48 protein-coding genes, 1 tRNA gene and 1 riboswitch are annotated in these 57,671 nt (G+C 63.8%); of the genes, 26 read left to right on the top strand and 23 right to left on the bottom strand.

Annotation, left to right across the window (positions count from 1 at the left end; all coding sequences use genetic code 11):
• The first annotated feature begins 295 nt into the window (after positions 1 to 295).
• Positions 296 to 1,423 (top strand): SGNH/GDSL hydrolase family protein, encoded by a 1,128-nt coding sequence (locus D7S86_RS03535; protein WP_121083458.1) that lies wholly within the window; start codon positions 296 to 298, stop codon positions 1,421 to 1,423.
• A gap of 156 nt (positions 1,424 to 1,579) precedes the next feature.
• On the opposite strand, the gene D7S86_RS03530 is transcribed toward D7S86_RS03535, so the two are convergent.
• The 7 genes from D7S86_RS03530 to D7S86_RS03500 form a co-directional block, all read right to left on the bottom strand.
• Positions 1,580 to 2,620 (bottom strand): L-threonylcarbamoyladenylate synthase, encoded by a 1,041-nt coding sequence (locus D7S86_RS03530; protein WP_121083456.1) that lies wholly within the window; start codon positions 2,618 to 2,620, stop codon positions 1,580 to 1,582.
• Between the two features lie 178 nt (positions 2,621 to 2,798).
• On the bottom strand, positions 2,799 to 4,040 hold the full coding sequence (locus D7S86_RS03525; RefSeq protein ID WP_121083454.1) for a 5-(carboxyamino)imidazole ribonucleotide synthase: 1,242 nt from the start codon (positions 4,038 to 4,040) through the stop codon (positions 2,799 to 2,801).
• 88 nt (positions 4,041 to 4,128) lie between these two features.
• Complete coding sequence (gene purE / locus D7S86_RS03520) at positions 4,129 to 4,623, bottom strand: 5-(carboxyamino)imidazole ribonucleotide mutase (RefSeq protein WP_276313256.1); 495 nt, start codon at positions 4,621 to 4,623, stop codon at positions 4,129 to 4,131.
• A 65-nt stretch (positions 4,624 to 4,688) separates the two neighbouring features.
• Positions 4,689 to 5,582: a phosphoribosylaminoimidazolesuccinocarboxamide synthase gene (locus D7S86_RS03515; protein ID WP_121083450.1), complete on the bottom strand. Its 894-nt coding sequence runs from the start codon at positions 5,580 to 5,582 to the stop codon at positions 4,689 to 4,691.
• A gap of 133 nt (positions 5,583 to 5,715) precedes the next feature.
• Positions 5,716 to 6,780, bottom strand: coding sequence for a class II fructose-bisphosphate aldolase (gene fba, locus D7S86_RS03510; protein ID WP_121083448.1), 1,065 nt, complete (start codon positions 6,778 to 6,780; stop codon positions 5,716 to 5,718).
• Between the two features lie 459 nt (positions 6,781 to 7,239).
• Positions 7,240 to 8,676 carry a pyruvate kinase gene (pyk, locus tag D7S86_RS03505; RefSeq protein WP_121084272.1) on the bottom strand — a complete coding sequence of 479 codons (1,437 nt, stop codon included), beginning with the start codon at positions 8,674 to 8,676 and terminating at the stop codon, positions 7,240 to 7,242.
• A gap of 484 nt (positions 8,677 to 9,160) precedes the next feature.
• Positions 9,161 to 10,357 (bottom strand): phosphoglycerate kinase, encoded by a 1,197-nt coding sequence (locus D7S86_RS03500; protein WP_121083446.1) that lies wholly within the window; start codon positions 10,355 to 10,357, stop codon positions 9,161 to 9,163.
• A gap of 342 nt (positions 10,358 to 10,699) precedes the next feature.
• Between D7S86_RS03500 and D7S86_RS03495 the strand changes: the two genes are divergently transcribed.
• The 6 genes from D7S86_RS03495 (at position 10,700) to D7S86_RS03470 (ending at position 15,387) form a co-directional block, all read left to right on the top strand.
• The gene (locus tag D7S86_RS03495; RefSeq protein ID WP_121083444.1) at positions 10,700 to 11,620 is read left to right on the top strand and encodes a branched-chain amino acid transaminase; all 921 of its coding nucleotides are present in this window, start codon (positions 10,700 to 10,702) and stop codon (positions 11,618 to 11,620) included.
• Positions 11,621 to 11,755: 135 nt separating this feature from the next.
• A complete protein-coding gene (locus tag D7S86_RS03490) occupies positions 11,756 to 11,953 on the top strand; it encodes a zinc-finger domain-containing protein (RefSeq protein ID WP_121083443.1) in 198 nt (65 codons plus the stop codon).
• A 2-nt stretch (positions 11,954 to 11,955) separates the two neighbouring features.
• Entirely contained in the window at positions 11,956 to 12,981 is a 1,026-nt protein-coding gene (waaF, locus tag D7S86_RS03485; protein ID WP_121084270.1) for a lipopolysaccharide heptosyltransferase II, read from the top strand.
• Between the two features lie 131 nt (positions 12,982 to 13,112).
• Positions 13,113 to 13,559 carry a nuclear transport factor 2 family protein gene (locus D7S86_RS03480; protein ID WP_121083441.1) on the top strand — a complete coding sequence of 149 codons (447 nt, stop codon included), beginning with the start codon at positions 13,113 to 13,115 and terminating at the stop codon, positions 13,557 to 13,559.
• A 31-nt stretch (positions 13,560 to 13,590) separates the two neighbouring features.
• On the top strand, positions 13,591 to 14,673 hold the full coding sequence (locus D7S86_RS03475) for a YheT family hydrolase (protein ID WP_121083439.1): 1,083 nt from the start codon (positions 13,591 to 13,593) through the stop codon (positions 14,671 to 14,673).
• A gap of 87 nt (positions 14,674 to 14,760) precedes the next feature.
• Positions 14,761 to 15,387: a DUF2946 family protein gene (locus D7S86_RS03470; protein WP_121083437.1), complete on the top strand. Its 627-nt coding sequence runs from the start codon at positions 14,761 to 14,763 to the stop codon at positions 15,385 to 15,387.
• Between the two features lie 18 nt (positions 15,388 to 15,405).
• Here the strand turns inward: D7S86_RS03470 and D7S86_RS03465 are convergent, their stop codons facing one another.
• A complete protein-coding gene (locus D7S86_RS03465; RefSeq protein ID WP_420813203.1) occupies positions 15,406 to 17,160 on the bottom strand; it encodes a M48 family metalloprotease in 1,755 nt (584 codons plus the stop codon).
• Positions 17,161 to 17,354: 194 nt separating this feature from the next.
• Between D7S86_RS03465 and moaC the strand changes: the two genes are divergently transcribed.
• Entirely contained in the window at positions 17,355 to 17,852 is a 498-nt protein-coding gene (gene moaC, locus D7S86_RS03460; protein ID WP_121083435.1) for a cyclic pyranopterin monophosphate synthase MoaC, read from the top strand.
• A gap of 226 nt (positions 17,853 to 18,078) precedes the next feature.
• On the opposite strand, the gene D7S86_RS03455 is transcribed toward moaC, so the two are convergent.
• The 7 genes from D7S86_RS03455 to recA all read right to left on the bottom strand — a co-directional run bounded on the left by D7S86_RS03455 (position 18,079) and on the right by recA (position 26,447).
• On the bottom strand, positions 18,079 to 19,911 hold the full coding sequence (locus tag D7S86_RS03455) for a PglL family O-oligosaccharyltransferase (protein WP_121083434.1): 1,833 nt from the start codon (positions 19,909 to 19,911) through the stop codon (positions 18,079 to 18,081).
• Between the two features lie 104 nt (positions 19,912 to 20,015).
• Complete coding sequence (locus tag D7S86_RS03450; RefSeq protein WP_338069145.1) at positions 20,016 to 20,723, bottom strand: pilin; 708 nt, start codon at positions 20,721 to 20,723, stop codon at positions 20,016 to 20,018.
• 458 nt (positions 20,724 to 21,181) lie between these two features.
• The gene (locus tag D7S86_RS03440; RefSeq protein WP_121083428.1) at positions 21,182 to 21,892 is read right to left on the bottom strand and encodes a TerC family protein; all 711 of its coding nucleotides are present in this window, start codon (positions 21,890 to 21,892) and stop codon (positions 21,182 to 21,184) included.
• A gap of 84 nt (positions 21,893 to 21,976) precedes the next feature.
• Positions 21,977 to 22,861: a succinate--CoA ligase subunit alpha gene (sucD, locus tag D7S86_RS03435; RefSeq protein WP_121083426.1), complete on the bottom strand. Its 885-nt coding sequence runs from the start codon at positions 22,859 to 22,861 to the stop codon at positions 21,977 to 21,979.
• A 33-nt stretch (positions 22,862 to 22,894) separates the two neighbouring features.
• A complete protein-coding gene (sucC, locus tag D7S86_RS03430; protein WP_121083424.1) occupies positions 22,895 to 24,061 on the bottom strand; it encodes an ADP-forming succinate--CoA ligase subunit beta in 1,167 nt (388 codons plus the stop codon).
• A gap of 569 nt (positions 24,062 to 24,630) precedes the next feature.
• Entirely contained in the window at positions 24,631 to 25,188 is a 558-nt protein-coding gene (gene recX, locus D7S86_RS03425) for a recombination regulator RecX (RefSeq protein WP_420813188.1), read from the bottom strand.
• 188 nt (positions 25,189 to 25,376) lie between these two features.
• Positions 25,377 to 26,447 (bottom strand): recombinase RecA, encoded by a 1,071-nt coding sequence (gene recA / locus D7S86_RS03420; RefSeq protein WP_121083420.1) that lies wholly within the window; start codon positions 26,445 to 26,447, stop codon positions 25,377 to 25,379.
• 190 nt (positions 26,448 to 26,637) lie between these two features.
• On the opposite strand from recA, the gene D7S86_RS03415 reads away from it, so the two are divergent.
• From D7S86_RS03415 to D7S86_RS03400, 4 genes are all read left to right on the top strand, one after another.
• A complete protein-coding gene (locus tag D7S86_RS03415) occupies positions 26,638 to 27,336 on the top strand; it encodes a response regulator transcription factor (RefSeq protein WP_121083418.1) in 699 nt (232 codons plus the stop codon).
• A gap of 32 nt (positions 27,337 to 27,368) precedes the next feature.
• The gene (locus D7S86_RS03410; RefSeq protein ID WP_121084266.1) at positions 27,369 to 28,889 is read left to right on the top strand and encodes a sensor histidine kinase; all 1,521 of its coding nucleotides are present in this window, start codon (positions 27,369 to 27,371) and stop codon (positions 28,887 to 28,889) included.
• A 239-nt stretch (positions 28,890 to 29,128) separates the two neighbouring features.
• A complete protein-coding gene (locus tag D7S86_RS03405) occupies positions 29,129 to 30,787 on the top strand; it encodes an MFS transporter (protein WP_121083416.1) in 1,659 nt (552 codons plus the stop codon).
• Between the two features lie 98 nt (positions 30,788 to 30,885).
• A tRNA-Met gene (locus tag D7S86_RS03400) sits at positions 30,886 to 30,962 on the top strand.
• 262 nt (positions 30,963 to 31,224) lie between these two features.
• Here D7S86_RS03400 and D7S86_RS30600 read toward each other — a convergent pair.
• Both D7S86_RS30600 and D7S86_RS03390 read right to left on the bottom strand, forming a co-directional pair.
• A complete protein-coding gene (locus D7S86_RS30600; protein ID WP_420813202.1) occupies positions 31,225 to 31,413 on the bottom strand; it encodes an integrase core domain-containing protein in 189 nt (62 codons plus the stop codon).
• 259 nt (positions 31,414 to 31,672) lie between these two features.
• A complete protein-coding gene (locus tag D7S86_RS03390) occupies positions 31,673 to 31,927 on the bottom strand; it encodes a transposase (protein WP_121083412.1) in 255 nt (84 codons plus the stop codon).
• Between the two features lie 200 nt (positions 31,928 to 32,127).
• Here D7S86_RS03390 and D7S86_RS03385 point away from each other — a divergent pair, with 200 nt between their 5' ends.
• The 4 genes from D7S86_RS03385 (at position 32,128) to D7S86_RS28985 (ending at position 35,870) form a co-directional block, all read left to right on the top strand.
• The gene (locus tag D7S86_RS03385; RefSeq protein WP_147432213.1) at positions 32,128 to 33,039 is read left to right on the top strand and encodes a DUF6731 family protein; all 912 of its coding nucleotides are present in this window, start codon (positions 32,128 to 32,130) and stop codon (positions 33,037 to 33,039) included.
• A gap of 12 nt (positions 33,040 to 33,051) precedes the next feature.
• Complete coding sequence (locus D7S86_RS03380; RefSeq protein ID WP_147432212.1) at positions 33,052 to 33,486, top strand: hypothetical protein; 435 nt, start codon at positions 33,052 to 33,054, stop codon at positions 33,484 to 33,486.
• Between the two features lie 638 nt (positions 33,487 to 34,124).
• The gene (locus D7S86_RS03375) at positions 34,125 to 35,162 is read left to right on the top strand and encodes a ParA family protein (protein WP_158601845.1); all 1,038 of its coding nucleotides are present in this window, start codon (positions 34,125 to 34,127) and stop codon (positions 35,160 to 35,162) included.
• A 6-nt stretch (positions 35,163 to 35,168) separates the two neighbouring features.
• Entirely contained in the window at positions 35,169 to 35,870 is a 702-nt protein-coding gene (locus D7S86_RS28985) for a hypothetical protein (RefSeq protein WP_147432210.1), read from the top strand.
• Positions 35,871 to 36,354: 484 nt separating this feature from the next.
• On the opposite strand, the gene D7S86_RS03370 is transcribed toward D7S86_RS28985, so the two are convergent.
• A complete protein-coding gene (locus D7S86_RS03370; protein ID WP_121083404.1) occupies positions 36,355 to 37,026 on the bottom strand; it encodes a DUF429 domain-containing protein in 672 nt (223 codons plus the stop codon).
• Between the two features lie 326 nt (positions 37,027 to 37,352).
• On the opposite strand from D7S86_RS03370, the gene D7S86_RS03365 reads away from it, so the two are divergent.
• On the top strand, positions 37,353 to 40,427 hold the full coding sequence (locus D7S86_RS03365) for an autotransporter family protein (protein ID WP_121083403.1): 3,075 nt from the start codon (positions 37,353 to 37,355) through the stop codon (positions 40,425 to 40,427).
• A gap of 31 nt (positions 40,428 to 40,458) precedes the next feature.
• Here the strand turns inward: D7S86_RS03365 and D7S86_RS03360 are convergent, their stop codons facing one another.
• Complete coding sequence (locus tag D7S86_RS03360) at positions 40,459 to 42,018, bottom strand: methyl-accepting chemotaxis protein (RefSeq protein ID WP_240647970.1); 1,560 nt, start codon at positions 42,016 to 42,018, stop codon at positions 40,459 to 40,461.
• Between the two features lie 481 nt (positions 42,019 to 42,499).
• Here D7S86_RS03360 and D7S86_RS03355 point away from each other — a divergent pair, with 481 nt between their 5' ends.
• Positions 42,500 to 43,483, top strand: a complete 984-nt coding sequence (locus D7S86_RS03355) for a cation diffusion facilitator family transporter (protein WP_240647969.1) — start codon at positions 42,500 to 42,502, stop codon at positions 43,481 to 43,483.
• A gap of 14 nt (positions 43,484 to 43,497) precedes the next feature.
• Here D7S86_RS03355 and D7S86_RS03350 read toward each other — a convergent pair whose 3' ends face one another.
• Positions 43,498 to 44,511 (bottom strand): zinc-binding alcohol dehydrogenase family protein, encoded by a 1,014-nt coding sequence (locus D7S86_RS03350; RefSeq protein ID WP_121083401.1) that lies wholly within the window; start codon positions 44,509 to 44,511, stop codon positions 43,498 to 43,500.
• 330 nt (positions 44,512 to 44,841) lie between these two features.
• Complete coding sequence (locus D7S86_RS03345; protein ID WP_121083399.1) at positions 44,842 to 45,879, bottom strand: LacI family DNA-binding transcriptional regulator; 1,038 nt, start codon at positions 45,877 to 45,879, stop codon at positions 44,842 to 44,844.
• Between the two features lie 195 nt (positions 45,880 to 46,074).
• Between D7S86_RS03345 and D7S86_RS03340 the strand changes: the two genes are divergently transcribed.
• The 6 genes from D7S86_RS03340 (at position 46,075) to D7S86_RS03315 (ending at position 52,520) form a co-directional block, all read left to right on the top strand.
• On the top strand, positions 46,075 to 46,986 hold the full coding sequence (locus D7S86_RS03340) for a cytochrome c oxidase assembly protein (protein WP_121083397.1): 912 nt from the start codon (positions 46,075 to 46,077) through the stop codon (positions 46,984 to 46,986).
• 408 nt (positions 46,987 to 47,394) lie between these two features.
• Positions 47,395 to 47,700: a hypothetical protein gene (locus D7S86_RS03335; protein ID WP_121083395.1), complete on the top strand. Its 306-nt coding sequence runs from the start codon at positions 47,395 to 47,397 to the stop codon at positions 47,698 to 47,700.
• 137 nt (positions 47,701 to 47,837) lie between these two features.
• Positions 47,838 to 48,038: a YodC family protein gene (locus D7S86_RS03330; protein WP_121083393.1), complete on the top strand. Its 201-nt coding sequence runs from the start codon at positions 47,838 to 47,840 to the stop codon at positions 48,036 to 48,038.
• Positions 48,039 to 48,633: 595 nt separating this feature from the next.
• The gene (locus tag D7S86_RS03325; protein WP_121083391.1) at positions 48,634 to 49,359 is read left to right on the top strand and encodes a c-type cytochrome; all 726 of its coding nucleotides are present in this window, start codon (positions 48,634 to 48,636) and stop codon (positions 49,357 to 49,359) included.
• Between the two features lie 17 nt (positions 49,360 to 49,376).
• Complete coding sequence (locus D7S86_RS03320; protein WP_121083389.1) at positions 49,377 to 50,672, top strand: c-type cytochrome; 1,296 nt, start codon at positions 49,377 to 49,379, stop codon at positions 50,670 to 50,672.
• 120 nt (positions 50,673 to 50,792) lie between these two features.
• Positions 50,793 to 52,520, top strand: coding sequence for a DEAD/DEAH box helicase (locus tag D7S86_RS03315; protein WP_121083387.1), 1,728 nt, complete (start codon positions 50,793 to 50,795; stop codon positions 52,518 to 52,520).
• A gap of 192 nt (positions 52,521 to 52,712) precedes the next feature.
• Here D7S86_RS03315 and D7S86_RS03310 read toward each other — a convergent pair whose 3' ends face one another.
• Positions 52,713 to 53,516, bottom strand: a complete 804-nt coding sequence (locus D7S86_RS03310) for a ferritin-like domain-containing protein (RefSeq protein WP_121083385.1) — start codon at positions 53,514 to 53,516, stop codon at positions 52,713 to 52,715.
• Between the two features lie 673 nt (positions 53,517 to 54,189).
• Between D7S86_RS03310 and glpK the strand changes: the two genes are divergently transcribed.
• Both glpK and ribB read left to right on the top strand, forming a co-directional pair.
• Positions 54,190 to 55,695, top strand: coding sequence for a glycerol kinase GlpK (gene glpK, locus D7S86_RS03305; RefSeq protein WP_121083383.1), 1,506 nt, complete (start codon positions 54,190 to 54,192; stop codon positions 55,693 to 55,695).
• Positions 55,696 to 55,840: 145 nt separating this feature from the next.
• A riboswitch (FMN riboswitch) is annotated at positions 55,841 to 56,015 on the top strand.
• Positions 56,016 to 56,242: 227 nt separating this feature from the next.
• Entirely contained in the window at positions 56,243 to 56,959 is a 717-nt protein-coding gene (ribB, locus tag D7S86_RS03295; protein ID WP_338069144.1) for a 3,4-dihydroxy-2-butanone-4-phosphate synthase, read from the top strand.
• A 381-nt stretch (positions 56,960 to 57,340) separates the two neighbouring features.
• Here the strand turns inward: ribB and D7S86_RS29410 are convergent.
• On the bottom strand, positions 57,341 to 57,671 hold a 331-nt coding region (locus D7S86_RS29410), incomplete at its 5' end, for a hypothetical protein (protein WP_121083377.1).

The raw sequence follows: 57,671 nt of genomic DNA, 5'->3' as shown, positions 1-57,671 counted from the left end.
ACCGTCGCGGTGACGACTGATTTTGGGATGCCGATGTCATGCCGCTCGCCGGCAAAACCGGCCTGCCGTCATCGGACAAACGCGCGTTTCAACGACGAGGGATATAAGAAAAAGGCGTTCACAGCTTCGCTGCGCGCCATGGGAGACAAGGCGAGACGTGCCCCGTCATCGCTTTTTAAATCGCGGATTCGTCGCGCCACGTCATGCGAAATGTATCGGCAGTCCATACGTTTCAATGCGCGTCGCGAAATCGATAGTCCGCTAATAACTACGACGCATTCATGCGAGGAGCGCAATGAAGTTCAGCCCCAAGTCTCATCAAACGGCCCGCCGCATGCTGCAAGCCGCAGCGGCGGTCGCTCTCACGTTCTCGGTCGTCGCGTGCGGCGGCGGCGGGAGCGACAGCACGACAGCGTCGACGCTTAAGAGCCAGGTCAACCAGAGCTTCCAGGTCGTCTCGTTCGGCGACAGCCTGTCGGACGTCGGCACGTACGCCCCGAACATCGAACTCGAATTCGGCGCGAGCGGCCGCTTTACGACGAGCCCGGGGCAAGTCTGGACGCAGGAAGTCGCGACGTACTACGGCGATACGCTGACGCCCGCCGAAACGGGCGGCTTCGGCGCGACGATCACGCAATATCCGAACGGCTATGGTTATGCGCAGGGCGGCGCGCTGATCAGCGGCACCGAAGGCAACGGCTGGGAAGCCAACGGCGCGGCCGCGTTGACCGTACCGGTCACGCAGCAGGTCACGAACTACCTGACCACGCACGGCTCGTTCAACAGCAATCAGCTCGTGCTGATCCAGGGCGGCGCGAACGACCTCATTCAATTCGCGGAAGAGGTCTCGGCGGATCCGACTCAGTTGGCCAACGCGTCCACGGTGATCCAAGCGGCGGTTACCGCCTTCGTCACCGATGTCGGCACGATACTCGCCAAGGGTGCGACGCACGTCGTCGTCGTCAACATTCCGGATATCTCGCAGACGCCGCTCGCGACGCTCGCGAACGACGGAGGCGCGACAGCGGCACTGTTCCAGCAGCTCGTCACGGGCTTCAACACGGCCCTGTCCACGGCGCTGACGGCGAATTTCGGCTCCGCCGTCGTGCAGGTCGACTCGGCGACCTTCATCGACAACGCGGTCACGAACTACCAGGCAAACGGTTTCAGCGTCAGCAACACGGCCACCGCCTGTAACCTGACCCAGATGTACGAGAACGCGCTCGCGAGCGGCCTCTCGACCACGGAAGCGGCGTCGTTCGAAAGCTCGCTGTTCTGCTCGCCGCAGCTCTACGTGGCGGCGAACGCGGACCAGACGTATATGTTCGCCGACCAGATCCACCCGACGACGCATCTGCACGCGCTGTTCGCCGCGTATGTCGAGTCGCAGATCAATACGGCGTATGGTCTGACGGCGAACTAAGACTGAATGCGGGCCGCAGTTCGTCGGCGGCCCGCATCGAACATCCGTCCACGCGCCTGCATGGACGGACGGATGCCTGGATCGCTCGCGCGGCCGTCCCTTATATGCGGTCCCGTCTAAGCGCCGGCATGCGCGTACGCGACACGGGAAGCGCCATCAATCGTCGACCGGCAGGTCGTCGTCAAACGCGGCCGCCGCGCGGCCCAGGCGGTCGTTGACCGCCGCCCATTCGGGCGTCGCAGGCAGACGCTCGATCAGAATCCGGTCAACCTCCGACCGGTCGAGCTCCCGCAACAAACCATAGAGCGCCTGCGCATAGCGCGGCGGATCCTCGGGCGCCGCGATAAACGCGACGTTCGGCAGCTTCGCGATATCGCCGATCGCCGACGGCCGCGCGACGATCGCAATCCGCTCGTCGGACCGTTCGATCGCGGTCGCGGCGATGGTGTCCGCATCGGCCAGCGCAAGCGGCGTACGCGTCGCGTAGTGCGCCTTGAGCGTGCCCGACGCGCGCGGCGCGCTCGCATCCGAACCGTCGGGCAGGCGCGGCATCTCGCCGAGCACCTCGGCAATCTCGACCGGCGTCAGATGGCCGGGGCGCAGCAAGGCCGGAAACCCGCGCGACAGATCGAGAATCGTCGACTCGATGCCGACCTTCGACGGTCCGCCGTCGAGAATCTGGACCGCGCTGCCGAATTCGTCGAACACATGCTGCGCGGTCGTCGGACTCACATGACCGAAGCGGTTCGCCGACGGCCCGGCGACGCCGCCGTGCCCGTCGCGCAGCGCGTCGAACGCGCGCAGCAAGGCTTGTGCGACGGGATGCGACGGACAGCGCAAGCCGACCGAATCCTGCCCGCCGCTGACGACGTCGGGAATATGCGCGGCGCGCTTGAGAATCAACGTCAACGGGCCAGGCCAGAACGCGTCGATCAGCAGACGCGCCGCATGCGGCAAGTCATGGACCCAGTAGCCGGGATCGCTGTCGGGCGACACATGGACGATGACCGGATGCGTCGAGGGTCGCCCCTTGAGCGCATAGATCCGATTGACCGCGTCGACGTCCTCGGCATTCGCGCCCAGGCCGTAGACCGTCTCCGACGGAAACGCGAGCAAGGCGCCGCGCGCGAGCACCTCGGCCGCGGTCTGAATGCCGGCCGCGTCCGGTTGGAGAAAGGAGGGATGCGCGTCAGTCATATCGCTGTGTCAAAGGGATCGGACGGCGCGCGGCAGCGGCGACGTCCATGCAATCGTGCGCTCGTCCATGATCGGTGCTCGGTGCCGCATGTCCATGCTCCGTGCCCCGTGTCCGTGGTTCTTGGTCCGGGGTCCCGAGTCCCGAGTCCCGAGTCCCGAGTCCCGAGTCCCGGGCCCATCATGCGTCGAATTCGATGCGCAGCAAGCGCTGGCACTCGCGCGCGGCCTCGCGGGCTGCCTCGGGCGTCGCTGCAGCGAGCGTGATGTGCCCCATTTTGCGCCCGCGGCGCGCTTCTTCCTTCGCATACAGATGCAGCCGCGCGGGCGGCAGCGCGACCACGTCGTGCCACGGCGGCGTGACGGGCACGTCGTTCTGGAACCAGATATCGCCGAGCACATTGAGCATGACGGCCGGCGAATGCTGGCGCGTATCGCCGAGCGGCAGCCCGGTCATCGCGCGCACCTGCTGTTCGAACTGGCTCGTCGCGCACGCGTCGATCGTGTAATGCCCCGAGTTGTGCGGACGCGGCGCCATCTCGTTCGCGACGAGCGTGCCGTCCTCTAGCACGAAGAACTCGACGCAGAGCACGCCGACATAGTGCATCTGCGCCGCGATTGCCTGCGCGGCCGACTGCGCCTGCGCGACGATCGCCGCACTCGCGCGCGGCGACGGCACGGTCGTCTCGGCGAGGATGCCGTGATGGTGCACGTTCTCGGCGAGCGGATAGACAGCCGAACGTCCGTCCGCACCGCGCGCGACGAGCGCCGACACCTCGTAAGCGAGCGCCAGCCGCTTTTCGAGCACGCACGCGACGCCGCCCATCTCGGCATGCGCGAGACGCACCTCGTTCGCGTTCGCGACGCGGATCTGGCCCTTGCCGTCATAGCCGAGACGCGCCGTCTTCAGGATGCCGGGCAGCACCGTATCGAGCGTCGCATCGTCGAGCGCGGCGAGCGCGGCCGACGACTCGATGACGACGTGCGGCGCGACCGGCACGCCGCACTCGACGAGAAATTGCTTTTCGACCGCGCGGTCCTGCGCGATCGCGACACAGCGCGCGCTCGGCGCGACGAAACTCGAATGCGCGAGCAATTCGAGGCTCGCCGCGGGCACGTTCTCGAACTCGGTCGAGATCGCCGCGCAGAGCCGCGACAGTTCGGTCAGTCCCGACTCGTCGTCATAGGCCGCGCGAATATGACGGTCCGCGACGGTGCCCGCCGGGCTCGACGGATCGGGATCGAGGACCGCGACGCGATAGCCCATCGCCTGCGCCGCGAAGCAGAACATGCGGCCGAGCTGGCCGCCGCCGAGCATGCCGAGCCACGCGCCCGGCAGCAGCGGCGCCGCGGGCGCCGAGCCGCGTTCGGCGCCGGGCGCCGGAGTGACGATCGAAGCGGGAGTCGATAGCGAAACGCTCATGGTGTGTCCTGCCAATCTGAATGAACAAATGGAAACAGCCGGCATCGTGCCGGCGGTTCTCCGTGACGCCGATCCGGCCCGACGCGCGTCAGGCGGGCGGCAGCGTCATGTTGCGCGCGACCTCGTTCTGGCGCGCGCGGAACGCATCGAGACGCGCCGCGAGTTCGGGCGACGCGTTCGCGAGCAACGACACCGCGAAGAGCGCAGCATTCGCCGCGCCCGCTTCGCCGATCGCGAACGTCGCGACGGGCACGCCCTTGGGCATCTGCACGATCGAATGCAGCGAATCGACGCCCTTCAGGTATTTCGACGGCACCGGCACGCCGAGCACGGGAATCGTCGTCTTCGCGGCCAGCATGCCCGGCAGATGCGCGGCGCCGCCCGCGCCCGCGATGATCGCCTGAAGCCCGCGCGCACGCGCGCCCGCCGCATAGTCGAACATTTCGTCGGGCATCCGGTGCGCCGAGACGACCTTCGCCTCGTGCGCGATACCGAATTCCTCGAGCACCGCGACTGCGTGTTTCATGACGTCCCAGTCCGAGCTGGACCCCATCAACACGCCTACCTGTACTGAATCACTCACGTCGTCGTTCCTTGCTGTCCCTTCGCGCGGGGTCGGCCGCGCGGGTCGATTGCGATATTGGGCTTTTACTTGAGGGTCTCGCCGGTCAGGCGTTCGAGCGCCTCGCGATACTTCGCGGCCGTCTTCTCGACGACGTCGTCGGGCAGCTTCGGCGCGGGCGCCGTCTTGCCCCATGGTTGCGCCTCGAGCCAGTCGCGCACGAATTGCTTGTCGTACGACGGCGGGTTGCTGCCGACCTGGTATTGATCGGCCGGCCAGAATCGCGACGAGTCGGCGGTCAGCACTTCGTCCATCAGGTGCAGCGTGCCGGCATCGTCGAGTCCGAATTCGAACTTCGTGTCGGCGATGATGATGCCGCGCGTCGCCGCATAGGCCGACGCTTCCTTGTACAAGCGGATGCTGACCTCGCGGATCTTCGCGGCAAGCTCGGCGCCGATGCGCTGCTCGACGTCTTCGAACGAGATGTTCTCGTCGTGTTCGCCCATCTCGGCCTTCGCCGCGGGCGTGAAGATCGGCTCGGGCAATTGCTGCGCGTTCTGCAGACCGGCGGGCAGCTTGACGCCGCACACGGCGCCGCTTGCCTGATAGTCCTTCCAGCCGCTGCCCGCGAGATAGCCGCGCACGACGGCTTCGACGAGGATCGGCTGCAGCCGCTTGACGACCACGCCGCGGCCCTGGACCTGCGCGACTTCGTCAGGCTGGACGACCGACTCGGGCGCGATGCCCGTCAGATGGTTCGGCACGAGATGGCCGAGCTTCTCGAACCAGAAATTCGCCATCTGGTTCAGCACGCGACCCTTTGCGGGAATCGGCTCGCCCATGATGACGTCGAACGCCGACAGGCGGTCCGTCGTCACGATCAGCAGCTTGTCGTCGCCGACGGCGTAGTTGTCGCGGACCTTGCCGCGGCCAAGCAGCTTCAGCGAGTGGAGCGAGGATTCATACAGAGTCGAGGACATGGCAGCCTTTGCAATCGTGCTTCTACATCAAACATGGAATCGAAAACGCCACCCGGGCCATGGGTGGCGTACCTGAACCGGGCGGCGCCGCGCGCGAGATCCGCGCCGCGCCATCCGTGCGAACGCGCGCGGCTTAGTGCACGACCTGCGCGAGATCGCCCTTCTTGTACTTCTGCGCCATCGCGTCGAGCGCGACGGGCTTGAGCTTGTCGGCCATGCCTTCGCAACCGAACGCCAGATAACGCGCCTTGCAGACCGCGAGCGCGGCGGCGCGCGCCGGCTTCAGATAATCGCGCGGATCGAACTTCGACGGATTCTCGAACAGGTAGCGACGGATCGCGCCGGTCATCGCGAGGCGCAGGTCGGTGTCGATATTGACCTTGCGCACGCCGTGCTTGATGCCTTCCTGGATTTCCTCGACGGGCACGCCGTAGGTTTCCTTCATGTCGCCGCCGAATTCGCGGATCTCGGCGAGCAGTTCCTGCGGCACCGACGACGACCCGTGCATGACGAGGTGCGTGTTCGGAATACGCGTATGGATTTCCTTGATCCGCTCGATCGACAGGATGTCGCCCGTCGGCTTCTTGCTGAACTTGTACGCGCCGTGCGACGTGCCGATCGCGATCGCGAGCGCGTCGCACTGGGTGTTGCGCACGAAGTCGGCGGCCTGCTCGGGATCGGTCAGCAGTTGCTCGCGCGTCATCGTGCCTTCGGCGCCGTGGCCGTCTTCCTTGTCGCCCTTCATCGTCTCGAGCGAGCCGAGCACGCCGAGTTCGGCCTCGACCGTCACGCCGATCGCGTGCGCCATGTCGACGACGCGGCGCGACACGTTGACGTTGTAGTCGTAGCTCGCGACCGACTTGCCGTCTTCCTCGAGCGAGCCGTCCATCATGACGCTCGTGAACCCGCTGCGCATCGCCGCGATGCAGACCGCCGGCGACTGGCCGTGATCCTGGTGCATGACGACCGGGATATGCGGATACGACTCGACCGCGGCTTCGATCAAATGACGCAGGAACGGCTCGCCCGCATATTTGCGCGCCCCCGCCGACGCCTGCATGATGACCGGCGAGTTGACCTCGTCGGCCGCCGCCATGATCGCCTGGATTTGTTCGAGGTTGTTCACGTTGAACGCCGGAAGCGCGTAACCGTGCTCCGCTGCATGATCGAGCAGCTGGCGCATTGATACGAGAGGCATGTTGAACTCCTTAGCAGTGTATAAATCTGGCGGCCAGGCGGATCCCGTCGTGCGAATCGGCTCGGGTTCGCGGCGCGTGTCATCGGGCGCGTCGTCGATCGATGCGATACGACACGCGGTCGCACCCGATCGCCTCGGGCGCGCCCGGCACGGCAGACAGCGAACAACCGGAGTCTCACGCATTCGGCACGCGTCACACCCGTTGTCACCCACGGTAGCGCGCGCGACGATGCTTGCGCGACGCGCCACCCGTTGATGCATGCTCCAAAGCGTGCTCGGCTCGCGATCTCGCGAACACACTTTGAAGCGCGCGCCAAACACACACGCGGGACACATGCGGACCACACGCAGGACGCACGCGGCACCCGCGCGCACCGGACGTGGCACGCCGCATCACACGGCATGCGTCCGCACGCACGGGGTCCGCGCGGTGTGCCGCGCGGGCCCGGTCCCGTTCGCTCAGATCGGCTCGCCGATCCGCACGATCTTGAGCGTATTCGTACCGCCCGCCGCCCCCATCGGCTCGCCGACGGTCAGCACGATCTTGTCGCCGTGCTTCGCATAGCCCTTCGACACGATGATGTTGATCGCGTCGGTCAGCGCTGCGTCGCGATCGCGGTTCGAGTCGATCGAGACCGAGGTCACGTTCCGATAGAGCGACATCGCGCGCACGCTGCTCTCGCGCGGCGTCAGCGCATAGATCGGCACATGAATCCAGTGGCGGCTCATCCAGAGCGCGGTCGCGCCCGATTCGGTCAGCGCCACGATCGCCTTCGCATCGAGGTGGTACGCCGTGAACAGCGCGCCCATCGCGATCGACTGGTCGATCCGCGTGAACGTGCGGTTCAGGAAGTCGTTGTCGAGTTCGACATGCTCGGACTTCTCGGCCTCGACGCAGATCGCGGCCATCGCCTCGACGGTCTCGATCGGATACTTGCCCGCCGCGGTCTCGGCCGACAGCATGACGGCGTCGGTGCCGTCGAGCACCGCGTTCGCGACGTCCGACACTTCCGCGCGCGTCGGCACGGGGTTCTGGATCATCGACTCCATCATCTGCGTGGCCGTGATGACGACCTTGTTCGAGTCGCGCGCCATGCGGATCATGCGCTTCTGCAGCGCGGGCACGGCCGCGTTGCCGACTTCGACCGCGAGGTCGCCGCGCGCGACCATGATGCCGTCCGATGCGTCGAGGATCGACTGGAGCACGGGAATCGCTTCGGCGCGCTCGATCTTGGCGATCATCTTCGGACGCAGGCCGTATTGCTCGCCCGCGATGTTCGACAGCTGACGCGCCATCTCCATATCCGTCGCGTTCTTCGGGAACGAGACCGCGATATAGTCGGCGCCGAGCGACATCGCCGTCTTGATGTCCTCCATGTCCTTCGCGGTCAGCGCGGGCGCCGTGAGGCCGCCGCCCTGGCGATTGATGCCCTTGTTGTTCGAGAGTTCGCCGCCGATCTTGACGATCGTATGGATCTCGTCGCCGACGATGCGCGCGACGGTCAGCACGATCAGGCCGTCGTTGAGCAGCAGCACGTCGTTGGGCTTCAGATCGCGCGGCAGATCCTTGTAGTCGAGGCCGACGCGATCGTCGTTGCCGAGCTCGCACGCGGCGTCGAGGATGAACGCGTTGCCCGCGATCAGCGTCGTCTTGCCGTTCTCGAACTTGCCGACGCGAATCTTCGGGCCTTGCAGGTCGGCCATGATCGCGACTTCGCGACCCGCCTGGCGCGCGGCCTCGCGAACCGTCTCGGCCCGCTGGCGGTGATCGTCCGCTTTACCGTGCGAGAAATTCAGGCGCACCACGTCGACGCCTGCCTTGATCATCTGATGCAGGGTGTCGAACGAGCTCGAAGCGGGGCCGAGAGTTGCGACGATTTTGGTGGCGCGATGCATGGATCTCCTCGTTCTGCGGTGGGCAGGGCTGGTGAAAGACGCAGCCGATGGGTCCGACTCCGGGGTCTTCCGGTGATCGGCGGCTGTCGGGTTTGTTGTCAGATGGGTATTCGGAACGGATGCGGCGGCCGGCGCGGATGCGCCCGCGGAATGCGCCGCGACGGGCGCGGGCTCGGCTGCGCCGATCGCCGAGGCGGCATGGGCGGCATGGGCGGCGTTGTGCGCGGACACGTCCGCGGCCGAGGCGTCATCGGGCACGGCAGCCGGCGCGACCGCGTCGCTCGCCGCATCGAGCGCATCGAGCAGGTCCGCGACGTCGTGCGCGGTCTCGGCCGCGACGGGCAATGCGCCCGTGGTTTCGCCGGCGCCCGTCTGCGCGACGGTGTCGGCGGCCGGCTGCGGCGCGCCTGATGCGCTGCCCGACGCGGCGCCGGATGCGCCGTCCGTCGATTTCGGTGAAGCCGGTTTGCGGCGCGCGGTCATGTTATTTCGCTCGCGATTCGAGCACGGCGACGGCCGGGAGCGTCTTGCCCTCGAGGAACTCGAGGAAGGCGCCGCCGCCGGTCGAGATGTAGCCGATCTTGTCGGCGATGCCGTACTTCGCGATGGCGGCGAGCGTGTCGCCGCCGCCCGCGATCGAGAACGCGGCCGAATCGGCGATCGCCTTCGCGAGCGTCTTCGTACCCTGTTCGAACGCGGCGAACTCGAACACGCCGACCGGACCGTTCCAGACGATCGTGCCCGCTTCGCCGATCTGCTTGGCGAGCTGCGCGGCCGTCTGCGGGCCGATATCGAGGATCAGGTCGTCCGCGGCGACCGCATCGGCCGATTTCGTTTCGGCCGGCGCGTCCGCCGAGAAGGTCTTCGCGGTCACGACGTCGGTCGGCACGGGCACCGACGCGCCGCGCCGGTTCATGAGATCGATGATCGCCTTGGCTTCGTCGACGAGGTCGGCTTCGGCGAGCGACTTGCCGATCGGCTTGCCGGCCGCGAGCAGGAACGTGTTCGCGATGCCGCCGCCGACGATCAGCTGGTCGACCTTTTCGGCGAGCGACTTGAGAATCGTGAGCTTCGTCGAGACCTTCGAGCCCGCGACGATCGCGACGAGCGGGCGCTTGGGCGCGCCGAGCGCGCGGCCGAGCGCGTCGAGTTCCTGCGCGAGCAGCGGGCCCGCGCACGCGACGGGCGCGTACTTGGCGATGCCGTGCGTCGTCGCCTCGGCGCGATGCGCGGTACCGAACGCGTCGTTCACGTAGACGTCGCAGAGCTTGGCCATCTTCTGCGCGAGTTCGTCGGAATCCTTCTTTTCACCCTTGTTGACGCGGCAGTTCTCGAGCAGCACGACCTGGCCGGGCTGCACGTCGACGCCGTTCTCGACCCAGTTCGCGACGAGCGGCACGTCGCGGCCGAGCAGTTCGGCGAGGCGCTTGGCGACCGGCGCGAGCGAATCCTCGGGCTTGAACTCGCCTTCGGTCGGGCGTCCGAGGTGCGACGTCACCATGACGGCCGCGCCCGCGTCGAGCGCCTCGCGGATCGCCGGCACCGATGCGCGGATCCGCGTGTCTTCGGTGATGTGGCCGGCGTCGTCCTGCGGCACGTTGAGATCGGCGCGAATGAACACGCGCTTGCCGGAGAGCTTGCCGTCGGCGACCAGATCGGAGAGACGCAAAACGTGGGTCATGTGATTGTGGGAGTTCCGGATTGGGTGGGACACTGCACGCGCCGCATCGCGCATCGCCACAACGCGCCGCGCTTCGAGCGAAAGGGAACGGTATTTTACCTGATCCGATCCGCGATCCAATGTGACAACGCAATGTCCCGAAATCTGCCGGCGATCTGGCAAAAATCGCAATGAACCCGCCCCGCGCGGCGTGCTCATGAGATTTGCGCATCAATTTTGAGATTTAAATACGGATCGATAGCGCGCGAACCGGTCGGTTTCGCAAATAGCCAGTGCCGCGACCGACTGATTTACAATGCGTGACTTGGCTCAATGCCCGCTTAAGAACTGAGGAGAATCGTGATGTCCATGGCCGACCGCGACGGCAAGATCTGGATGGATGGCAAGCTGATCGACTGGCGCGATGCGCAGATCCACGTCCTGACCCACACCCTGCACTACGGCATGGGCGTTTTCGAAGGCGTGCGCGCATACAAGACTGCGCAGGGCACCGCGATTTTCCGCCTCGCCGAGCATACGAAGCGGCTGTTCAATTCGGCGAAGATCTTCCAGATGGACATCCCGTTCGATCAGCAGACGATCGCCGACGCGCAGCTTGAAGTCGTGCGCACGAATGCGCTCGAGTCGTGCTATATCCGCCCGATCGTCTGGGTCGGCTCGGAAAAGCTCGGCGTCGCGGCCAAGGGCAATACGATCCACGTCGCGATCGCCGCATGGCCGTGGGGCGCCTACCTCGGCGAGGACGGTCTCGCGAAGGGGATCCGCGTCAAGACGTCGTCGTTCACGCGCCACCATGTCAACGTGTCGATGGTCCGCGCGAAGGCGTCGGGCTGGTACGTGAATTCGATCCTCGCGAATCAGGAAGCGACGGCCGACGGCTACGACGAAGCGCTGCTGCTCGACGTCGACGGCTACGTGTCGGAAGGCTCGGGCGAGAATTTCTTCCTGGTCAACAACGGCAAGATCTATACGCCGGACCTCGCGTCGTGCCTCGACGGCATCACGCGCGACACGGTGATCACGCTCGCGCGCGACCTCGGCCTGCAAGTCATCGAGAAGCGCATCACGCGCGACGAGGTCTACACGGCCGACGAAGCGTTCTTCACGGGCACGGCGGCCGAAGTCACGCCGATCCGCGAACTCGACAACCGCACGATCGGCTCGGGCAGCCGCGGCCCCATCACGGAGAAGCTGCAAAGCGCGTTCTTCGACGTCGTCGCGGGCAAGAACCCGAAGTACACGAACTGGCTCGCAACGGTCTGATTCACCGCGAGCACGGCTCGGGTCCGCGCGGCGCCGCCCTGCATTGCAAGGCGACGCCGCGCGACGCAGAATTCAGCGACAGCCGCCGAAAGCGGCGCTCGCGCCCCCTCAAGCCCTGGTAGAAGAACGGTCCCCATGAACGATAAAGCCCAAATGCCGCTGGTCGAACTCAGCGCACACGACCTGCCTGCGTACTGCCCGAACCCGAACATGGCGCGCTGGAGCTCGCACCCGCGCGTGTTCATCGACGTCACGCACGGCGAAGCGCGCTGCCCGTACTGCGGCACGCGTTACAAGCTCCGTGAAGGCGAAGTGATCAAGGGTCATCATTGAGCCTGCGTCGCGCTTTAGTTATCGCGCCGAATTGGATCGGCGACGCACTGATGGCGCAACCGCTGTTCACGCTGCTCAAACGGCTGAACCCGCGGATCACGATCGACGCGATCGCGCCCGGATGGGTCGCGCCCGTACTCGAGCGGATGCCCGAGATCAACGACGTCTACGCGAGCACGCTCGCGCACGGCAAACTCCAGCTCTGGAATCGCTGGCAGTTCGCGAGCGATTTTCGCGAGCATCGCTACGATGCGGCCTATGTGCTGCCGAATTCGCTGAAGTCGGCGCTTATTCCGTGGCTCGCGGGGATCAATCTGCGCATCGGCTATACGGGCGAGTCGCGCTACGGGCTGCTCAACGTCCGGCACGCGAATCCGCGTAAGGACGAACGCCCGCCGATGGTGCGCCACTATGCGGCGCTCGCGTACAAGCCGGGGGCAACGCTGCCCGACGAGCTGCCGATGCCGCGCATCGATTCGGATCTCAACGAAGCCGTGCGCGTCTCGAACCGGTTCACGCTCGATACGCGCGTGCCGCTCGTCGTGTTCTGCCCGGGCGCCGAATTCGGCCCGGCCAAGCGCTGGCCGCCCGAGCAGTTCGCGGCGCTCGCGCAGCTCGTGCGACATGCGTTTCCGTATGCGCAGATCGTCGCGCTCGGGTCGTCGAAGGATTCGAGCGTCGCGGCCGCGATCGCCGAGCATGCGCCGTTCGTGCGCAATCTCTGCGGCCAGACGTCGCTGTCGGATGCCTGCGCGCTGATCGGGCGCGCGAGCGCGGTCGTCTCGAACGATTCGGGGCTCATGCATGTCGCCGCCGCGCTCCGGCGGCCGCTCGTCGCGCTGTACGGATCTTCGGATCCGCGCCATACGCCGCCCTTGTCGGAGAGCGCGAAGGTACAATGGCTGCACCTCGAATGCAGCCCGTGCTTTCAGCGCGAGTGCCCGCTGGGTCACTTCAAGTGCATGCGCGATCTGAGTCCGGAACAAGTGTTCGAGCAGTTGCGCGAAATGTTGCTCGCGCGCCGGTAGTGCAGCGTGCCGCCCGCGCCGGATGCGCGGAAGCGGCGCTGCGCGGGACCGCCAGGCGGTCGTCCCGCGCGCCAGTCTCGGGCTGGCGGTGCTTGCCGGCGCAGTTAAACCGCCGCACTTTTGACCGACCGATGCCACGATTTGCCCGCCTGTTCGAAGCCGCCGCCGACACCTTGCATGCGTTCTATCGCGCGGTCAGCGAAGCCAATCTCGATGGCCTGATGGAATTGTGGATCGACGAGGAAGCCGTCACCTACATCTGCCCCGACGGCGCCCATCTGCATGGGCTCGACCAGATCCGCTCCGGCCTCGCGAAGCAGTTCGAGTTTCCGCGCACGCAGATCGAGCCGCTCGACGTTCGCGTCTATGACAGTCTCGGCACGATCGTCTACGCGGTCGCCGAGGCGCATCGCGCGCTCGACGAGCTCGATGTGCCCGAGATGGTGTTCTCGACCTATGTGATGGTCCATGAACGCGGCGAGTGGCGCATCGCGCATATCCATTCGAGCACGATGCCGCCGAAGGCCGCGGATCAGTTTGCGACCCGCTTGCGCCGCGACGCGGGACCGCTGCATTGACGCGAGGCGCGATCGCGCGCGCCCGCCTGTCATGAACGCCCCGCCGATCTATGCCAGCCCGCGATGGTTGCCGAGCGGGCATCTGCAGACGATCGTACCCGCCGTGTTCGGACGCCGGCCCGAGGTCGCGTTCGAGCGCGAGCGCTGGAATACGCCGGACGGCGATTTCATCGATCTCGATCATCTCGTCGATCGGGTCGGGGCTCGCGATGCGGCGCCGTCGCATGACGACGCGACGCGATCCGATGTCTTCGCGGCCCGAACACGCGACACGGCGCCGTTCGGCGACACCCTGAGCACGCCTGGGCCGCACGCGACGCCTCCGCTGCTCGTGCTGTTTCACGGCCTCGAAGGCAGTTCGTCGAGCCACTATGCATTGACGACGATGGCATCTGCGCGCGCGCACGGCTGGCGCGGCGTCGTCCCGCACTTTCGGAGCTGCAGCGGTTCGATGAATCTCGCGCCGCGCTTCTATCATTCGGGCGACAGCGCCGAAATCGACTGGATTTTGCGTCGTCTGCGCGAGCGGCATACGGGCAAGCTGTTCGTCGCGGGCGTCTCGCTCGGCGGCAATGCCCTGTTGCGCTGGCTCGGCGAACGCGGACGCGAGGCGGCGCGCATCGTCGATGCGGCCGCGGCGATCTCGGCGCCCGTGGATATTCCCGCCGGCGGACACGCGCTGTCGGGCGGCATCAACCTGATCTATGCGCGTTCGTTTCTCAAAACGATGAAGGTCAAGAGCCTCGCGAAGCATGCACAGTTCCCGGGCCTGTTCGACGTCGAGGCGATGCTGCGCGCCCGCACGCTCCACGCGTTCGACGATATCGTGACGGGACCGCTGCACGGCTTCAGGAATGCGGACGACTACTGGAACCGCGCTTCGTCGATTCACGTGCTCGGCGAGATCGAGGTGCCGACCCTCGTGCTCAACGCGCGCAACGATCCGTTTCTGCCCGCACGCGCATTGCCGACGCGCGTGCACGTCAGTCCGCGGGTCGAACTCGAACAGCCCGATACGGGCGGCCACGTCGGCTTTATGACCGGCGCGTTCCCGGGCCGGATCGACTGGCTCGGCGCGCGCCTGCTTCACTTCTTCGGTCAATTTGCAACGTAGGTATGAGACATGCGCGTTTGCGACGTGCGCGTCTGCGACATGCGCGTCTGCGACATGCGCGTTTGCTGAGGTACGGAGTGCTTCGTCATGGATGACATCGTTCGCGCGGCCCTCGCGAAATGGCCCAACGTCCCCGCATGCTATGGGTGGCTGATGCTCGATCGCCGCGGCGCATGGCGTATGCGGGACGAGGCCGCACAGCGCGCGCAAAGCCTCGGTTCGCCCGTGCGGCACGCGGCGCTGATTGCGTTCATCGTGCGCAACTACGACGTCGACGAACACGGGCGGTGGTACTTCCAGAACGGTCCGCAACGCGTCTATCTCGAGCTCGAATACACGCCGTACGTCGTGCGGCTCGCCCGCGATGCGGATACGGCGCGCGACGCGCTGACGTTGACCGACCAGACCGATGCGAGCTGGGAGCCCGTTGCATGCTGGACCGACGATCGCGGCGCCGTGCTGTTCTCGGGACATGCGCACGGCGATGCGCGCGCGAGGATCGCCGTGCTGCACGATCACGACCTCGATCTGTTCGCCGATCGTCTCGACGGCGACGCGGGTCGCCATCCCGATCACGCATCGCCGCCGCTCCAGTTCGTCTGGCGTCGCGACCGGATCCTGCCGATCGCGACGATCCGCGCGGAGGACGTCGCGGCACAGTTCGGCTTTGTCGCGAGTCCCGCGGCACTGGCCGCGCACGACGCGCACCGTTAGCCGGTCGCGAGCGCCGCCTCAGTTCAAGTCGTCCTTCTGCTTCTGATCTTCCTTGTACTGCGCTTCCATCTGATGGAGTCGAGCCTGGATCGCGGAGGCCTCGTAGAAGTTGACGCTCTTGTCGAGCGCCGCGGCCTTCAGATGTTCGGTCGCCGCGGGCCATGCGCCGCGCAACGCAAGACGTTCGGCCATCGCGCGATGCTCCGTCGCCGAATCGCCGAGCTTGTCGCTCGCCTCCGCGAGATAGGCCCACCATGCGGGTTCGTCGGGGGCCTTGACGGTCTGCTGCCGCGCGAGGGCCTGCGCCTGCGTAAACCGGCGCGCATGAAGCAGCGCCTCGAGTTGAACGTCGACGACCGCGTTCGACTGCGGCCAGCGGCCGCGCGCGGCATCGGCCAGCCGCAAGGCATCGGCGTCGCGCCCGTCCTGGACCGCGAGATGGACGGACAACACGGCAAGACTCGGCGAGTCGGCGTTCTCGTCGTGCGTCTGCGCGCGGAACAGCGCTTGTGCCTTCGCGAGCGATGCCTGCGCATCCGCTGTCTCGTCGAGCATGCTTTGCGCCGCGGCCTTGCCGTACCACGACGCGGCAGGATTCAACGCAGTCTGCATCTGGATGTCGGCATCGAAGCGCCGGACGTCCTCGCGCAGATCGCTGGGCCAATTCGCCTGCAGCACGATGGCGCGCTCGCGCACGAAGAAATACTCGGGGTTCTGCTTCGGCTGACGATAGGGCGTGCGGCGCGCGCGGTCTTCCATATCGGCGATGCGATCGGTCGTCAGCGGATGCGTGCGTGCGTAGGCCGGGACGAGGCCGCTATCGTGTGACGCCGCATCGAGCCGGCGGAAAAACTCGGCCATGGCGTACGGGTCGTAGCCGGCGCCCGCGAGCATGCGAAAGCCCGTGCGATCCGCTTCGTGTTCGGCGGTCCGGGAAAAGCGCAGCTGATTGTCGACCGCGAGCGCCTGCGAGCCGAGCGCGAGCGCTTCGCCGAGGTCGGCGCTATGCGCGACGAGACCGGCGAGCACGCCGAACAGCAGGCCCGCGAGCGCCGTATAGCCCGCGTGACGCTGCTGGCTGATCGAACGCGCGATATGGCGCTGAAGCACGTGTCCCATTTCATGGCCGAGCACCGACGCGAGTTCGGACTCCGTCTGCGTGATCTGGATCAGTCCCGTGTTGACGCCGATGAAGCCGCCCGGCAGCGAAAACGCGTTGATTTGCGGATCGCGCACGCCGAAGACTTCGAAGTTCGGCACATAGCCGCCGAGAAACTGGTCTTGCGCGGCTGACGCGAGACGATGCGAGACCGCGTTCAGATAGTCGACGAGCAGCCAGTCGTCGATGTAGTCGGGGTCGGAGCGGATCTCGCGCATCACGCGCTCGCCGAGCTTGCGTTCGGCCGCCGGCGACAGATCGCCGCCCGAGCCGTCGCCGAGGTTCGGCAAGGGCTGAATGAAGAAAGGGCTCTTGAATCCGACGGGCGATTCGAGCGCATTGAGGCCCGATGTGCGATCGGCGATTTCGTCGTCAGGCGTTTCGGCGAGATAGCGAAGCGGCTCCATCGGCAGGACCGGCACGACACGGAGCTCGGATGCGGCGAGCGCGGCCGAAGCCTGCTTCGCCGGGAACGCGGCCGAGCCCGTCGCGAGCAGCCGGTTCTCGCGCGTGCGCGCCGCGGCGGCGCTCGCGGCTTCAGCCGTGGCGGCCGCGGCGGACGCTGCTGTGGTGGGAGTCTGCAAGGCCTGCGCCCACACGGAGACCGTGGGCATCGCGAACGAGAGGATCAGCGCGGCGATCACGCCGTCGATCGAAGCGCCGATCCACAGCGAACGGAAGCGCGGCTGGCGCACACGCGAACGATGACGTGAAGGACTCGAGTTCAAGCGAGGAATCGGCGGCGTCGAGGCGGGAGGTGGCTGCTATGATAGGTCCCCAAAGCGCCTCAGAAAACAGGAATTGCCCGATGTCTTCCGGTCTCACTCATTTCGATGCCGCGGGTCGCGCGCAGATGGTCGATGTCGGCGACAAGGACCTCACGCGGCGCGTCGCGGTGGCGCGCGGCAGTATCCGGATGCTTCCCGACACGCTCGACGTGATTCGCGACGGACGCGCATCGAAAGGCGACGTGCTCGCGATCGCGCGCATCGCGGCGATTCAAGGCGCGAAGCGCACGGCCGATCTGGTCCCGCTATGCCATCCGATCGCGCTGACGCGCGTGGCCGTCGATTTCGAATTCGACGCGGTATTGCCCGGCGTGCGGTGTATCGCGCAGGCCGAAACGGTCGGCCGCACGGGCGTCGAGATGGAAGCGCTGACCGCGGTCCAGGTCGGGCTGCTCACGATCTACGACATGTGCAAGGCGATCGACCGTGGGATGGTCATGACGGAGATCGGTCTCGTCGAGAAAATCGGCGGGAAGTCGGGGCATTGGACGGCGCCCCCGAGCGGTCAGGCGGGTTAGCCTCCACGCGCAACCGCGCGGCGCATCCGGTATCGATCGTGTCGGACCTCGCTGCCGCGTTGCGTTGCGTTCACGGCATGGACGTCTCGCGACGCTTCACCGTCACGCGACTTGATCCGCATCCCCCGAGCGTGCCGCTGTCAGACGTTCCCGACGGACACCAACGCCCTAAGGGTGCATCGGTGTAAAAAAGCGGCCATCCGAAACGGCCGCCTCCCTCTGGCGCTCAATCGTCACTGTCGTCGTCATCGTCATCGGATGACTTCGGCTGTTCGGGCAGCTGGCCGTACTCGGCAAGCACCTTCGCCTTGAAGTGCGCGAGCGGCGGGCCCATCTGGTCGCATTCTTCATAGAGCCCCGACAACGAGCTCGGCCATTGCTCGACGCCATCGGCGTAGACCTTCATGCGCCGGACCGTATCGAGCGCCTCGTCCTCGCGCCCGGCGAGCACGAGCAATGCGGCCTGACGACGCAGCACGACGTCGCCCGGCAGCAGATACATCGCCTTGCGATGCATGTCGATCTTCGACGACAGGTCCTTCGCGTCAAGCGTCAGCAAGGTCGCGAGACCGTAATCGCCCCATGGTTTGAAGATCTCCGCGGGCGCGGCGCGATATTGCTTCTCGGGCGACTCGCCGTAGTACAGGACCTCGGCGCGCCCGTAGTCGGCGAGCACCGGATACAAGGCGCCGAGCCCGGCAACCAGCAGCAAACCATAGGCAACGCGCGTCACCGGAACCGGGACGAATCGCGCGCCCGCGGGTTCGAGCAAGCCGACGATAAACGCCGCCGGCAGCAGAAAGAACATGTATTGCTGCGGATACTCGACAAGCGCGTGCACACCCAGCACCGCGAGGATCGTGAGGCCGAAGATCATCCCGGGGTTATGCCGCGCACGCAGCACGCGAATCAGCCACATCGCGAGACCGCCGAAGACGATGACCGTGCCGATGATCCCCGTCTTCCCGAGCAGATCGATGACGATGTCATGCGAGTTGTTCGCGAGTTCGATCTTGCCGAGCGCTTCGGTCAGGCCGTACTGATGGATCGGAAACTCGCCCCAACCCACACCGAACAGCGGACTTTCCCGGAACATCGACCACCCGTACTTCCAGAGCGCGAGTCGCGGCGAAATCTGCCCGGCTTCCTGGAAGCGTTCGGCGGCCGACGTCGCCAGACGCAGATGCCATGCCGTATTGGCCCACCGTACGAAGACATTCGCGACGACGAAGATCGCGAACAAACCGATCGGCGCGATCCACGCGCGCCAGCGCTTCGCTCCCCCGTCCGGCGCCGGCCGGCGCGTCGGAATCGCCTCGCCGTTCGCCTCGGGCTGACGATTGAGGCCCAGTGCAAGCGCACCGAGCACGATGACGCCGGTCTGCAGCCATGGCGTGCGCGAGACGGTCAAGGCTTGCCCGATCGCGAACAGCGCGCTGACGACGACCCAGACGATCCAGGGCAGCCGGCGCGTCAGCACGAGATACGTGGCCGCCGTCAGACCGAAGGCGATATAGGTCGCCAGATGGTTGGCCTGCGCCATATTGCCGAACGGCCGGCGCTCGTCGGCCACGCGATAGGCGACCACGAAAGGCCGCATCGCGAGCTCCCATCCGAACGTCTGGACGACTTGGCAAAACACCGCGAACAGCGCACCGATCACCAAGGCGATCGCGGCCGCGCGAACGACCGAGGGTGCCATCAACATCCGCGAACACCAGAACCCCGCATGCATCACGAGCAGCGCGAGCATCACGTAGCCGAAGCCGAGCAGATTCATGCGCGGCAGCGTCGTTGGGACGATCACGGTCTGGAGCACGAGCCAGATGCCGAACAACAGCATGATCACGCCCGAACGCGGCGACGCGAGCAGGTTCGCGCTGCGCGTCGTGCTCGCGTACCACGCGACACCGAGCGACATCAGCAGAAACAAGGTGTACGCGACGAACTCGGCATAGAACGTCGGAATCGGATACGTATGGGTGACGACGCCGTACGGAATCGTCAATGCGAGCATCAGCAAGAACAGCGTCAAGATTCGCGGCAACTGGACAGGCATCGGAATTCGAAGGATTGAGATGCAAACCGCGCACTATACAAAACTTTCCTTGCAGCCCGCTCGAATTCCGACTTTGCCGCACGTCCCCGCGATGCCCTCGCGCCCTATCCGCGACACTCGGCCGGCGCGAATTTCGCCGCCAGCGTCGCCGCGGCGCGCGGCACGGGCACGGGTTCGCTGAACGACGATTTCGCCTTGCTCGCCGCAAAGCACTCCCAGGCCAGGAGACCCGTGGGCGGCGTCCCCGCGTGCAATGTGACGCGCGCGGTCGCGCCGCTGCTCGATCCACTTGATCCACTCGACGGGTCGGCCGCGGCCGATGTCGACGGTACAAGCTTGAGCGAATTTGCCCCGGCGGGTGCCACACGCGCCGTATAGCGGATTTCGATCTCTCCCGTGTCGGAATCGATGACGAGCGATTCGACATTGCGTGTTGCCGGCTGAGGCACATATCCGAGATCGAACGGCACGCCGTTGACCGCGTTGTCGGCGACGAGAAGCCGCGCCGAGCCCGCCAGCGCCAGGCCTTCGCCGACACGGCTGCGGACCACATAGTCCTGATAGGCCGGCACCGCGTACGCCGCGATGACGCCGACGATCGCCAGGACGATCATGAGCTCGATCATCGTGAAACCGAGCACGTAGGCGTGCAGCACCCGGTTCGCGGCGGCCCGCTCGGTGCACGCTCTCAACGCGCGCCCGGTTGCATCGGTTGCATCGGTCACGTCAATCGCGTCGGCCGTCGTTGTCGCGTGCGCCTTCTCCGCCGCCGCCTCCATGGCCCGATGCCGCGCCATGGAGCGCCTTGACATGCTTTCGCTCACCGAGACTTCCCGCGGCGCGGTCGATCTCGCGGTAGCGGGCGTCATCGCGGCCGGCATGGGCGCCGATCGTGCGCGCGCGGGGCGGGTCACCGCATCGGATCTGACGCGACACGTCTTCGCCGCCTGCGCGGGACGTGCGGGACGTGCGGGATCTGCGGGATCTGCGGGGTGTGCGGGGTGTTCGGCGGCGGCGGCGTTCATCGCGAGACTCCAGATCGAGGCAGCCGACAGACAAGGTGGGGGTCGACTGCGAATACCGATCGTAGGCAAGCGCGCTCGGGACCGGCAGTCGGCCGAACGGCCAACAATCGGATGCAATGGCAGGCGGCAGCTCGACACCGCGTCGTGAACGCACGCCGCGCCCCTTCCGAACCCGTCCCGGAGCCAACGCACCCGCAATCGCGCGCCACCCGATCGCGGGTATTCGTTCGGCGTGAAGGGAAACGCTATATGCCTGCGGCGCCCCGTTTCGCTCGCGCCGACTTGATCGCGAGTCCGACGCCTACGACGAGCGCCGCGCCGACGGCCGATGACAGATAGGCGGCGAGATCCGACTGAAGCCAGTCGAATCGGTCGATAAACGGATCGTCGACGATCAAGCCCCCGGCGATCCATCCGAGCAAGCCCGCGCCGCCGAGCACGATGACCGGAAAGCGCTCGATCAAGCGAAGCAGCAGCGTGCTGCCTCCGACCACGAGCGGGATGCTCACGAGCAAGCCCAATATGACGAGATAGATCCGGTGGTGCGGCGGCGCGTTTTCGGCCGCGCCCGCGATGGCGACGACGTTGTCGATGCTCATGACGAGATCGGCGACGATGATCGTGCGGATCGCCGAGAGCAAACGATCGGCGGCGGCGACCTCGCCGCGTTCCGCGTCGTCGGGCTGGAGCAGCCGGATGCCGATATAGAGCAGCAATACGCCACCCAACATCTTGAGGAACGGGAGATCGAGCAGCACGACCGCGAATGCGACGAGTACGGTGCGAAGCACGATCGCGCCGATGGTGCCGTAGACGATACCCTGGACGCGCTGCCGAGGATCGAGATCGCGGCACGCGAGCGCGATGACGACCGCGTTGTCGCCGCCGAGCAGCAGATCGATGACGACGATCTGAATCACGGCACTCCAGTGAATGTCTGCGATGAATTCGGGCATCGGACGCACAGACAAAAAAAACGGGGTATCCCGAAGGATACCCCGCATCGACGACTCAACCGAGTCAGGCGATCAGGCCTCGAATCAGCCCAGCACCGACTTCAGCAGACGTCCCATCTCGGACGGATTGCGCGTGACCTTGATGCCGCACGCGTCCATGATTTCGAGCTTGGCTTCGGCCGTATCGGCACCGCCCGAGATCAGCGCGCCGGCGTGGCCCATGCGCTTGCCCGGAGGCGCCGTCACGCCCGCGATGAAGCCGACGACGGGCTTCTTCATGTTGTCCTTGATCCAGTACGCCGCATTCGCTTCGTCCGGGCCGCCGATTTCACCGATCATGATCACGGCGTCCGTATCGGGATCGTCGTTGAACATCTTCATGACGTCGATGTGCTTGAGACCGTTGATCGGGTCGCCGCCGATACCGACTGCCGACGATTGGCCCAGGCCGAGCGCCGTGAGTTGGCCGACCGCTTCATACGTCAGCGTGCCCGAACGCGACACGACGCCGATGCGGCCCTTGCGGTGGATGTGGCCCGGCATGATGCCGATCTTGAGTTCGTCGGGCGTGATCGTGCCCGGGCAGTTCGGTCCGAGCAGCAGCGTCTTGCGGTTTTCCTTACGCATGCGGTCCTTGAGCGCGATCATGTCGCGCACGGGGATGCCTTCGGTAATGCAGATCGCGAGATCGAGATCGGCTTCGACGGCTTCCCAGATCGCGGCCGCGGCGCCTGCCGGCGGCACGTAAATCACCGAAACGGTGGCGCCCGTTTCAGCCTTCGCTTCCTTGACCGACGCGTAAATCGGAATGCCTTCGAAATCTTCGCCGGCCTTCTTCGGGTTCACGCCCGCGACGTAGGCTTCGCGGCCGTTTGCATATTCACGGCAGGTACGCGTGTGGAATTGCCCGGTCTTGCCCGTGATGCCCTGCGTGATGACCTTGGTGTCTTTATTGATCAGAATCGACATGTAATGACCTCTGTTCGTTAGCTGAATGGACCCTTACTTGCCTTGGGCAGCGGCGACAACCTTCTGCGCCGCTTCTTCCATGCTGTCGGCTGCGATGATCGGCAGACCCGACTCAGCCAGCATCTTCTTGCCGAGGTCTTCGTTCGTGCCCTTCATGCGCACGACCAGCGGTACTTTGAGCGAGACAGCCTTCGATGCGGCGATGACGCCTTCGGCGATCACGTCGCAACGCATGATGCCGCCGAAGATGTTCACGAGGATCGCCTTGAGCCCCGGGTTCTTCAGCATGATCTTGAACGCTTCGGTGACCTTCTCGGTCGTCGCGCCACCGCCGACGTCGAGGAAGTTCGCGGGTTCGCCGCCGAACAGCTTGATCGTGTCCATCGTCGCCATCGCGAGACCGGCGCCGTTCACGAGACAGCCGATGTTGCCGTCGAGCGAGATATAGGCGAGGTCGAACTTCGATGCTTCGACTTCAGCCGCATCTTCTTCGTCGAGATCGCGGTATTCGACGATTTCCGGGTGACGGAACAGCGCGTTCGAGTCGAAGTTGAACTTCGCGTCGAGTGCGATGACCTTGCCGTCGCCGGTCAGGATCAGCGGGTTGATTTCGGCGAGCGAGGCGTCCGTTTCCCAGAACGCCTTGTACAGGCCCTGGAAAATCACGCGCGCTTGCGGCAGCGACGCAGCCGGGATGCCGATCTTCGTGGCGAGATCGTCGGCTTCGGCGTCGGTCAGGCCGGCGGCCGGATCGACGGCCACCTTGTGCAGCGCTTCGGGCGTCTTCGCGGCGACTTCTTCGATGTCCATGCCGCCTTCGCTCGAGGCCATGAACACGACCTTTTGCGACACGCGATCGATGACGAGACCGACGTACAGTTCCTTCTTGATGTCAGCGCCTTCTTCGATCAGCAGACGGTTGACCTTCTGGCCTTCCGGACCCGTTTGATGGGTCTTGAGCTGCATGCCGAGGATCTGTTGCGAGTATTCGCGAACCTGGTCGAGCGACTTCGCGACCTTGACGCCGCCGCCCTTGCCGCGGCCGCCCGCGTGGATCTGCGCCTTGACGACCCAAACCGGGCCGCCGAGTTCTTCGGCCGCCTTGACTGCGTCGTCGACGTTGAACACGGGCTTGCCGCGCGGCACCGCGACTCCGAATTTCCGCAGGATTTCCTTACCCTGGTACTCGTGAATCTTCATACGTGATCCCTATAAGGAGGAGCTGGATGGAATGAACTTCTTGTTACTGGAACCGGAAGTTGGAGACACCGTGAACGCTTGCATCGCACTCGACGGCAAAAAACAGGGAGAGATCTGACCGACGGAACGCCGGAAGGTGGGACGATTGAAACGGCGCTGGCCGGTCTGAACTGCAACGCTTGCGGGGCGGATATCCCTTTGATGCACAAACACTTCGACCCCCTTCGTACACGGACGAGGCGATCTGCAAGGAAGGTTCGGTGGAAGGGACATGCGGACAAGACGCTGCGTAATCTCTGAACCGGGCGAGTTTAACACAGCACGTTCTTCAATCCGGTGCCAGGGCCGGGTCGGCCATTAGGGGGGAATCCCGAGAAAATCGCCGGGCCGAATCGGCCGAGCGGGAAAACGAGCGAGTACGCGTCGGCCTGTGGCTAGCTTGTGTGGTTGGCCCATGTGGTCAGGACCTGTGGTCGACCCGTTGGTCGATCGCGATGCACGGCCTATCACGCGCCCCCCGTATCGTGCCGCCCGGCGCAGCCGCCGAGCACGCGCATCCGGCGTCGCGATCAATCCTCGGCAACGTCGCCGCCCGCCTCGTCGAGCCACTCGCCGCCTTTGAGCACGGCCGAGATCGCCGAACTCGAAAAGCCGCGACTCGCGAGAAACCGCGCCTGTTTCGCGCGTTCGGCCGGCGTGGCCGGCAGACTCGAAAACTTCTTCGACCAGACGGCTTGGGCGCGCGCACGCTCCGAATCGCGAAGCTGACTCGCCACCTGCTCGACGAGTTCGCCATCGACCGCATTGCGTTTGAGTTCGCCGACGATCCGGCTCGCCCCGAAACGGCCCGACCGCCGATGCACGACGCTTTCGGCGAATCGCTGGTCGGACAACCAGCCCTCGCGTTCGAGCGCGTCGAGGACGTCCTCTAGTCGCTCCCCTTCTTCGACGAAGGGCACGAGTTTGCGCTCGAGTTCGGCCCGGCTGTGCTCGCGTCGAGACAGATAGCCGATCGCACGCATCTTGAGCGAACGTTTCGGCCGTTCGCGACCGCTTCGAGCCGCGACGTCCGACGCATCGGCCGATTCGGGGGGATCGAAGGACTGCCCCGTCGCGTAAGCAGACAAGGGGGACGACGTCGCGTGTTCGTGCCGACGCGCCGCTGCGCGCTCACGCGCGCTCGACCGGGCCGATGCGGAGGGAACCCCTGCGGAGGGCGCGGCCGGCGCATCGTCGGACTCGCGTCCGTCTTCGCGCTCCGGCCGCTTATGCGAAGGCCACATCGACGTGCTTGCGTGCGGCGGCGTCCACGGGATCAGGCTTCTTCTTCGACGTCGTCGTCTTCGGACACGTGGCCGGGCATCGCGGTCACGCCGAGCTGCGTACGGACCTTGTTCTCGATCTCGCGTCCGATTTCGGGATTTTCGCGCAAGAACTCGCGCGCATTGTCCTTGCCCTGGCCGACGCGTTCGCCGTTATAGCTGTACCACGCGCCCGACTTCTCGACGATCTTGGCCTGCACGCCGAGATCGATGATTTCGCCTTGGCGCGAAATGCCCTCGCCGTAGAGGATGTCGAAAACGGCTTCACGGAACGGCGGCGCCACCTTGTTCTTGACGACCTTGACGCGCGTCTCGTTGCCGATGACCTCGTCGCCCTTCTTGATCGAGCCGATACGACGAATGTCGAGACGCACCGACGAATAGAACTTCAGCGCGTTGCCGCCCGTCGTCGTTTCGGGGTTGCCGAACATCACGCCGATCTTCATTCGGATCTGGTTAATGAAGACCACCATGCAGTTCGTCTTCTTGATCGTGCCCGTCAGCTTGCGCAGCGCTTGCGACATCAGACGCGCCTGCAGACCCGGCAGCGAGTCGCCCATTTCCCCTTCGATTTCGGCCTTCGGCACAAGCGCCGCGACCGAGTCGACGACGATCATGTCGATCGAGCCCGAACGCACGAGCGCGTCGCAGATTTCGAGCGCCTGCTCGCCCGTGTCCGGCTGCGAGATCAGCAGATCGGGAACCTTGACGCCGAGCTTGCTCGCGTACGTGACGTCGAGCGCATGCTCGGCGTCGATAAACGCGCAGGTGCCGCCGATCTTCTGCATTTCGGCGATGACCTGAAGCGTCAACGTCGTCTTGCCCGACGATTCCGGACCGTAGATTTCGACAACGCGGCCGCGCGGCAAACCGCCTACGCCGAGCGCGATGTCGAGACCCAGCGAACCCGTCGACACGACTTGGACTTCCTCAATGGCCTCGCCGTCGCCGAGACGCATGATCGAGCCCTTGCCGAACTGCTTCTCGATCTGAGCGAGGGCGGCCGCCAGCGCTTTACCCTTTTCGGCTGCGAGCCCGGCCGCGCCTTTCTTGCTTTCTTCCATGAATGGTCCTTTGCTATGATGAACGGCGCTTTTTCGGGATAACGGCGCGCTGTCGCGAGCCCGACGCGCGGGCCTCAAACAGGCGAACGGCCGCGATTGGCGACACTGTATAAAAGAACAGTAGTTTTGACAAGCGCCACATGCGCGCCTGCCGCGCACTGTCGCTCGCCCGCCCCGCGCAGACCATTCCATGCGAATCCTGATCGCCGAAGATGACAGCATACTCGCCGACGGACTGACTCGATCACTCCGCCAATCGGGCTATGCCGTCGATCACGTCGACAATGGCGCCGACGCCGACAATGCCTTATCGCTGCAGACCTTCGATCTGCTGATTCTCGATCTCGGACTGCCGCGCCTGAGCGGCCTCGAGGTGCTGCGCCGCCTGCGCGTGCGCAATTCGACGTTGCCCGTGCTGATCCTGACCGCCGCCGACAGCGTCGACGAGCGCGTCAAGGGGCTCGACTTCGGCGCCGACGACTATATGGCCAAGCCTTTCGCGCTGTCCGAACTCGAGGCGCGCGTGCGGGCGCTGACGCGGCGCGGCGCGGGGGGCGGATCGACCGTGATCCGGCACGGCGCGCTGGCCTTCGACCAGGTTGCGCGCGTGGCCTATCTGAACGACCGCGTCATCGAACTGTCCGCGCGCGAACTCGGCTTGCTCGAAGTGCTGCTGCTGCGTCCGGGCCGCCTCGTGTCGAAGGAGCAACTGGTCGACCATCTGTGCGAATGGGGCGAGGAAGTCAGCACGAACGCGATCGAGGTCTATGTCCATCGGCTGCGCAAGAAACTCGAACCCGACGTCAAGGTCACGACCGTGCGCGGGCTCGGGTACTGCATGGAGAAGCCGCAACCGAGTGGTGCGGCCGCCGCGCCGTTGCCGACGTGAACGCGCGCGGCCATACCGAGACGCCGCCGCGCATGCCGCTCGATGCGGCCGACGCCGATGCGCTGCGCGACGTCCGCTACCGGGATCCGTTCGCCGACCCGACGCCCGTCGCCGACGAACCGCGCGCGAAATCCCTGTTCGGCGAAGTGCTCGACTGGATGCTCGCGCCGCTGCTGTTGCTCTGGCCGATGAGCCTCGCCGTCACGTATCTCGTCGCGAAGTCGATCGCGAATCAGCCGTTTGATCGTGCGCTCGAACAGGACACCTATGTGCTCGCGCGGCAGGTCGGCATGCGCAATGGCGTCGTGACGCTGGCGCTGCCGAACGTCGTCGGCGATTTTCTGCGCACGGACAATGTCGACGCCGTCTTCTTTCAGGTGCGCGGCCCGGACAACGCCGTGATCGGCGGCGATGCGACCCTGCCGCCGCCGCCGAGCGACGACGAGCGCCTCGCGCCGGGCATCGTCGCGTTTCGCGACAGCGCGCTGCGCGGCGACGATATCCGGATCGCTTACACGTATGTCGCGGTGCCGGGCGGCACGCAATCCGCGCTCGTGCAGGTCGCGGAGACGCTCGACAAGCGCAACGCGCTCGCGAACGACATCATCAAGGGCGTCATCCTGCCGCAGTTCGTGATTCTGCCGCTGGCGATCGTGCTCGTCTGGTTCGGGCTGTCGCGCGGGCTCGCGCCGCTGCATGCGCTTCAGTCGCAGATTCGCGCGCGGCGGCCCGACGATCTTTCGCCGCTCGATGCCCAGCAGGCGCCGCTCGAAATCGCGCCCGTCGTGACGTCGTTCAACGAATTGCTGACGCGCCTCGAACAGAACGTCGCCGCGCAAAAGCGATTCATCGCCGACGCCGCGCATCAGATGAAGACCCCGCTTGCCGGTTTGCGCACGCAGGCCGAGCTCGCGCTGCGGCAGGACGTGTCGGCCGACGTGCATCGATGTCTCGAACAGATCGCCGCGAGTTCGGAGAATGCGGCGCGGATGGTCAGCCAGTTGCTCGCGCTCGCGCGGGCCGATGCGGGCTTGCCTGCGCGCGGCATGGATCGCATGTCGCTTGCGCCGCTCGTGCGCGATGTCGTGCGCGAGTGGTTCCCGTCGGCGAGCGCGCGCCGGATCGATCTCGGGCTCGAAGCGCCCGATGCCGGCGTCGAGATCGTCGGCAACGGCGTCATGCTCCGCGAATTGCTGACCAATCTGATCGACAACGCGATTCGCTACACGCCCGCGGGCGGCAGCGTAACCATTCGACTGCGTGAGGAAGACGCGGACTCGCAAGCGGCATCGCCTCGCGCCGTCATCGAGGTCGAGGACACGGGGCTCGGGATTCCCGCGCACGAGCGCGCGCGCGTCGTCGAGCGGTTCTACCGGATCCTCGGCCGCGAGGCCGAAGGCAGCGGCCTGGGCCTCGCGATCGTGTCCGAGATTGCCGCGATGCACCAAGGCACGCTCGACATCGCCGATCCGCCGTTTTCAGAGTCGACGACCCATCCGGGCGTCATCGTCAGGGTTTTCCTGCCTCTATTCGACGACCGGACTTACCCCTAGGCGCAAGGTAGCTGACGCGAATCGGGTGACTGCCGATTTGAATCGTTCAGCGATATTCGACGATTTTTGTCCATATACACGGCATTTAAGCCGACATACGCGGCACGTTATCGCATCGCATTCGAATGAAGCTGGCGATAGGCAGTGTCAGTGGGCAGTAAGTTCGCGATGCCAATCTCCAGACGTGCCCAAGGCAGTGGCGGGCCGACACTACGACTAAAAAATTGGAGACTGAGCTTATGGCTACCGTTAGCGGACATGTATCGTCGCCGCGAATGACAGCGGCCGAGCGCAAGGTGATTCTTGCGTCGTCGCTGGGCACGGTGTTCGAGTGGTACGACTTTTATCTCGCGGGTTCGCTCGCCGCGTTTATCAGCAAGGCGTATTTCTCGGGCGTCAATCCGACCGCGGCCTTCATCTTCACCTTATTGAGTTTCGCGGCGGGTTTCGCCGTGCGTCCGTTCGGCGCGATCGTGTTCGGCCGGCTCGGCGATCTCGTGGGACGCAAATATACGTTCCTCGTCACGATTCTGATCATGGGGATTTCGACGTTTATCGTCGGTTTGCTGCCTGGATATGCATCGATCGGCATTTCGGCGCCGGTGATTTTCATCGGCATGCGACTGTTGCAGGGGCTGGCGCTGGGTGGCGAATATGGCGGCGCGGCGACCTATGTCGCCGAACATGCGCCGGCCAATAAGCGCGGCGCTTATACGTCGTGGATTCAAACCACGGCGACGCTCGGTTTGTTCCTTTCGCTGCTCGTGATCGTCGCGATCCGGTTTGCGCTCAGCGAGAGCCAGTTCGCCGATTGGGGCTGGCGCGTGCCGTTTCTCGTGTCGATCGTGCTGCTGGCGATTTCGGTCTGGATTCGTCTGCAACTGCACGAGTCGCCGGTTTTCCAGCGCATGAAGGCCGAGGGTAAGCATTCGAAGGCGCCGCTGACCGAAGCGTTCGGGCAATGGAAGAATCTGCGTGTCGTGATTCTCGCGTTGCTGGGCTTGACTGCGGGTCAGGCTGTCGTTTGGTACACGGGCCAGTTCTATGCGCTGTTCTTCCTGACGCAGACGCTCAAGGTGGACGGTACGACCGCGAATCTGCTGATTGCGGCGGGTCTGCTGATCGGTACGCCGTTTTTTGTGTTCTTCGGTTCGCTGTCGGACCGGATCGGCCGCAAGCCGATCATCATGGCCGGCATGTTGATCGCCGCCGTGACGTTCTTCCCGTTGTTCAAGACGCTCACGCATGCGCTGAATCCGGCGCTTGAAGCGGCGACGGCGAATTCGCCAATTGTCGTGACGGCGGATCCGAAGGAATGTTCGTTCCAGTTCAATCCGGTCGGGACGTCGAAGTTCTCGACGTCGTGCGATATCGCGAAGGCGGCGTTGTCGAAGGCGGGCTTGAACTATACGAACGTCGAAGCGCCGCCGGGAACGATGGCGACGATCAAGGTCGGCGAGCAGGTGGTGCCGTCGGTCAACGGCAAGGCGCCGGATGCGAAGGAGCAGACGGCGGCGTTCGAGAAGTCGCTGGCGGGCACGCTGAAGGCGGCGGGTTATCCGGCGAAGGCGGATCCGGCGCAGATGAACAAGACGCTGGCGGTCGTCGTGCTGGCGATTCTCGTGATCTACGTGACGATGGTGTACGGGCCGATTGCCGCGATGCTGGTCGAGATGTTCCCGACGCGGATCCGGTACACGTCGATGTCGCTGCCGTATCACATCGGCAACGGCTGGTTCGGCGGCTTCCTGCCGGCGACCGCGTTCGCGATCGTGGCGGCGAACGGGAATATCTATTCGGGGCTCTGGTACCCGGTGATCATCGCGGTGGCATCGTTCGTGATCGGGATGGTGTTCGTGCGCGAGACGAAGGATCGGGATATTTACGCGAACGATTGATTTGCGGCGGGTTGAGGTGGGTTGCGGCTCGATGAGGCAAAGAAATTTGACTCGACGCTTGACAGACGCGCCTCGCCTCACGATAATCTCGCTTCTTTGGCGAATTAGCTCAGCCGGTTAGAGCGACGGAATCATAATCCGCAGGTCCGGGGTTCGAATCCCTGATTCGCCACCAAATGCGAAACCCCTGTAGATCTTTGATCTACAGGGGTTTTTTGCTTTCGGCCCCTACGGTCTGTTCGCGAGATCATTCTTTTACAATCCTCTCGCGGTGCGAATTCGGTGCAATGCGCGGTGCAAACCTCAACGAAGGAGCACTATGGCTGCACTGCCCCCCCCTCAGGCACTTGGAAAGCAACCATCCGACGCGTCGGATGGCCGACGGCCGCGAAAACTTTGCGTACGAAACGCAACGCTGAAGATCGGGCGCGATGACCTTACCCCTCCGAGTACACCAGTCGTAAGTTAGTTGATTGGCCGGATTTCGTTTGTTGCAACGGCCGGAATTGGCTCGGCGCCAACCGCCCTAGAGCGCTATGTGGGCGTACTAAGTTGTACTCGGTTCGCCGCGCTTCAATGCGTTCAAATAACTCGGATGCTTTTTGCGTCGTTTCATTCGCAGCGATAGCCCTTCCGCTCGGTTCGCTTATGGTTCGCTACCAAGCCCTCGCGACGCAGTAGTACGTGAAGGCCGAGCTGAGCCAAACCGAGGACGCTCCTGAGCAAGTTCACGCAGGCGCTGCCGTGCTTCATGGTCGATGTCTGCACGAACGGGGCGTTGGAAGGTTCGTCGATTTAGCCCAACAAGATCGCACGCCCGGCGCTCCGAGTAGCCGTGCCGTTCAATCACCTGCTGCACAACTTCTCGGCCCTGTGCGGGCGAACTCACATTTTTCCCAGTACGCCCTGAATCTCGAGCGCGTGCTCCGCAACCAGCCGCTTCAGTCGCTGATTTTCTTCATCCAATTTCCGAAGGCGCCGCGCCTCGGACACGACCATACCGCCGTATCTGCTGCGCCAGTTATAAAACGTCGCATCGGAGATCCCATGCTTGCGGCACAAATCCGCGACCTTCATGCCCGCATCGGCTTCCTTCAGAACGTCAATGGTCAGTTCTTCCGTAAACCGCGATTTCTTCATGACAAGGTTTCTCCTGCGGCCTTGCCACTAACTTATATAGCGGGATACTTCGGCGGGGTAAGGTCACGGCGCCCAGCAATGCGGGCCATTTTTTTGCAATCAGCATCGACGAAGTCTCAACGCAGCCTTTCGTATGAGGTATCGTTACGGCAGATAATTGTCAGCGCACGCTGAACACGAAAATAAGACCGAGGGACGATATGGCAAATGACATGCTGGTTCACGCATTTCGAATACACCGGGGCGATACCGTCCCTCCACTCGAAGATTTGCTGAGCCAGATCACTGGCGATCCTATCGAGCAGCGAAATCGCAAAGTTGGGCGGCAGGACGTACGGCTCGAGCAAATCGCGCCACCGAATAGCGTCGGCAACCCCACGCCGTATTGGCTTCTGGATTTCACCAAATTCAGATTCGACCACGGTCCCAGTCGAGCTAGCTTGACCGCCGCATCGCAAGGCTTCGCGCTCGCTTCAGACGAAGGCTTTGGCGAAGAAACCGCTGTCCTGTACGATCCAATAAAGCATCAGGTGCTTATCCAGTACAACCATCATGGGGTCAGAGCAACGGTGATTAAGCTCTACTTCGCCTTGTACAATGCCAATAGCCCAGACACGCCGCAGATTCTGAATTACGACTTTCAGATCTTTATGAACGATGACGCCAACGTTCGCCTAGCGCAGAAGCAGATTCTCACGAAGCTGAATTTTCGAATCGCGCCGATCGCCATGTCGGCAGCGCAGCGGCGCGCGGGCGTGAGCCTTAACCGTGCGCTTGACCTGAGTCAGGAACTGCACGGACACACGATTGAGGTGACCGTCTCGGCCGGTCGCTCTCAAAATGCAATGCTAGACACCGGGCGTGTTGGTGCGATCATAAGGAAGCTGCAGCAATTTGTTGCGGACGACGCCAATACCGCGACACCGGTAGTGCAGGCATTTAAGGTCTACGGGAAAGATTCGGTCGTCGAGCCTGCGGAGGAAATCAATCTCCTCGCGGAAAAGTTAGAAGAAAGAATCGATGGGCTTGTACTCGGTGCGGATTTGAGATACACCCTCGCCTCGCGGTGGGAAGGTCTCACGAGGGCTAGGAGGGGCTGGCACAACATTTAACCGGATATGCGAGTGAAACACGGCCTGTTCGTCGAACGTACTTATCCATGGTGCGCCGGGCTGATAGCGGGAGGGCTCTGGTATCATTTTGGGCTCAATCTTCCAACAGCCGAGAAAGAATTCATGTCGGCGGCAGTGTCGGTCGGGGCAATATTGACCGGGTTCGTAGCAACAGCGCTGGCGATCCTCGCTGCTCTGCCGAACGATTCGATGATGGGGCGCATTCGGAATTCGGGCTACATCAATGAACTGGTACCCCACCTTGCTCAAGCACTGTATGGCTGTCTCGCGTTTTCCGTGTTGAGTCTCTGTGCGTTTTTCCCGATGAAGGACAACGCTCAACTTTCCACCTATTGGACTACGAGCTGGGTAATGATCGGAATTTTTTCGTCGTTTGCCTTTGTCCGCGTTGTGTCGACCCTAATGAGGATTCTTCGCCTTCCTTGACCAAGTTTGGACACGTGTTTGCGATCCATGCCGAAACGTGGACTGAGTCGCCTCGCGAACTGGTGTGACGAAATCACGAAAAGAGCCGCGTACGTTCGCATCATAGCTCTCGTCCATATCGGCGATATCACAATATGTGTTGCTCTGCGGCAATTGCTGGATTGGCGTGGCGCCAAAATCACGCCTAGGTTCCTTGGTGGTATTTCATGACAAAAAACGTTTGGTATCTGTCATCGTTCTCGCGTGCTGAATTCCGATACGATGGACCTCCCTCGTCGCCCGAGACTAAGTCGCCGAGATCACGACCATGAAGACGACTAGCGTGTTGCTCGCGGTCTTTTCAGACCGCATTAATTGAATCGACAGACGTACAATCAATCTGAAAGCGTTGACACTCGTTCGGAAAGGTTCCGGTAAATGCACACTCTATCGAACCTCCCCTTCGCCGCAGGAGGCGGGCGTCGTCGACATAAACTCACAATCGAGACCTCCCGCATCGTCACGATTTCATGTCAGAAGTCGCAACAATCTTTCTTGTTCGCAACAGAAATCAATCGATAGCATCGATTATCGGTTATGCTGTAGGCGGCAACATCTCGGTATCGTGAAGAAAAATCTTAACAGTGAGGAAATCGAGCGTGACCAAAATCATCACCCTATATAATCACAAAGGAGGAGTGTCGAAGACGACTACGACATATCATCTTGCATATGCCTTCGCGGAGGCAATGAAAATGAAAGTACTCGTGGTTGACGCTGATCCGCAATGCAATCTAACCGAACTCTGTCTTTCCAAGGTGATCGATGCCTTAGATATAAAGGAAGAAAAAGGTGAGTCAACTACGCTCCCGGGTTCTTCATTGAAGGATGCACTTTGGCCAAGACTCGAAGGTGAACGCGCTAATGTCGATGTTGAAAGTATCGTTTTGACAAAATTTGACGAAGAATTTCCTCTTTTTATTCTTCGTGGTGATATCGGACTGAGCGAAGCGGAAGACAGACTTTCATACGCATATAGCCAGCGCATGACATCGGATATGCACCAAAAACGGACATATGTAGCCGTTAACGACATGTTACGTAGACTCGGCGAATTGCACGAATTCGACGTAATTTTAGTAGATGTCGGGCCGAGTGCGGCCGCGCTTACTAGATCATTTTTTCTGGCATGTGACAGCTTTTTGGTACCAGTTGCGCCCGATCGATTCAACTATCAGGCTGTCGGCTCTTTAAGTCACATTCTCAATAAATGGATCGTGGAGCACATGCAAGTCGTTCCAGATTTTCAAAAACTATCGCTCAATGTCCCGACCCGTGCGCCGGTACTTCGTGGCATCGTGATGCAGCGATTTCAACGCCATAACGGTGTAGCAAAAGCTGGTTTCAAAGTCTGGATTGATCGAGTTCGCCAACGAGCCACCGAAGAATTAATTCCTGCCTTGATTGATGCCTCCGGTGCTGAAGGGGTGGCAAAGCATTGCTTAACTGAACCTCTTTGCGCCGAAATTCATGATTTTGCAAGCTTAGCGCCAATGATGCTATCGAATAGCAAGCCCGTTTGGCGATTGACGAAAGATGATACCGAATGGCAAGGACATGTGTGGGAGCAGCGCTCATCCGCCATGAGAGAATTTCGCGATCGTTTTTTTTCGCTGGCAAAATTAGCAATCGAGTAACACAACATGGAAGCAAACTGGTCTTATGGTGCGGTAGCTTTTGTCGATATATTAGGATTTTCGGCACTTGTGACAGCAGACTCCAATTCAATTCAACCAAATCATCTCGAGAAATTGCGAGCGCTTCTTGGAAAAGTCAAAGAGGCCTCACAAGGCCTTGATATACGCGCATTTTCCGATTGCATTGTGATTTCGGCGCCCTTAAAAAGCGATCGAGTGACTCTTCTTTTTAATTCAGTCATATCACTTCAGCGATTGTTGGTTGGCGGGGGCGTGCTAGTCCGCGGCGGCGTGGCATTTGGAAAGCATTTTGCGGACGATACACTAATCTACTCAGAGGCGTTGATTCGCGCCTACCTTCTCGAACGTGACAAGGCCCGTTTTCCACGCATCCTGGTAGATCCAGATTTATTGGATTGGTATTTCCACAACAACGACACAACACCTGAAAATACAAACGCAACCAAAAGCCTTTTATTGACCGATCGTGACAATCAAATTTTTCTTAATTATTTGCAACACCAAACACTAGATGAACACCTGACTACAATAAAGACATACAATACAAATAACGCAACCCCTAGTGTTCTTGAAAAAATTCAATGGCTAGGACAATATCATAACTACATCGCCAAAATCACCAATAGTGATCACGTATTTTCAGGCCCAATGCTAGATGGATTTCGCGAGATCATGATCTCCCCATAAAATCAAAAAAACATTCACCCCCAGTGCATCAACACACTCCATAATACCCAAAATTATCATAAAACCGGCAACCCATGCAGATCTCATTAATAATCACGAGCCGCACCCACACATCCTTTTCACGGACAACAATTCTATGCAAACCCCCACGATAGACTCGATTTATCAGCGACATGACGACCCCGCTCCTGTTACACACGCAACCATCTTCGTTCTATAATACGTTACTCACACGCATCTTGACTCGACGTTACACGATGATAGCTTCATTGCAAACGCAACGAAAATATTCCCCACTCGTTAATCACGCATTAGCCCAACGAAGGTCACATCATTCACATACGAAAAACCTCCTCGACAATCAGCAGAAATCCAGTTAACCACCTTCATCTCATCATTTCCTTTTAATTCAAAAATAAAATCACCCGAGACTTATAAGAAAGGAAAACCCATTTTTCGAATAGTGACTCCCATCGTGACAAATTCAAAACAGCAATTGATCAATTAATCGAATCCCCACCGGCAACACGATATACCCGCCGCTCACATCCCCCACCGCCCGCGTTTTCCCTTCGACAAAACACCGCGCCGCGACCGCGCATAATCCCGCGTCGAGAAAATCGATCGACTTGAGTCTCGCCGTATCGATGCCGAGATCCTCCAGCAACCGTCTGCGCTGTGTGCGCTTGAGCTTGGCCGAAGCGACATCGCGCCCGAGCAACGCACACGTGATCGCATACGGAAATACTTCAATACTCGCCCGCCGCCCCGCATAAACCGGCACCGCATCGACCGGATGCGTCTGCGCAAACACCTCGTAAAGCCGCGCGCCATTCAACATCCACTTGAAGAACGTCGTCGTCGAGCTTTGCGCACGCGCCAGCGTAGGCGTCGGAAAGCACGATATCCGTTCTCTCGCGAGCGCCTGTTCCGCTTCGCGCCTCGCCCCCTCCACGCCCCACTTGCTCGGCGCATCGATCGCGACCACTTCGACCTCGTGCTGCAAACACCGTCGATGCAATTCGCCCGGATCCCGGTCGGTCACGACATCGACAATGCTCGATCCCCGCATCACGACAAGGTGAAATCCCTTCTCGATACCACCCACATCGATGCCCGCGATCACGACGGATCGCTTCCCCTGATTCACCGACATCTCCCCTCTCCGCGTGAATGCCTCGACGTCCGGCTGTCCCCCCAAACACCCCTTGCGTCCCGCCCGATTTCGACCTTTAACTGAATGAACACCGCCATGCATCGCTCTGCGGCCCGCATGCGAACCCTCGGCGCCTGCCAGTCCATCCCACTCGGCCCATCCCGCGCACGCTCCGTTCCGCAGTGACATCCCGTCGGATGCCGATCGAGGCAATCACACGACACGCCACCGAATGTTCGCGTTTCGGCTAGACGCGTTCGCCCGAATCCGCACACGATCGTCCGACACACGAAGCCTGTGCATGCCAAGCCAGACCGGAGGCCCCCATGCGCCCCGCTCACGCGAACGCGACGCCCCACCTTCGCATCGATGTGCGCCCATTGGTTTTCGGACTATCGATTATCGGGCCGATTTTCGGCCCGCTACCCGCCGCGCTCGCCGCCTGCAACCTCCTCGCGCCGAACACCGGCGACACCGTCACCTGCGACACGAGCGCACCCAATCCCACCAGCGCGACGATCACAGCGATCCCCGGCAGCACGAACGTCACCGTCAACATCCTGCCCGGCGCCGAACTCGACACGACGACGACCGCGATCGTCGTCAGCGATCAAAGCACCGTCTTCAACGACGGCACCCTGAACACGAACGGATACGTCGCCAAAGGCATCATGGCCAACGGCACAGGCGCGGGAAACGATCGGCTCGTCAACCGCGGCTCGATCACGACCACCGGCGAATTCTCCGAAGGCCTCTACACCTCGGCCGCTTCGTCGAACCTGCTCAACGACACGACCGGCTCGATCACGACGACCGGCGACAACGCGAGCGCCATGATCGATTTCGAAGGCCCCGGAAACACGACGCTCACGAACCACGGCTACCTCTCGACCTCGGGCACGGGCTCATATGGCATGGCCGGCATCGCGCCGAACGACACCCTCGTCAACACCGGCTCGATCACGGTAACGGGCCCCACCACGGCCGGACTCTACGCGACAGGCGACATCTCCGGCCGCACGCCCTACGGATCCGGCGCCGCGACGCTCATCAACACCGGCAGCATCACAGCGTCCGGCCCCGGCGCATTCGGCATCCTCACACTCAACTCGGACCCGGTGACCGTTACGAACGACGGTCTGATCGCCATGACCGGCCAAGGCGGCGACGCCGTCTTCATGAACGAATCCGCCACCTTCACGAACGGCGCCGGCGCGCGCATCGTCGCGCCATCCGTCAACGGCGTCATCGCGAACGGCGGCGGCACGCTCGACAACGCAGGATCGATCGACGCCCGCGATGCCGGCCTCTTCGTCGGCGCCCCCGCCCTCATCACGAATACCGGTTCGATCACGAGCACCGCGTTCATCGCGATACAGGCACAAGGCAACGTCAACGTGTCGATCGACAACAGCGGCACACTCAGCGGCGCCGTCGCGGCGGTCCAAACGGACGCCGGCAACGACACCTTCACGATGTCGGGCGGCTCGACGACGGGCATCGTCAATCTCGGCGCCGGCGCGAATGCGATCGTCATCACGGGCGGCACCGTCGGTTCAGGCATCACGACGTCAACGGGTCCGTCGGACTCGCTCGTCTGGCGCAACGCAGGCGTCGTGATCGGATCGATCGTGCTCGCCGGGCTCGACAATACGGCCACGCTGATCGGCCTGACCGACACGAACCTGAACGCGCTCACCACGCTATCGAGCGGCACGGGGACCGGCACACTGACGCTCGACCACACGCAGACGCACATCGCGAGCCGCTTCACGAACTGGACGTCGGTGCAATTGACGAACGCGAGTCAACTGACGCTCGACACCCCCGGCCTGACGCTCGGCAATGCGGTCATCGGCACGGGCGCCCTCGGCATCGACGCGACAAGCACCCTGTTCGCGGGCGGACTCGGCGATCCGCCGATCGCGCCCGCCATCGCGGGTCAGCTCGTGACAGTCCGCAACGCGGGAACAATCTCGCTGACGAACGGCGGCGCGAGCACGACGGACGCGCTCGTGATCCACGGCAACTACATCGGCCTCAACGGCACGCTGCAGTTGCAGACCGTGCTCGGCGACGACAACGCGCCGAGCGATCGACTCGTGATCTCGCAAGGCAGCGCGACAGGCCGTACAGCGATCGGCGTCGCGAACGTCGGCGGCACGGGCGCGGCGACCCTGCTGAACGGGATCCTCGTCGTACAAGCGCTCGACGGCGCGACGACGACCGCAAGCGCGTTCACGTTGCAAGCGCCGCTCGAGGCCGGCGCGTACGCCTATGCGTTGTTCAAGGGCGGCGTGAACGCCGGCACGTCGGACAACTGGTATCTGCGTTCGAGCGTCGCGCCCGCACCGGCTCCGACGGCCGCCGCGACGCCGACACCCATCGCCGCCATCGGCACACCGCCGCTTCCGGCCGCGCCGCCGCCGGGTTCCGACCCGACACCGCTCTACCGTATCGACGTCCCCATTTACGCCGAGATGCCCGAACTCGCGCGCACGCTCGGCATCGCGCAACTCGGCACCTTCGACGACCGGCACGGCGATCCCGCGTCGCTGACCGACACGGGACTGCTCTCGGCATCCTGGGCGCACATCTGGGGCAGTCATCTGGCGCAAACCAACACGGGCACCGTGACCCCCGAATTCAGCGGCGATACGGGAGGCCTCCAGATCGGTCAGGACGTTTACGCCGACGTGACCGAGAACGGCCATCGCAACCACGCGGGCCTTATCGTCGGCTTTGCACGCGCGAGCGGCGATGTCAGCGGCTTCGCGCTCGGCTTTCCGGAGTACGCTGCAGGACGCCTCGCGATCGACGCCTATAGCGTCGGAGCCTATTGGACCCACGTCGGTCCGGGCGGCGCGTACACCGATACAGTTCTGATGGGCTCGTTGCTGTCGATCGACCCCACCTCAAACTCAGGCGTCGTCGGCGGCTCGCACGGCCATATGGAAGCGGGATCGATCGAGGGCGGCTTGCCGATGCCGTTGGCCGGCACGCTCAGCATCGAACCGCAGGCTCAACTGATCCTCCAACATGTCGCGATCGACGATATCGACGACGGCATCTCGACGGTCGCATTGCATTCCGACAGCGGTCTCATCGGCCGTATCGGCGTGCGCGCGCAAGGCACGGTCGAAGGCGCGGGCACGACATGGGTGCCCTACGCGCGCGCGAACCTGTGGCGCACGTTCGACGGCACCGACACGCAAACCTATGCGAACACGACGGTGATTTCGGCGCGCGTCGCCTCGACGGCCGCCGAATTCGACCTGGGCCTCGCGGCGAACTTCAGTGCGCACGGCAGCGCCTTTGCCGCCGCCAGCTACACGACGAACGTGAACGGCGCGCACCGAAGCCTCGTGACGGGCAACGCGGGCATGCGCTGGCGTTGGTGAGCACCCCCACGCGCACACCGAGCGCCCCGCCTCACGCGAACGCGGGGACCAACGCGCGCGCCCTGTCGCCGACGCGAAACACCGACACAGCATCCCTGAGTATCTCCGCCTGTTCCTCGAGCGAGTGAGCCGCCGCCGTGGCCTGCTCGACGAGCGCGGCATTCTGCTGCATGACGCCATCCATCTGCGCGACTGCGTGACTGACCTGTTCGATGCCGCGGCTCTGCTCTTCGGACGCACTCGCAATCTCGACGACGATGCCCGACACCTGCTCGATCGCACGCTTGACCTCGTCCATCGTCTCGCCGACTTCGCTCGCCTGCTCGGCGCCCGACTCGATCATCGAAACCGACGAGCCGATCAATTCCTTGATCTCCTTCGCGGCGGCAGCCGAGCGTTGCGCGAGGCTGCGGACCTCGCTCGCGACGACGGCGAAACCACGGCCCTGTTCACCGGCTCGCGCCGCCTCGACAGCGGCATTCAACGCAAGAATATTGGTCTGAAAGGCAATGCCCTCGATAACGCCGGTGATCTCCGAGATCTTGCTCGAACTGCCGCTGATCCGGCCGATCGTCTGAACCATGCGCCGCACGGATTCGTCGCCGTTCGTCACGACCGCGGTCGCGCGCGTCGCAAGCGTGCCGGCCTGCCGTGCATTGTCCGCGTTGTGCTTCACGGTCTCGGTCAACTCGGTCATGCTCGACGCCGTCTGTTCGAGCGACGACGCATGCTCCTCGGTACGCGCCGAAAGATCCGTGTTGCCCTCCGAAATCTCGTGCGCGGCGACCGTGACCAATTCGGCGCTCGAACGAATGCCGCGAATCGTCTCGCTCAATTGCGCGTCCATGCGCGCCAGCGCATCGAGCAGACGGCCGACCTCGTCCTTCGATTCATGCTCGATCCGATTGTCGAGTTGACCGCGCGCGATCCGGTCCGCGACGTCGGCCGCCTGTTCGAGCGGCTTCGAGATCGCACGAACCAGATACACGGCAATGCCGATCGCGATCACGGCGCCCAGGCAGACCAATACGACGGCGATCAACCGTATCGAGTGCGCCATCTCCGCGTTTCGATCGGCGAACCGCAGCGCCATATCGAGATTCATGTCGGCATCTTCATTGAGGGCGTCACTGAGGATGTTCCCGACCTTCGGCACCGTGTCCGCGCCCGCCACACCACCGTTCAGATCGCCGCCCTCGATCGCCGTCAATGCACTATCGGTCGCCTCGTTGAACTGGCGCATCAGGCCATCGATACGATCGGCGAGCTGGCGCTCGACGTCGTTGGAGATGCCGTCAGGGTAGTAGTGACGCCAAGCCGCATTCAAACGCGTCTGCGCGGCGCGAATCTTCACCACTTCGGCTTTCGTCTGGTCAGGAAACACCTGAACCCGCCGCAAGCCGAGCCGAACTTCATATTCGCTCGTCCGCGTGCTGGCGAGATCCTCGACCGGTATCGTGTTCTGTACGAAGGTCTGGCGCAAACCCTGTGTCAACCTCGCCATCCCGATCTGTCCAAACACCCCGACTGCGACGATCAACGCGACGCAAATACCCAACGCAACGACGATCTTGATTTTGATGCTATGCATGTACGCTTACATTGTCCCGTTCGTGTGCCGATTCGCTCGCTTCGCGCGAGACGGTTTCCCGCGCGAGCCTTCTACGTAAACGGCAACCAAAAACGACTCCGATGTAGGAACACGCTGAATGACGCGTAAGCCCTGTACGCTTCGAAACGATTCCCGTTCGGCAATGCCACGGTGGCGCGAACACATTCCCGACTACGTTCGACTAGAGCGTCTGCTCCCGTGCACGCAAGGCGCGGCCCCGATCCGCGGGACGGTGTCGGCAAGCTCGCGCGCAACCGAACTGTCACAAAACGGCCGCAGACTAGCGCGTGCTCAAGCGGGAGGCGGTGCCTCGCGAGCACGTCGCACGACGCCACCGACGACGAAAACGAGAATCGGATCGATTCTCTTCAAAAGCCGAAAAACGGGTTAAGACCCACCCGGCGGGCCGGCCCACGCATAATTGCGAGATCAGGCTCCCCCAACCCTTCAAGGACCCGACGTGATCTCGGACGCCACACTCGACCCCGCGCGTCGCGCGGGCCAGCCCACCCTCGACGCCGAATCGAATGCCGCGTTGCGCAACGTCGCGTCGATCGCGTCGATGTGCGTGGCGCTCGTGCTTGTCGGCGTCAAGGTCTGGGCCTGGTCCGCGACGGGGTCGATCTCGATGCTGTCGTCGGCCGCCGATGCGCTCGTCGACGTCGTCGCATCGGTCGTCACGTTCACGGGCGTCCGATACGCGGCGCAACCGGCGGACCGCGAACACCGATACGGGCACGGCAAGGGCGAGGCCGTCGCGGCATTCGTGCAGGCGATTCTGCTCGCGGGCGCCGCGCTCGGTCTCGGCGCGCAGTCGATCGTCCGGCTCGTGACGCCGGTCGAACTCGAAGCGTTGAGTCTCGGCATCTGGGTCGTGATCGGCAGCACGGTGACCGCGGCAGCGCTCGTCGCGGTGCAAACCTACGTGGTCAAGCGAACGCGCTCGACCGCCATCGCCGCCGACCGCGCGCACTACATGACCGACATCGCGGTCAACTTCGGCGTCCTCGCCGCGCTCGCGCTCGATCACGTCTTCGGCTGGACCCGCTCGGACTCGATCGGCGCACTGCTGATTTCGGCCTATATGCTCTGGAATGCGCGCGACATGGCCAACGAGTCGCTTGCGCAACTGCTCGACAGCGAACTCACCGACGAGACGCGCGAAAAAATTCGCGCGACCGTGCTCGATTGCGATCGCGTCCAAGGCATGCACGACTTGCGCACGCGCTATGGCGGCGATCGCGTATTCGTCGACTTCCACGTCGAGGTCGACGGCACGCTGTCGGTCCACGACGGCCACGCGGTCTGCGACGCCGTCGAGCAGGCCGTCGCCGAACTCTTTCCGAAGGCCGACGTGACCGCGCACCTCGAACCGACCGGGCTCGACGACGAGCGCCTCGACGAACAGGTCGCGCGTAACGACCGGCCGGCGAAGCCTCACTGACGCAACAGCTCCCGTCAAAACCCTTCGAGAACGATCTTGCCCTTGGCCTTGTTGCTCTCGATCAAGGCGTGCGCCTTTCTGAGATTCTCGGCGTTGATCGTGCCGAAGTTGCCGCTGACCGTCGTGCGGATCGTCCCCGCGTCGATCAACGATGCGACGCGATCGAGCAGCACGTGTTGCTCGATCATATCGGCCGTGCCGAACATCGAACGCGTGTACATGAACTCCCAATGCAGCGACGCCGACTTGCGCTTGAGCATGCGGACGTCGATGTGCTCGGGATCGTCGATCAACGCAAGCTTGCCTTGCGGCGCGATCGACTCGACGATCTGCGGCCAATGCGTATCGGTCTGATTCAACGATACGATGTACTCGACGTGCGCGATGCCGATGCGCTTGAGTTCTTCCGAGAGCGGCTTCGTGTGATCGATCACGTGGTGCGCGCCGAGCGTTTCGAGCCACGCCGACGTCTCGGGACGCGAGGCCGTGCCGATCACGGTCAATCCGGTTAATTGGCGCGCAAGCTGGACGAGAATCGAGCCCACGCCGCCCGCGGCGCCGATGACGAGGAGCCGCTTCCCCGCGCTCGCGGCGCCCTCCGCGATCCCGAGACGATCGAAGAGCATCTCGTACGCGGTGATCGTCGTCAGCGGCAACGCGGCGGCGCTCGCGAAATCGAGACTCGCCGGCATATGCCCGACGATGCGCTCGTCAACGACATGCCGCTCGCTGTTCGCGCCGGGACGAACCAGCGAACCGGCGTACCAGACGCGATCGCCGACCTTGAACAGGCTCACCTTCGAGCCGACGGCCCGGACAACACCGGCCACATCCCAACCGAGCACCTTCGCCTCGCCTTCGGGCGGCGCGACGTTGCGGCGGATCTTCGTGTCGACCGGGTTCACGGACACGGCATGCACGTCGACGAGCAGATCGTGTTCGCCGGGCGTCGGCTCGGGCAATTCGATGTCGATCAACGAATCCGGCTCGGCGATCGGCAACGACTTTCTATAGGCGATGGCTTTCATGGCAACCCTCATGGTCAGGATGTTCGGATGAGTGGGCCGGCTTGCCGCGCGCTGCGCTCAAACACCGATTCGTGCGCCAGCCCTTGGGTCGCATCATGCGTGTGCACATCGGCCCCGCAAACCACCTGGCCGCGAATTCATCTTCAACGAATCTTTGAAAATCGGAACGCGTTCGCGCGGGACGACCTCGACGACGTACGCGTCTGCCCCCGCCGGCCCCCGTCTAACGACGCGCCGATGCGTCGGCCGGGTTCGCAACGCCGCCCCTCGCCACCGCTTCGAGACACCGCTCCAAGACACCGCCCCTCGCCACCGCTTCAAGACGCCACCTCAAGACGCCGCGCCGGTCCCGATCCGCGCGGTCGTTTCACGCTCGATAAGTTCGACGCGCATGATCTGCGTCGGCACGGCCTCGCCGCGCAACAGTCGCGCCATGGCGTCGGCCGCCATCCGGCCGATCTCGTAAATCGGCTGGCGCACGGTCGTCAACGGCGGCGTCAGATAGAGCGATCCGGGCAGATCGTCGAACCCGACGAGCGACACGTCGTCGGGCACGCGAACATGCCGCCGGTACAGCGCGAGCCGCGCGCCATAGGCGGTCTGATCGTTCGACGCGAACACGGCCGAGAACGACACCCCCGCGTCGAGCAAACGCTCCATCGCGACCAGGCCGCCCGACTCCTCGAAGTTGCCGCGTTCGATGAGCGTGTCGTCGTACGGGATCCCGGCGTCGGCAAGCGCCTCGCGATAGCCGATCAAGCGCTGCTCGGAATCGGGCTGCAGCGCATGACCCGAGATATGCGCGATGCGCCGATGACCGAGCTCGATCAGATGCGTCACGACGTCATAGGCGCCTTGCCGGTTGTCGACGCCCAGACAGACGAGGCGCGGCGACGGATCGAGCGGACGCCCGAGCATGACGACGGGCACGCGTTCCGAGTACGCGCGCAGATAATCGGGATCGACGAAGCCGTGGAGCACGATGACGCCGTCCACGCATCGCGCGAGCAGATTCTCGAGCTGCCGCTGTTCGTCGGCGGCGTTCCAATGGCCGCTCGCGAACAACGGCGAGCGGCCGGTCTGCGTGAGTTCGTCCTCGATGCCGCGCAGCCATTCGCCATAGAACGGACTCGCGATGTCCTGCGTGAGGACACCGATGGTGTCCGTGCGGCCGCTCGCGAGACTGCGCGCGAGCACATTGGGCCGGTAGTTGTAGCGCTGAACCGCTTCCTCGACCGCGCGCTGCTTCTCGGCGGACACGCGCGCCGTGCCATTCAGAATCCGCGACACGGTGCTCGACGAGACGCCCGCCGCACGCGCAATCTTCGCCAGCGTGACGGTCTCGGGCGGACCAAAAGACTTTTTCATGACCGCAGATGGTATCGGGAGCCCGCAGGGCTTCCAGTCGGGGAATTCCCTCTAGCCGGAGCCCGGTACGCCGCGCTGGTAAGATGAGCGCCGTTGACGCCAGTGTGCGCCCGTCGACGCGGATCATCGCCTGAACGCGGCGCGGCGAGAAGGGCACGGCTTGCCCCGCCGGGCGCCTGAAAGTTCGAGGTTCCGTTGCTGTCCTATCTGATTCCGTGGGAACCGTCCCCCCCTCTGGTCCTGCTGTTTATCGCGGGGATCGCGCTCTATGTCCGCGGCGCGCGGCGCCAGCGCGTGTCGTTCGGCCGCCAGTTCGCGTTCTGGACCGGCACGCTCGTGCTCTATCTGTCGCTGCACACACGGCTCGACTACTACGCCGAGCACGAATTCTTCATTCACCGGATCCAGCATCTGATCCTGCACCACCTCGCGCCGCTGATTCTGATGTCGGGGCTGCCGGGCCCCGTGCTCTGGAAAGGACTGCCGCTCGCCTGGCGTATGCGCTTGCGCCGTCTCGCGCGACGGCCCGCGATGCGCGCCCTGAGCGCGGTCCTGCTGCATCCGGGTCTTGTCACGTTCGTGTTCGTGCTCTCGGTCCTGATCTGGCTCGTGCCGTCGATCCAGTTCGTATCGATGCTCGACTGGCGTCTCTACCATTTCATGAACTGGTCGGTCACGATCACGGGCCTCGTCTACTGGTGGATGCTGCTCGACCACCGGCCCGCGCCGCCCGCGCGCATGAAGGCCGGCATGCGCGTGCTCTCGCCCGTCATCACAATGTCGCCGCAAATCCTGGCCGGCGCGTACATCACGTTCTCGCAACACGATCTCTACCCCGTGTTCGACCTCTGCGGCCGTGCGTTCGGGGGGATCACGCAATCGATGGATCAATCGATCGGCGGCCTCGTCATGTGGGTGCCGGCGGCCTTGCTCGAGGCGATCGGGGGCTTGATCGCCCTGCGCAACTGGATGCAGTTGTCGGAGCGCAAACGCCTTCCGCAGCGGCCGCGCCGCCGAGCCGGCCGCAAACCGACCCGCCAACCGGGCCGCCAACCGAACCGACCCGCCGACCGGCAGCCCGGCCGTCGTCCGGCGTCTCAAGATTGAATCGATCCTTCGCGCACACGTAAAAACGGATCGGGAAAACCCCGATCATGTTTCAGCACTGCAACATTCGGTGCACGGACGATGGTCCGACACCGGCCCCCGCCTCGCACGCCGTCCCGTATCGGCGCCCGTCCTCCATACGTCCTCTCTGCGTCCGACGATCGGCGCACGCCGCGCGACGCCACGTTACGGCGCGTGTACCCGATGTCACGTTTCGCCTACGTAACGTTTTTTGGCGGCCTGCCGGCGACTCCCGCTCGCCAACCGGCCCAAAAGGATATTTATTCCCTGTTTATCGAAATTCAATCGAATGTTTTCATCATCAATCGGACTTTAGGAAAATAAATATCAATCGGGCCCGATCCTTGCTCTTATGTCGTCACGCAACATGCATCCACGGGGCGAATCATGTACGGCGACATTCCGGATTACCTGCTTCGAGAACAATATGCGGTCGGCGCGCTCTTCGCCTTTCTGGTGATTCGTGTCGTCGCGCTCAATATCGGCGCGAGCCACGCGCTGCGCCGCTCGACGATCAACGGCATCTATCTGGCGCTCGTCGGACTGTTCGTGCTGCCGCAGCTTGCCGATCTGCTCGCGGACGGCACGCTCGCGAGGCTCGCGTGGCCGATCTTCGAGGGCAAGCTCATCGGCTGTGCGATCGCCTATGTGGGTGTGTCCGCGCTTTACGGCAATTTTGGATTCCAGAGATGAATGAATACCAGGCAAGCCGCGCGTCTCAGCTGGTCCGTGCGACGCGGCACCCGGGCAGCGCCCGAGCAGCACGATCGACCCGGGCGTGCACGACCCACGCATACCAAGCAGGACCGGCCATACCGACGGGGAAGACAATGACAACACGCTACGAAATCGGCGACGTGGTGCGCCTCAAGTCCGGGGGGGCGTCGATGACCGTCAATCAGGTCGGACCGGTGGCCTTCGCGGAAGGCATCTGGCTGATCTGCCAGTGGTTCGACGCAATCGGCGAGCTGCGCCAGGAGATGTTCCACGAGGACATGGTGGTACGCCTGGAGGAGCCGGTCGCCGCCTAGACGCGAGCGGCACCTCCTGGGCGGCGTCCGATAACAAGAAGCCGACTTGAAACGCGGCCGGGATCTCCCGGCCGTTTTTCTTTGTCGTTCGACACAGGCTGTGCGCCGCACGCGGACCGCATTCGCAAAACTGCGACACTTTTCCCGGGCGGTCCGCTCGGCGTGAGGCAAAGGGGTCGGATTTCGATTCCGGCCGGTGCCCGTGAAACGCCCGCAGGCAGGCCCTGAGCGCTGTGCGCGACAGCGCGCGCCGGGGGCTCGGGCCCGACGCCCGACGCCCGACGGTGTTTACCCTCCCGCTCGCGCGGGAATCGATGCATAATCTCGGGCCAACGCCGGGTTCTCGGGTCTGCAGTGATGCATTCGAGGGCCGATGCTAGAATGCGGCGCTGCGGCAATCCTTGGATTTGAGCGCGTCTCGCGACGGCGCCGGATCCGCCAGACGATTGCCGTACCCAACGCCGCTCCGATCCTTCGCCCGCGGGCGACTGCGCGGACGACGCGACGGGGTTGAACAGGGTTAGAAGAAGGGCCGCCCAGGTGTCGCGACCGGGAATGGCAACCAATAGGTCCCCCGTAATTGATGGAGTAAAGCGTGTCTTCACGACGCATTTTTCGTCCGCTGCTGGCTCTTTTGCTGCTCGTCGGCGCCAGCGCAAGCCTTTCCGTCCGTGCTGCCGATACACAGAACAGCCCGGCCCCCGACACGATGCAATCGAAGGTCGCGGCGTGCGCGGCCTGCCACGGCGCTCAGGGTCAAGGCACCGACAACGACTATTTCCCGCGTCTCGCGGGCAAGCCGGCCGACTATCTGTTCAACCAGCTCCAGAATTTCCGCGAAGGCCGCCGCAAGTACCCGCCGATGAATTACCTGGTGACGTACCTGTCGGACGACTATCTGCATCAGATCGCGACGTATTTCTCGAATCAGCGTCCGCCGTACCCGACGCCGTCGGCGCCGACCGTGCCCGACTCCGTCGTCGCGCGCGGCCAGCAGATCGTGCTCAACGGCGACCCCTCGAAGAACGTGCCCGCGTGTATCGCGTGCCACGGCAAGGGCCTGACCGGCATGCAACCCGCGATTCCGGGTCTCGTCGGACTGCACAACGACTACATCAGCGCCCAATTGGGCGCATGGCGCTCGGGCACACGTCACGCGCTCGCGCCGGACTGCATGCATGAAATCGCTACGCGTTTGAACGACGCAGACATCAGCGCCGTCGCCGCATGGCTCTCCACGCAAAAGGCGCCGCAGAACCCCGTGCCGGCTCCGGCTGGCTCGTTGAAGACGCCGCTCGCCTGCGGCAGCGAACCGCAGTAAGCGATCAGGAGAGAACCATGCAACGCAAGAGCCTTTTCGCGCTGTCGGCGGTCGTCATCGTCGCTGCGGCAGCGCTGGTCCCGGTCGTCTGGCCGGGTTCGAGCCAACATCAAGGCACGGCGCAAGCCGCCACGCCGACGACCGACGCGGATCTCATCAAGAAGGGTGAATATCTGGCGCGCGCCGGCGACTGTATCGCTTGCCATACCGTCCGCGGCGGCGAGCCGATGGCCGGCGGTCTGCCGATGGCGACGCCGTTCGGCACGCTCTATTCCCCGAACCTGACGCCCGACGACGAAACGGGTATCGGCAAGTGGACGCAAAACGACTTCTATCGCGCGATGCATACGGGCCGCGCGAAGGACGGCAGCCTGCTGTATCCGGTGTTCCCGTTCGTGTCGTACACGAAGGTCACGCGCGAAGACGCGGACGCGATCTACGCCTACCTGCGTTCGATCAAGCCCGTGCATCAGGAAAACAAGACGCCCGCGATGCCGTTCCCGTTCAACAACCGGAACGCGCTGATCGGCTGGCGTACGCTGTTCTTCCGTGAAGGCGAGTACAAGCCGGATCCGACGCAATCGGTCGAGTGGAACCGCGGCGCCTACCTCGTCCAGGGCCTCGGCCACTGCACGATGTGCCATACGAGCATCAACGCGCTCGGCGGTGCGAACCAGAACGCGGCCTTCGCGGGCGGTCTGATCCCGCTGCAGAACTGGTATGCGCCGTCGCTGACGTCGAACAAGGAAGCCGGTCTCGGCGACTGGGATCTCGACGAGATCACGACGCTGCTGAAGTCGGGCGTGTCGCAACGCGGCGCGGTCTATGGTCCGATGGCTGAAGTGGTTCACAACAGCCTCCAGTACATGACGAGCGACGACGTCAAGGCGATGGCCGTCTATCTGAAGTCGCTGCCGCAGAAGAAAGACGCGCCGGAAGCGTTGCAGCTCGAGACGTCGAAGGAATTCGGCTCGCAACTGCTCGCGCAAGGCGAAAAGATCTATACGAGCCAGTGCGTCGAGTGCCACGCGGCCAATGGTCTGGGTCATCCGCCGGGCTTCCCGCCGCTCGCGAACAACCAGTCGATCCAGATGCCGTCGGCCGTGAACCCGATTCGCATGGTGCTCAACGGCGGATATCCGCCGTCGACGACCGAGAACCTGCAGCCGCACGGCATGCCGCCGTTCGCGCAACGTCTCTCGGACCAGGAAATCGCAGCCGTCGTGACCTACGTGCGGATGTCGTGGGGTAACCACGGCACGCCGGTGTCGCCGCAGCAAGTCAACGATCTCCGCTCGGCCCCGCTCGACTGACGACGGCGCCGTACAAGCGACTCAGCAAGGGCGCGTTCCGGTCGGACGCGCCCTTCGCTTTCATTCCTCCGCATCGCCGTGCAGGCTTGGTGATGCGCGACCGCAATATTCAGGCGTTCCATGTCATTTGCAGAACTCGGCCTCGCAGACGAAATCGTCCGAGCCGTCCGTGAACTCGGTTACGAAACCCCCACTCCGATCCAGCGCCAGGCGATCCCGGCCGTTCTCGCGGGAGGCGACCTGCTCGCCGGCGCGCAGACGGGCACCGGCAAGACGGCAGGCTTCACGCTGCCGATCCTTCATCGTCTCTCGACGCGACCGCTGCAGCGCAGCGGCAAACCCGTCATCCGCGCCCTGATCCTGACGCCCACGCGCGAACTCGCCGCGCAGGTCGAGGAAAGCGTGCGCAACTACGCGAAGTATCTGAACCTCAAGTCGATGATGATGTTCGGCGGGGTCGGCATCAATCCGCAGATCGACCAGCTGCGCCGCGGCGTCGATATCGTCGTCGCGACGCCGGGCCGTCTGCTCGATCACCTCGCGCAAAAGACGATCGATCTCTCGCACATCGAAATCTTCGTTCTCGACGAAGCGGACCGGATGCTCGACATGGGCTTCATCCGCGATATCCGCAAAGTGCTCGCGGTGCTGCCGCGCGTACGTCAGAACCTGCTGTTCTCGGCGACGTTCGCCGACGAGATCAAGCAACTGGCCGACGATCTGCTCGACAAGCCCGCGATGATCGAAGTCGCGCGCCGCAATACGACGGCCGAGAGCGTGGCTCAGAAGGTCCACCCGGTCGATCGCGACAAGAAGCGCGAATTGCTCACGCATCTGATCCGCGAACATAACTGGTTCCAGGTCCTCGTCTTCACGCGGACCAAGCACGGCGCGAACCGGCTTGCCGAGCAACTCGGCAAGGACGGCATCAGCGCGATGGCGATCCACGGCAACAAGAGCCAGTCGGCGCGTACGCGCGCGCTCGCCGAGTTCAAGGATGCGAGCCTCCAGGTGCTCGTCGCGACCGACATCGCGGCACGCGGGATCGACATCGATCAATTGCCCCACGTCGTCAACTTCGACCTGCCGAACGTGCCCGAGGACTACGTCCACCGAATCGGCCGCACGGGCCGCGCGGGGGCGACGGGCGAGGCGGTGTCGCTCGTGTGCGTCGACGAGCACGGCCTGCTCGCCGATATCGAAAAGCTCATCAAGCGCGCCCTGCCGCGTGAGGTCGTACCGGGCTTCGAGCCCGATCCGAACGCAAAGCCCGAACCGATCCAGCGCCGCAGCGGCCAACGCGACACGCCGCGCAATGCGCCGCGCGACGGTCACCGGGCAGGCGCGAGCGGCAACGGCGCGCGGCGCGGTGCGCCCGCGGGTCAGTCGGGTGCGCGCGCGACCCAGGGCGGCGAACGCGGACGTAACGAACACGGCAACCGGAATGCACCGGGCAACGCCGCATCGAACGGTGCGCGGCCCGCGTCGAACGGCGCCGCGAACCCTCGCTCAGGTCAAGGCGCCGGGTCGAACGGCAACCGCGCGGGTCACGGCGAACGCGCATCGGGCAATCGTCAGGATCAGAACGGCGGCCGCGGCTTCTCGACCAACAAGCCGGCGCGCGATGGCGCCGGCGGCTCGGCTCAACGCTCGGGCGGGGGTCAAGGACAGCGCAACGGCGAAGGCAGCAACGGTTCGCATGCGAATGCGGGCAACCGGAACCACAACGGACCGCGCCGCGCCGCGATCCTCGGTGGCGGACAGGGCAACGCACAGTCGAACGCGCATCCGTCGCACGGCGGCCAGCGCGCCCAACCGCAAGCGCGCGCCAAGACACGGGGCGAGTAACCGCCTGACGCTGTGAGCGGCGATCGCCGAGGCAATCGGTGATCGCCCAAGCCGTCGAGCTGCACAGACAGATATCGCCGCCGAGACGGTCCGCGATCGTGGCGTCCGTCAGCGATCGCAAACCCATCGCAAACGGCCGCAGCCAGGGCGGCTGCTTCTGCACGATGCGGACCGGCGCGCGGGTCCGCGGAGTTAGCGGAAAAACACGTGCTGCGTGATCTTCGCGAGCGGGTAGTGCACGCCCGGCGAGATGCGCGGCGGAATATCGAGCGGCTTCAGCAACATCTTCACGCACATATCGGCGGACAGGTTCCGTCTCACGAGCGCATTGACGCGCGCGCACTTCTCCTTCAAATACGCCTTGTCGCCGGCGCGATCCGGATAGCGGATCTCGAACGCATGCCGCAAGGCAATTTCCGAGTCCTCGTTCTTGATCTCGACGACGCGACGCGCGAGTGCGCCGAGCACCGCGAAGCGGCCGTGATTCTCTTTCTCGTTGTATTTACGGAAGTACCGGAAGAAGTGCTTGTAGTGACGCACTTCGTCAGACCGGATCAGGTTCGTGAGCTCCTTGAGCACGGGCTCGGTCGACAACTCGCTGATCGCGCGGTAAAGCGTCGCGGTGCCCGTCTCGACGACGCAGCGCGCGACCATCTCGAGGGCGCGCGATTTTTCGAAACCTTCGATCGAGCACGTCTTCGAATACTCGTCGAAAAAATTGCGGAACGCGAGATCCCAATCGAAGTCGGGCCACACGTGCTCGATATAGGCGCGCAATGCGCGCCCGTGTTGAAGCTCCTCGTGTTCCCAATGATCGTTGAGCCAGCCTTCGACTTCGGCATCGCCGCCGAAATACGCCGAGAGGTTCGTCGTATAGAGATCCGAGCCGCTTTCGATGAACGACGACGCGCAGAGCAACAGCATCAAGTCTTCATCGGCCGTCGCGGCCTGTCGGTCGATGCGCGACAGATCGAGGTCTTCGATCCGCCAGGGCATCACCACGATTTTTTCGTTTTGCACTTTCCCGCCCTCCAGTCGTGCTGAGGCCTCCCGCGTCACGCCGGCCCACTAGCGCCCGGCGCTGTGCCGGCCGCGCTCGACCCGCGCGTGACAAGAGGCGATAAGCCATTTCCTGCAAGCCGATCGCAATCTGAACAGAAACCAGGCCACGAAACGTACGCGTCTGTTCGACAACCGATTCTCGTCGCCTAAAAGACCGCAGCGACTGCGCTTCGGTTCCGTATGCGTGGTTACCCTATTATTGGTCATCCGCAGAAAACATGCCCGACTGATCTGCCGGCTCGTACGCGAACCTTGCCGAGCGCAACGGCGAATCGCTGTGCGAAGCCCGACTGGCAAGGCCGAAGCACGTGCGCGGCGGCGCCGAAAAAACGCGAGGCTTACGGCAATATTCGGCAATCAGTCGTGTGTTCGCATCGGCCCGGCGGCACCGACTGACACGCATTCCGTCATCGCGCCCCGGCGATGGAGATCACACCGACGCCTGCGTCGTCGTGCGCGACAAGCTCGTACGAGTTTGTTACCTTGTCCGATACCGATGCATGCTGCGACGCGATGCGCGACGCACTTCGACCGAACGCGCCGACCGATCACGCCAACCGATCGTGCCGCAGCCACGCAGCCGCCACAATAACGAGGAGACATCCGCATGCCGAGTCCGGCCCCGTACATCCTTGCGCTCGATCAGGGCACGACGAGTTCCCGCGCGATCGTGTTCGATCGCGAAGGCGCCATTGTCGCGATCGCGCAAAAGGAATTCAGCCAGATCTATCCGCAGTCGGGCTGGGTCGAGCACGATCCGCGTGAAATCTGGTCGACGCAGGCGGGCGTGGCGGCCGAAGCGGTCACGCGCGCGGGTGTCGGACCGCACGACATCGCCGCGATCGGGATCACGAACCAACGCGAAACCACGCTGATCTGGGATCGCAAGACCGGTCAGCCCGTCTACAACGCGATCGTCTGGCAGGACCGCCGCGGCGCCGCGCTCTGCGATGCGCTTCAGGCGCGCGGCCTCGCGCCGACGATTCGCGCCAAAACGGGTCTGCCCGTCGACGCGTATTTTTCCGCGACGAAAATCCGCTGGATCCTCGACAACGTCGACGGCGCGCGCGCCCGTGCGCAAGCCGGCGAACTCGCCTTCGGTACGGTCGATAGCTGGCTCGTCTGGAACCTCACACACGGCGCGCTGCATATCACGGACGTCACGAACGCCTCGCGTACGATGCTGTTCAATATCCATACGCGCGAGTGGGATCCCGATTTGCTCGACGCGCTCGATATTCCGCGCGCGCTGCTGCCCGAGGTGCGCGCGTCGTCCGAACAGTACGGCATGACGCACCCCTCGCTATTCGCGGCACCGATACCGATCGCCGGCATCGCGGGCGATCAGCACGCGGCCCTGTTCGGGCAGATGTGCATCCGCCCGGGCATGGTCAAGAACACGTACGGCACGGGCTGCTTCCTCGTCATGAACACGGGCAGCCGGCCGATCGAATCGAACAACCACCTCGTGACGACGATCGCCTGGCAAATCGGCGAACGCGTCGACTATGCGCTCGAAGGCAGCATCTTCATCGGCGGCGCGGTCGTCCAATGGCTGCGCGACGGCATGGGCATGATCCGCACCGCGGCGGACATCGAAGGCCTGGCGGGCGCCGTCCCGGACAGCGGCGGCGTCTACCTCGTCCCCGCGTTCGCGGGCCTCGGCGCGCCGCACTGGAACGCCCATGCGCGCGGCTCGATGTTCGGTGCGACACGTGCGACGACATCGGCGCATCTCGCGCGTGCGGCGCTCGACAGCATCGCGTTCCAGTCGATCGACGTGCTTCGGGCAATGGAAGCCGACGCCGACAAGCCGATTTCGGAACTCCGCGTCGATGGCGGGGCCGCCGCGAACAACCTGCTGATGCAGATCCAGGCCGATCTGCTCGGCATCGATGTCGTGCGTCCCCAGGTCACGGAGACGACCGCGCTCGGCGCCGCATACCTCGCGGGCCTTGCAGTCGGGTATTGGCCGAGCATCGAGGCGCTTGCCGAGCAATGGCGCCCCGATCGCCACTTCACGTCGGCGATCGCGTCGAGCGACGCCGAGCAGCAGTTGCGCGGCTGGCATCGCGCCGTCGAGGCGGCCAAGGCATGGGCCGATTCCGTCTGACGCCAAGCGGTAGGCCACGCCCCGCGCGGTAAAGCCCCTGGTTGAAGTCGGGCCAACACAAGCAAACTCTTCAACCATGAGGTAAGCTTATTGCACTGCAAGATCCGGGCTCCGCGGAGACGCGTGAGCCGGCTTGCACAAACAAGTGCGTCTTCAGGGCGGGGTGAAATTCCCCACCGGCGGTATGCCAGGCAATCTGGCGAGCCCGCGAGCGCTTGCGTCGCGCACGGCACATCGAGAGCCGCTCACGCGATGCAAGGTCAGCAGATCTGGTGCGAAGCCAGAGCCGACGGTTAGAGTCCGGATGAGAGAAGATGCGCGGAAGTGCTGTCTGGCAGTCTGCGCGGACGGCGCGAAACGGTGTACACGATTGTCGCTGCGGAACGTCGCGGATCGTCGAACCACGGTGTCGTGGCGCGATGCCGTGTCGTCGGCGTGCTGCGCGGCGAATTGTCTTTGCACTGCTTTGCGCGGGTTTGCGTTGCGTCGGTCGGTGGCCGCGTCGCCCTGAAACGTTTTTCGCCATATGGCTAGCGAGGAGCGTTTCATGTCTTACACGTTGCACCCTTCAGTTCCCCTTCCCCCGAGAATCGGCGCCGCGCTCGACGCGATGCGCGAAGGCCGCCCCGTCGTGCTGTTCGACGACGACGACCGCGAAAACGAGGCCGATCTGATCGTGGCCGCCGAGCGCATCGGCGTCGAGAGCATGGCCATGATGATTCGCGATTGCAGCGGCATCGTCTGCCTGTGCCTGACCGACGCGCGCGTGCGCGCGCTCGATCTGCCGCCGATGGTCAAGTCGAATTCGAGCCGCTACGGCACGGCGTTCACCGTGTCGATCGAAGCCGTGCACGGTGTCACGACCGGCGTATCGGCAGCCGACCGCGTCACGACCATTCGCGCCGCGATCGCCGATCACGCGCGCCCCGACGATCTCGCGCGGCCTGGCCACGTGTTCCCGTTGCGCGCCGTACCCGGCGGCGTGCTCGAACGACGCGGCCATACCGAAGGCACGGTCGATCTCGCGCGCCTTGCCGGACTCAAACCTGCCGGCGTGCTCTGCGAACTCATGAATCCCGACGGTTCGATGGCGCGCGGCGAGCAGGTGCTCCGCTACGCACGCGAACATGCATTGCCGTGCCTCACGATCGCCGAACTCGTCGCGTATCGCGAAGCGCTCGCGAAGGCGCAAGACGACGATGCGGCGGATGGCCCCTTTTCAACCGATTCGCAAGTCGACCAAACGGACACCATCGCGTCCTGAAAATACAGCCGGAACGATGCCGAATGGCTATCTGACGAACGTCTAAGCAAGTTGAGAAAGGATGGCGTTGTATCTGAATAGTCCTACACGCGAACTTCTTGGCTTACCTCGATCAACTTGAGAGGGGGGCGTAAGCTCGTTTCTCGAGTGCAAGCATTCGTGCGCTTGCGTCGCGATCGGAGAGGTGAGTATGAAGTTCACGTGGCGGATATCGGCCGGCGACGGTCGCGGGGAATCGCGCAAGCGGATTGCGCTTGAGCGGTCGAACGAGGGGGCGCCATGATGCACGCACATCCAGCCCTACGTACGCGGCCCGCGCGCAATACGGTCGGACGGCGCGCATCAAGACACGCGACTCGCGACGCGAACGCCATCGCCGATTTACAGCTCTGCACGCGCAAAATCGCCACGACGCTCGATGTCGTTGTCACGACGCTGGGCGTACTCGGCGAGCGAATCGACGACGTAGGCCGGCGGGTCGACGTTCTGAACGAGCAGGTCGGCGGTTTGAGTGCCCGCGTCGACGTCTTGAACGAGCGCGTCGACGGCTTGAGCGTCCGTGTCGATGTCCTGAACGAGCGCGTCGATGGCTTGAGCATCCGTGTCGATGTCTTGAACGACCGCGTCGATGGCTTGAGCATCCGTGTCGATGTCTTGAACGAGCGCGTCGATGGCTTGAGCACCCGCTTCGATGTCTTGAATGAGCGCGTCG

This window comes from Pararobbsia silviterrae (assembly GCF_003628125.1).
Lineage (GTDB): Bacteria > Pseudomonadota > Gammaproteobacteria > Burkholderiales > Burkholderiaceae > Pararobbsia > Pararobbsia silviterrae.
This window is presented reverse-complemented; position numbering and strand designations above follow the sequence as displayed.

Bases quoted from the DNA above. Each gene is read 5' to 3' on its own strand.
- D7S86_RS03535 (WP_121083458.1), top strand. From the start codon at position 296: ATGAAGTTCAGCCCCAAGTCTCATCAAACGGCCCGCCGCATGCTGCAA.
- D7S86_RS03530 (WP_121083456.1), bottom strand. From the start codon at position 2,620: ATGACTGACGCGCATCCCTCCTTTCTCCAACCGGACGCGGCCGGCATT.
- D7S86_RS03525 (WP_121083454.1), bottom strand. From the start codon at position 4,040: ATGAGCGTTTCGCTATCGACTCCCGCTTCGATCGTCACTCCGGCGCCC.
- D7S86_RS03515 (WP_121083450.1), bottom strand. From the start codon at position 5,582: ATGTCCTCGACTCTGTATGAATCCTCGCTCCACTCGCTGAAGCTGCTT.
- fba (WP_121083448.1), bottom strand. From the start codon at position 6,780: ATGCCTCTCGTATCAATGCGCCAGCTGCTCGATCATGCAGCGGAGCAC.
- pyk (WP_121084272.1), bottom strand. From the start codon at position 8,676: ATGCATCGCGCCACCAAAATCGTCGCAACTCTCGGCCCCGCTTCGAGC.
- D7S86_RS03500 (WP_121083446.1), bottom strand. From the start codon at position 10,357: ATGACCCACGTTTTGCGTCTCTCCGATCTGGTCGCCGACGGCAAGCTC.
- D7S86_RS03495 (WP_121083444.1), top strand. From the start codon at position 10,700: ATGTCCATGGCCGACCGCGACGGCAAGATCTGGATGGATGGCAAGCTG.
- D7S86_RS03490 (WP_121083443.1), top strand. From the start codon at position 11,756: ATGAACGATAAAGCCCAAATGCCGCTGGTCGAACTCAGCGCACACGAC.
- D7S86_RS03480 (WP_121083441.1), top strand. From the start codon at position 13,113: ATGCCACGATTTGCCCGCCTGTTCGAAGCCGCCGCCGACACCTTGCAT.
- D7S86_RS03475 (WP_121083439.1), top strand. From the start codon at position 13,591: ATGAACGCCCCGCCGATCTATGCCAGCCCGCGATGGTTGCCGAGCGGG.
- D7S86_RS03470 (WP_121083437.1), top strand. From the start codon at position 14,761: ATGGATGACATCGTTCGCGCGGCCCTCGCGAAATGGCCCAACGTCCCC.
- D7S86_RS03465 (WP_420813203.1), bottom strand. From the start codon at position 17,160: ATGCCCACGGTCTCCGTGTGGGCGCAGGCCTTGCAGACTCCCACCACA.
- moaC (WP_121083435.1), top strand. From the start codon at position 17,355: ATGTCTTCCGGTCTCACTCATTTCGATGCCGCGGGTCGCGCGCAGATG.
- D7S86_RS03455 (WP_121083434.1), bottom strand. From the start codon at position 19,911: ATGCCTGTCCAGTTGCCGCGAATCTTGACGCTGTTCTTGCTGATGCTC.
- D7S86_RS03450 (WP_338069145.1), bottom strand. From the start codon at position 20,723: ATGTCAAGGCGCTCCATGGCGCGGCATCGGGCCATGGAGGCGGCGGCG.
- D7S86_RS03440 (WP_121083428.1), bottom strand. From the start codon at position 21,892: ATGCCCGAATTCATCGCAGACATTCACTGGAGTGCCGTGATTCAGATC.
- sucD (WP_121083426.1), bottom strand. From the start codon at position 22,861: ATGTCGATTCTGATCAATAAAGACACCAAGGTCATCACGCAGGGCATC.
- sucC (WP_121083424.1), bottom strand. From the start codon at position 24,061: ATGAAGATTCACGAGTACCAGGGTAAGGAAATCCTGCGGAAATTCGGA.
- recA (WP_121083420.1), bottom strand. From the start codon at position 26,447: ATGGAAGAAAGCAAGAAAGGCGCGGCCGGGCTCGCAGCCGAAAAGGGT.
- D7S86_RS03415 (WP_121083418.1), top strand. From the start codon at position 26,638: ATGCGAATCCTGATCGCCGAAGATGACAGCATACTCGCCGACGGACTG.
- D7S86_RS03410 (WP_121084266.1), top strand. From the start codon at position 27,369: ATGCCGCTCGATGCGGCCGACGCCGATGCGCTGCGCGACGTCCGCTAC.
- D7S86_RS03405 (WP_121083416.1), top strand. From the start codon at position 29,129: ATGGCTACCGTTAGCGGACATGTATCGTCGCCGCGAATGACAGCGGCC.
- D7S86_RS03390 (WP_121083412.1), bottom strand. From the start codon at position 31,927: ATGAAGAAATCGCGGTTTACGGAAGAACTGACCATTGACGTTCTGAAG.
- D7S86_RS03385 (WP_147432213.1), top strand. From the start codon at position 32,128: ATGGCAAATGACATGCTGGTTCACGCATTTCGAATACACCGGGGCGAT.
- D7S86_RS28985 (WP_147432210.1), top strand. From the start codon at position 35,169: ATGGAAGCAAACTGGTCTTATGGTGCGGTAGCTTTTGTCGATATATTA.
- D7S86_RS03370 (WP_121083404.1), bottom strand. From the start codon at position 37,026: ATGTCGGTGAATCAGGGGAAGCGATCCGTCGTGATCGCGGGCATCGAT.
- D7S86_RS03365 (WP_121083403.1), top strand. From the start codon at position 37,353: ATGCGCCCCGCTCACGCGAACGCGACGCCCCACCTTCGCATCGATGTG.
- D7S86_RS03360 (WP_240647970.1), bottom strand. From the start codon at position 42,018: ATGCATAGCATCAAAATCAAGATCGTCGTTGCGTTGGGTATTTGCGTC.
- D7S86_RS03350 (WP_121083401.1), bottom strand. From the start codon at position 44,511: ATGAAAGCCATCGCCTATAGAAAGTCGTTGCCGATCGCCGAGCCGGAT.
- D7S86_RS03345 (WP_121083399.1), bottom strand. From the start codon at position 45,879: ATGAAAAAGTCTTTTGGTCCGCCCGAGACCGTCACGCTGGCGAAGATT.
- D7S86_RS03335 (WP_121083395.1), top strand. From the start codon at position 47,395: ATGTACGGCGACATTCCGGATTACCTGCTTCGAGAACAATATGCGGTC.
- D7S86_RS03330 (WP_121083393.1), top strand. From the start codon at position 47,838: ATGACAACACGCTACGAAATCGGCGACGTGGTGCGCCTCAAGTCCGGG.
- D7S86_RS03320 (WP_121083389.1), top strand. From the start codon at position 49,377: ATGCAACGCAAGAGCCTTTTCGCGCTGTCGGCGGTCGTCATCGTCGCT.
- D7S86_RS03315 (WP_121083387.1), top strand. From the start codon at position 50,793: ATGTCATTTGCAGAACTCGGCCTCGCAGACGAAATCGTCCGAGCCGTC.
- D7S86_RS03310 (WP_121083385.1), bottom strand. From the start codon at position 53,516: ATGCCCTGGCGGATCGAAGACCTCGATCTGTCGCGCATCGACCGACAG.
- glpK (WP_121083383.1), top strand. From the start codon at position 54,190: ATGCCGAGTCCGGCCCCGTACATCCTTGCGCTCGATCAGGGCACGACG.
- ribB (WP_338069144.1), top strand. From the start codon at position 56,243: ATGTCTTACACGTTGCACCCTTCAGTTCCCCTTCCCCCGAGAATCGGC.